This is a genomic window from Rhodococcus sp. OAS809, from assembly GCF_040546695.1.
GTDB classification, from domain to species: Bacteria; Actinomycetota; Actinomycetes; order Mycobacteriales; family Mycobacteriaceae; genus Rhodococcus_F; species Rhodococcus_F qingshengii.
On the sequence record NZ_JBEPOI010000002.1, the window covers coordinates 2925940 to 2983610 of the forward strand.

Consider the following 57671-nt stretch of genomic DNA (forward strand, 5'->3'; position numbering starts at 1 on the left):
GACGTCCGCGACGGATCGTTTTGCCGCTGCGGTTGCCGGCGGGCTGATCTGCGATTTCAACGCCATGGCCGGAGTCTGCGATTTCGGTCCGCACCTCGCGTCACTCGCCACCGGCACGACTGTTCCCGAGAACTCCGCGGGGCTCCTGGCAGCCTCACCGCTCGCCGCCGTGAAGAACGTGGTGACCCCGACGCTGATCCTTCACGGAAAGTCGGACGAGCGGTGCCCGCTGGGTCAAGCCGAGGCCTGGTTCGCCGCACTGCGCCAGCAGCACGTACCCACCCGTCTGGTGGCGTATCCCGGTGCAAGCCACGGGTTCCTCGTCAACGGCTCGATCTCGCACCGAATCGACTACAGCACGCGGCTCATCGAATGGGTCAAGCGATACACCTCCGCGAAGCTGCCCAAGACCGGCCTGGCCAACGCGTCTGCCGGAGCCGACGCGTGGAAGCGTTCGCTGGACGTACTGTGTGAGCGTTACGGCGTCACCGGTGCTCAATTCGGTATTCTCACACTCGATTCCAACGGCAAGGAAATCACCCGTACGACGGTGGCTTCCGGCGTGATCAATGCAGACACCGGGGTCGAGGTATCCACCGACTCCCTGTTCCAGATCGGATCCATCACCAAGGTATGGACCGCGATGCTGGTCATGCAGCTTGTCGACGAAGGCTTGCTCGACCTGGACGCGACCGTCCGGTCGATTCTGCCCGATTTCGCACTGCAGGACGAGGAAACAGCTGCCCGCATCACGGTTCGCGCACTTCTGAACCATCGCAACGGAATCGACGGTGACCTGTTCATCGACAAGGGTCGCGGCGACGACGTCGTCGAACGCTACGTCGAGGGCCTGCGTGACTTCCGTCAGGTTCATCCACTCGAGGACGGCTTCGCGTACTCGAACTCCGCGTACGTCCTTGCAGCTCGTATCGTCGAGGTTCTTCGCGGCGGCATCTGGGACGACATCCTCAAGGAGCGGATCATCGATCCGCTCGGCCTCGCGCACACACTCACGTTGACCGGAGATACACCGAGATACTCTGTGGCAGCGGGTCATACGGGGAACTCCGTCGTGATGCCCGTCTGGCCGATCACGCGCTCGATGGGGCCCGCGGGTTGCATCACTGCCAGCATCGGAGATCTACTCACGTTCGCGGAACTCGGTCTTCTCGAAGGACAGAGCGTCGACGGCGTACGGATCGTGTCGGAAAAGTCAGCCGCCGCGATGCGCACACCCGAAATCGACATCAGCGAACTGTTCCCGGACAAGTCGGGTTGGGGCTTGGGCTGGTTCCACGAAACCTGGTCGGGCGAAGAGATTTTCGGGCACGACGGCAGCACCATCGGCCAGCACGCGTATCTGCGCATCTTCCCCCGCCACAATGTCGCGATCGCACTGCTGACCAGCGGCGGCAAGGCCGACGGCCTCTACCGTGATCTCTTCACCGAAGCCGCGGCCGCGTTGGTCGGACTCGAACCTCCGCAAGCCCTCGCCCCGAACCCCGCGAGTGTGGAGTCGATTCCGGATTCGGTTCTGGGAAAGTACAGCTCGGGCGGAATAGCAATCGAGTTCCGTCGTGGAGAGTCCGCTGACGAGGCCGTGATCACCGTCATCGGCGACGTAATCCCGAATCCCGAGGAAGACGAGACAGCTCCGAAGAAGCCTGCAACGGTAGCCACTCTCGTACCGTCGCAGATCCCGGGGACCTGGACCACCCGTCAACCCGGGGCCGCGGGTTGGACGACGGTACGGCCGCACCGAGACGGAGTGTACGTCGGATTCCGCTTCCTACCACGGGTTAACGCGTGACGATGACCGATACACATACGATGACGGAAACACAGAACGCCGATACACAGAACGCCGAAACACAGAACGCCAGCGAACTCGAGGAATCAAAGATGCAAGAACAGCTTCAAGAACTCGTCGATCAGTGGAGGGTCGAGGCAAACATCCCCGGCGTCTCGGTCGGCATCGTTCACGGCGACAAGGACATCGTCGTCACCAGTGGCATCGAGAGCGTCGAAACCCAACTCCCGGTCACCGACAAGACGATGTTCATGATCGGCTCCACCACAAAGGTGTTCGCCGCAACAGCCGCGATGGCACTCGTCGAGGACGGCCTACTCGATCTCGACACCCCGTTGGTCGAGTACGTCCCCGAACTGACCTTCGCCGACGAAACAGCCACGCGCACAGTCACGATGCGTCACCTCCTCACCCACACCGGCGGATTCACCGGCGACGCGGGCCTCTCGGCAGGCTGGGGCGAAGACGCCCTGGGACGCTCGGTTTCACGGCTGAACGAACTGCGACAAGAATTTCCCGTCGGAGAAGTCTTCTCCTACAGCAACTCCGGATTCGTTCTCGCCGGACATGTCGTGGCCAAGATCAGCGGACTGACCTTCGAAGAGCTGGTCAAGCAGCGCGTGCTCGACCCCCTCGAAATGAAGAACTCGGCCTTCCTGCCCTGGGACGTGATGACCCACCGGTTCGCACTCGGTCACTACATCCGCGACGGTGTGCCGTTCGTGTCCAACGAAACCGGACTGGACCGCGGCATGATCCCTTGCGGCGGAATGTGGTCCTCGGTGCGAGACCAACTCGTCTGGGCACGTTACGCACTGTCGGGCGAACACCCCGGCGAAGGACAGCCACTCGACGAGTCCACCCGGTTGTTGATGCAGAAGCCGCAGCGTCCCGCCGCGATGATGTTCGAAGAAGTCGGCCTGGGATGGCTGTTGACTCGATACGGAACCACTCAGGTAGTGCGGCACGGCGGAAACGTGAGCAACCTCCAGGTCTCCGAGTTCATGACAGTGCCCGAGAAGAACTTCGCCGTCACCGTGCTGACCAACGCACTCGGCGGCGGAATCGGCAAGAAGATCGTCGACTGGTGCATGGCCAACCTCACTGAACTACCCACGCCGGCATCCCTGGACGTGGTCGAGCCCGAACCCGCTGCCGTCGACGCAGTCCTGGGCAAGTATCAGGCCGGCTCACTGACGATGACCGTCGCCCCCGGTGACGAGGGAATCGGCATCCGGATGGGCAGCGCGCAGGATCTCGGTGAATACGAGGACATCGTCTGGCCGCCGGCAATCCCGATCGCCTTCCTCAACGACCGTGACTTCGCTGCTCGCGCCGACACCACCCGGGCGTTGGGCCGCTTCGTCACCGACGACACCGGTCGCGCCGTGATGCTCGAATTCGGCGGCCGCACCGCCAAGCGAGTGGCCTGATCCTCTAGACGGGTGACGCGGTCCGATTACGGGACCGCGTCACCCGTCTTCGTAAATGCACAGCCGAGAAGGTACAGACTGGACGCCATGAACTTCATCGGCGAGTCGATTCTGCACCCCTCCCGGTGGAGCGTGCGTGCCCGTTCGACCGTGGCATCGACACTCGTGATCGCCTTCTGCCTGGTGATCGCCGGGCTTGCACTGGTTTTCGTGCTGGCAAACTCCCTGCATCTGTCCGCGCTGAACAGCTCCGACGCTCGCGCCACGCAATTGGTCCAGCAGCTCAACGGAAAAAACCCGGCCGATCTCGACCCTTCGCTTCTGTCCACAGACAGTCAGATCGGAATCGTGCAGATCGTCGACGCCGATCACCGAATAGTCGCCCAATCACCTGGAACCGACAGCGACCTCCTGTCCGAACGTTTTCTCGGCCCTGACGAGTCGGACGCTCTCGGAAGGGTCAAGAAGTCCGACGACGAGGACTACTGGCTGATCGGGCGAGGCGCTCAGACGGCGACCGGACCAGTCACCGTCTTCGTCGGCGCCGACCGCGAACCGGTTGAAACCGTGGTGACGACCGTTGCCGTTCTGCTGGCCATCGTCGGACCTCTGGTCCTGGGGCTGGCAGCGTTTGCCACCTACCGCCTCGTCGGTTCGGCCCTCGCTCCCGTCGAACGCATCCGCGCTCGGGTAGCATCGATTTCGAGTGGGCGTCAAGGTGAACGAGTGCCTGTCCCGTCAGGGAACGACGAGATAGCCCGACTGGCAACAACAATGAACGACATGCTGGCGCGCCTCGACGAAGGTGCGCTGGCCCAGCAACGATTTGTCAGCGATGCCTCACACGAGTTACGCAGTCCGCTGTCCACGATCACGACGGCCCTCGAACTGGCACACCGACGCCCGGATCTCCTCGACGACGCGCTGATCGAAGACGCACTACTTCCCGAGGCGCGCCGGATGCGGCAGTTGATCGAAGACCTGTTGATTCTCGCGCGCTCTGACGAAAGCGAACTCGAAAAGTTCGGCATCGTCGTCGACGTCGACCTCGATGACATCTTGTTCGCCGAGCAGAAAAGGATCGACGGTATCTCCGCAGTTACGGTCGCCGCTGCCGTGGCTCCGGTTCGGGTCTCCGGAGACCCGAGAGCATTGACGCGGATGGTGCGAAACCTCGTGGACAATGCAGTGCGGCATGCGGAGACCCTCGTGTATCTCGAGTGCTCCGAAGCCGGAAACGAAGCCCACATCGTGATCGAGGACGACGGGCCCGGAATCCCTGCAGCAGAACGCGAACGAATCTTCGGACGCTTCGTCCGCCTGGACCAGCCGCGGTCGAGGCAGGGAGGCGGGTCCGGACTTGGACTCGCCATCGCGTCGGAAATAGTTGCGGCGCACCACGGAACCATTTCCGTCAGCGAGAGGGCGGGCGGTGGAAGTCGATTCGAGGTGACGATTCCGGTACCGAACGACTGACGATCAGGCAGTGCCGACAAAGCGGTACCCGACGCCTCGGACCGTTTCGATGCTCTGAGTTCCGAACGGGAGGTCGAGCTTCTTACGAAGGTAACCGATATACACCTCGACGATGTTCTCGTCACCTTCGTAGTTGGTGTCCCAGACGGAGCGAACGATCTCGGTCTTCGTGACCACCACACCATTGTTGCGCATCAAGAATTCGAGAACGCTGTACTCCCTTGGCGTCAGGGTCAATTCGATTCCCGCTCTGCTCACCTGATGTTTGGCCGGGTCGAGGGACAGGTCTCCAACGGAGAGTATCGCCGGACGTTGTGGAGCGCCGCGACGCACCAGTGCGCGCAGCCGAGCGAGAAGCACGACAAACGAGAATGGCTTGACCAGGTAGTCGTCGGCGCCGAGATCGAATGCATCAGCCAGGTCGTATTCGCCGTCCTTTGCCGAGAGCATGAGGATCGGCGTCCAGATCTCCCGGGCGCGTAGATCCCGCACGATGTCGTACCCGTGTTTGCCCGGCAACATGATGTCGAGAACGATCACGTCGAATTCGTCACTGCACGCAGTCGCGAATCCGTCGTCACCGTTGAGTTCGACGGCGGTCACGAATCCCTCGGCCACCAATCCCCGCCGGATCGTCTCGGCCAGGCGCACTTCGTCTTCGACCACCAGTACTCGCACCACCGGCCCCGTTTCGTCGCCACGCAGTTGTTCGGATGCACCCAGTAGAGCAGACGGTAGACCCAGAGCCGAGTTCCGTTCAGCGTTTCTTCAGCTTCGGCTCGTCACACTGCATTCATGCCTGCAACTGTGTCGACCGTGCGAAACGTGGTCACCGAAGTCCTGACCGAGAGCACCACCGCAGAGATCGCGGTTGCCGCAATCGTGGTGGCCGCAGCTCTGTTCGCGTTCGGTTCGATCTACCGAGCTTCCGGCGTTCGGTCTACAGCCCTTCGCACGTGCGGACTCGTGCTTGCACTGGTGACGCTGTCGATCCAGGTGTATGGAAGCGGGTGGTTGACGAGCTTCGACGGGCCGGTGACCGACTGGATGGTCGATCATCGGAGCGGCGCCCTGAACCAGATCGCGGTCGCCGTCACAGATCTCGGTAGCCCGGTCGCCACCGCGCTACTCGGGATCACCTGCGGAGTGCTCATCTCATGGCGAGCGCGTTCGGTCGTTCCGGGCTTGATCGTGATCGGAACCGTTGGCGGGGCGGCGGTCGCCAGCACGGTAATCAAAGCGCTCGTCGGTCGCGAACGTCCGCCGACCAACATCCAGGTTCTTCTCGAGACCGGCCACTCGTTCCCCTCCGGTCACGTGACGGGCACAGCAGCGCTGTTCGGCATTGCCGTTCTCGTTGTGAGCGTCGACCGAACACCGGCCGTCAAACGCCTTCTGATGCTCCTCGCCGTGACGGTCACCGTCGTCGTCGCGCTGACTCGCCTCTACTTGGGTGCGCACTGGCTCACCGACGTCATCGCCGGAGCCATTCTCGCGACGCTTGCAGTCACGGTGGGTGGAGCCCTCTTCCGATTCGTCGGCACTCACAACCAAGCTGAATCGACTACTGCTGCAATGCGCTCTGCAGAACCTTCAGCACTTCACGAGCCGCAGTCGGCCCGGTATTGAGGTAAAAGACGTCATCGTCAACAGCGACGGCGTGGTTGGCGACCACACCACGTAACTGCGCCCACAACGGCGCGTTCGTCAATGTCGCCGGGTCCCCGCCCTGCACGCCGTAGAAGATCCAGTCGGCGTCCGCCACGTTCAACTCTTCTTCACTGATGTCTCGGGAAGTGTCGTCGAACTGCTGCGACTGCGGACGGGTCAAGCCGGCATCCTTCGCGATACTGCCGGTGAACGAAGGAATACCGAAGATGCGCAGACGATTTCCGTTCTGGCGCGTGAACGACACCGTCGGCGGCGACGAGAGGGAAGCACCGAGGGCCGCGGCATCGGTATTGAAGGTATCCAGCAGTGCCGCCGCCTGCTGCGTCTTACCTACCCCGTCGGCAACCAGCAGGAAGTCCTGCTTCCAGTAGACGCCGGTTCCCTGTGTTGCCACCGTGGGTGCGATGGCGGAAAGCTGGTCGTACAGCGAATCAGCGTCCTTTCCTGCAACATTCATCAAGATCAGGTCAGGATCGAGCGTGACGATCGCTTCGAAATTCGGTGTGAAGCGTCCACCTGCGTCAACGACATCACTTAGCTGAGTACGGAATTCGGGGTACGCAGACAACAAGTACGGAGGCACCAGGTCCGCACCGTCACCACGCGTCGAACCTGCGGGCACGACACCGAGCGACAGGAGTGCATCTGCTTGCCCGGTCGAGATGACGACAACCTTTTCGGGCTGCGATTCGATCGTGGTGTCCCCTTTGAAGTGTGAGACGGTACGAGGGAACTCGCCGTCCGACTTTCCGCTCCCCATTCCAACCGGGACTTCTCGCGGAGCGACAAACGCAGAGTCCGCCGGAGCTGACGCACTGATCTCGGCATCTGTGGGCGACGCGTCCTCGCTCGAGCAGCCACTGAGAGCTGCCACCAATGTCAGTGCGCCGATCAGCATTACACTGCGTGACTTCTTTCGAAAATTCATGATCGTGTCCCGTACGTCGTGAAGCATGACAGCTTCATCTTCCGTCATGGTTAGGTGACCCTACCCTTTGAAGAACTGTAAACTATATCTGTGTCAGATACAGTTCCAGGGCGTGGATCACACGGGGTCGATCGCTACTCTGATCACGTGCCCACCGCGGAAGAAGCATCGAGATCACTCATCGCTGCGGCGTTCGAATTGCGTCGAGCGCTGCGGGAATACATGGCTACGTCAGGCACCGACGCGACTTTGCCCGAGGCACAATCCGAAGTACTTCACGATGTCGCACAACACCCGGGCACTCGCATCGGGGCCGTGGCCGATCGTCTCTCCAGACGCCCGAACACCGTCAGCACGCTGGTGCGCACACTCTCCGACAAAGACCTGATCGAACGGCGACCCGATCCCACGGACGGCCGAGTGAGCACACTTTTCGTGAAGGACGAGCGAAGCGCGCGACGAGACCGTCGATCCGAACTACGCATCGGCGTTCTCGCCGAAGAATTGGCGTCCCTCGACGAGGGCGCCCTCGACACATTGACCACTGCCGTCGGTATCCTCGACCGAGTCAATCGATCATTGCGAGATCACGCGCCGCGATGACACTCCGGGACATACAGAAGCGGTGCGGTGCAGCACCTGCCGCACCGCACCGCACCTGCTGACGAGTTACCGCCCTAGTTCATGTCGTTCGCAATGATGTTCTCGATATTCCGTTCGGCCAGAGCGGTGATGGTGACGAACGGATTGACTCCCACATTGCCCGGTACGAGGGATCCGTCCATGACGTACAGACCCGGGTACTCCGGCAGACGACCGTAGCCGTCGGTCGCCTTGCCGAGCACACAACCGCCGAGGGGGTGGTACGTCAACTGATCGCCCCACGTCTGCGTCGGGCCGAAGAGGTCGGTCCGGTAGATCGTGCCTTCCTTCTTGTTGATCTTGTCGAAGAGCTTCTTCGCCATGTCGATCGACGGCTGGTTCTGCGAGCGCTGCCAGTTCAATCCGACCTTGCCTGTTGCCGAGTTGAATTGGAACTGAGCACGTTGCGGATTCTTGGCAATCGCCAAGTACAGGCTGACCCACAGTTCGGTACCGGCCGGGAAGGGTGCGATTTCCGCAAAGACGGGAGCGGATGTGTCGGCCCAGTTGTCGATACCCATCACGGGGATCGCCGACTGCTTCGCACCGGTGGCGTCCCACATGTGATTGGCGCGGCCCACCATCACGTTGCCGTTGTGACCCCATTCCTGTCCAACTGCACCCGGCAAATTCGCCAGCTGCCCTTGCGCTTTCATCGCGACCAGGAGCTTGCTGGTCCCGATACTGCCGGCCGCGAAGAAGACCTTGTCCGCCGTCACTGTCTTGGTGCCGACGGTATTGCCCTGCTCGTTGATCTGGTTCATCACCACTTGATAGCCACCGCCGGTCGCGGCCGGGGAAACCGAGGTCACGACGTGCAGAGCTGAAATGGTGAGCTTGCCGGTGGCGGATGCCGCAGCGAGGTACGTCTTGTCCAGAGATTTCTTTCCGGCATTGTTGCCGTAGATGACCTCACTGACCAGAGCGGACTTGGTGACCTGGCCGGCAGCTTCTTGCTTCATGTAGTTGAAGTCGTAGACATTCGGCACGAACGTTGTTGTGTAACCGGATCTCTCAGCGGTCTTTCGCCCCGTCCGCGCGAACTTGTAGTACTCGGTCGATTCGAACCAGGCCGGGTCGATGTTGTTGACTCCGAGCGCAGCGTTCGCGCGCGGGAAATACGTCGAGTACATCTCGTTGGAATCGACACCGGGCAGGATCTCTTCGAAATAGTTACGCTTGGGTGTGACGGCCATACCGCCGTTGACCAGCGACCCACCGCCGACCCCTCGGCCCTGGTAGACCTTGATCCCGCCGAAGTCCTCGGCGTCGAGAACACCGACGTAGCGGCTGATGTTCTTGTCCACCGAGCCGCCGGAGAAGTGTGAAACCGGTTGAACTGTACGGTCTCTGAGCCAGAAGGACCGACCGTCGGGCGAGAGCATCGGGCAGAAGATCTTGCCGTCGGACCCTGGTGTGGTCCACGACTTCCCCATCTCGACCATGTGCGTGTCGATACCGGCCTGTGTCAGGCGAAGTGCCGCAACGGCACCGCCGTATCCACTGCCGATCACGAGCGCGGGGACACGGTCTCCGTCGTTCAATGCTCGTCTGGGCGCAGCGGCCGCCGTGGTCCACGAGGACGAGAGTGCGGCGGCCCCCACAGCTAATCCTGTTGCTGCCAAGAAGTTTCTACGCGAGAGCGTGGAATTGGTACGTGCGTGCCGTTCGTTGGATCCAGCGCGAATGCTCAAGTGTGCCCTTCTCTTTCCGTGACCCCCGCGCTGAGATATACCGGGAGAAACCGAACGAGAAGTCCATACTCGTGGGTAACTTCAAGGAACCGTTGATTTTCCATGAAAAGGGCCGATGAACAGAAAGTTCACCGGCCCTCCGAAAGAACGAGTCAGGGAATTGAGATGCGACCTTCGACGGCGCCGAGCCCGATGTCCTTGCGGAAATGACCGCCGGGAAGCTTGACGTCGGCGATCTTTGCGTAGGCGTCGTCGCGAGCTTCGGTCAGATCCTTGCCCACTCCGACAACACTCAGCACACGCCCGCCGGCCGAGACGACGGCACCGTCTTCACGCTTCTTGGTACCGGCGTGCAGGACTCCGTCGGCGTCGGCTCCGGTGATCACGTCGCCGGTGCGTGGGGTTGACGGGTAGTTCTCCGCGGCAATCACGACCGTGACAGCGGAACCGTCGCGCCACTGCAACGGACCGACCGAATCGAGTGTTCCGGTCGAGGCCGCATTGAGTAGACCGCCCAGCGGCGTTTCGAGGAGAGCAAGCACGGCCTGAGTTTCGGGGTCACCGAACCGGCAGTTGAATTCGACGACGGCCGGGCCGTCGACACCGATCGCCAGACCGGCGTAGAGAAGGCCGGAGAAACTGCTACCGCGCGCGACCAACTCGGCAGCGACAGGCTTGACGACGTCGTCGACGATCTGCGTGACCATCTCGTCGGGCAGCCACGGCAATGGGGTGTACGCGCCCATGCCGCCGGTGTTGGGTCCGGAGTCTCCGTCGCCTACTCGCTTGTGGTCCTGAGCCGGGAGCAGCGGGATCACGGTTTCGCCGTCGACGAGGCAGAAGAGCGAAACTTCCGGACCGTCGAGGAAGGACTCGAGGAGAACCGGGTGTCCGGTCTCGAGCAGTTCTGCGGCATGATCGCGCGCGGCGAGACGATCCGTCGTGACGACTACGCCCTTACCCGCGGCCAGTCCGTCGTCCTTGACCACCCAGTTGGGACCGAAGCGGTCGAGTGCTTCGTCGAGCTTGGCCGGATTGTCGACGATCTCGCTGTGAGCGGTCTTGACGCCGGCGACAGCCATCACGTCCTTGGCGAAAGCCTTCGATCCCTCGATGCGGGCGGCGTCGGCCGAAGGCCCGAAGCAGGCGATACCTGCTGCGCGCACCGCGTCTGCGACACCGAGGACCAGCGGAACCTCGGGTCCGATGACGACGAGGTCGGCTTCGACCTTCTGGGCCAGCGCGGTAACCGCGTCACCCGAAGCGACGTCGATGGGGTGCTGCTCGGCGATTTTTGCGATCCCGGCATTGCCAGGCGCGCAGATCAGGGCCGTGACACCTGGATCGCGAGCAAGAGAGAGAAGGAGGGCATGTTCACGGGCTCCGGAGCCGATTACTAGTACGCGCACGGTGAACAGACTACGGCCTGCGATAACAGGGCTCTCGGAGTGCCACTGGCGGGGCCAAGGTCCCAGCGATCGGCCTTTGTGCGAAATATCCGTTTCGAGATGAGATCATATGAATACCTGAATAGGTGAACAGATGTTTTCGTACACCTGTCCACCAAGGAAAGGACACCCGTGAAACTCCACAAACCAGGCGTTCTGACGCTCACCGCAACCGCCGCAATCGGCGCACTTCTGATCACGTCGTGCAGTAGCCCGACTGGCACCGACTCCTCGGGCAACAACGACGGCCTGGTCTTGGCCGACGGCTACGAGCTGGGCGGCTACAACCCGGTCGCAGGCTTCGGCGCTGCCGGTGAGGCCAAGATGTACGACGGCCTCGTCCGGCTCACCGGAGGGACCGGCATGCCGGGATTCGAGCCGTCTCTGGCCGCGGAGATGCCCACTGCCAATGCCGACGCGACAGTCTGGACGGTCAAGCTACGTGACGGCGTCACCTTCTCCGACGGGTCGACCTTCGACGCCGACGACGTGGTTGCCACGTACAAGGCGATCCTCGATCCGGCTTCCGCCTCCGAAGCGCGTTCGTCGTACGACATGATCAGCGACGTCGTGGCCGTCGACGACAGCACAGTCGAGTTTCGTCTCGCCTACTCGTATGCGCCCCTGCTGACGAAGATGCTGATCGGCATGGTCCCGTCGGAATCCCTCGCGACACCCGGACTGGCCGCCGAATCGCCGTTGAACACCGCGCCTGTCGGTACGGGTCCGTACACACTCGTCGATCTCTCACCGGATCGAGCGGTCTTCGAGGCGAACGAGAACTACTGGGACGGTGCACCGGAGATCAAGAAGCTCACTCTCCTCTACGTTCCGGACGACAACACCCGCGCCCAACGTATGGTATCCGGCGAGATCGACGGAACCAATCTCCCTCCACTGCTTGCCAATACGTTCTCGGGCAAAGACAACATGTCGGTGACTGCCCATCAGTCAGCGGACTGGCGCGGTCTCTCACTTCCGACGAACAATCCCGTGGCAGGCGACAAAGCCGTACGGATGGCGCTCAACCTCGCCGCCGATCGCCAGTCGATGATCGACAACGTCCTGGGCGGACACGGCCGCGTCGCCGCCACCCCGATCCCCGAGGTCTACGGCGATTCGTACAACCCGAACGCAACCTTCGCCTACGACCCGGCCGAGGCCGAGCGAATTCTCACCGAAGCGGGCTGGATCGAAGGTGCCGACGGAATCCGTTCGAAAGACGGTCAGCGGGCGCAGTTCACGATCATGTACAACTCCGTCGACACCGTTCGACGTGATCTCGCTCAGGCATTTGCCTCCGATGCTCTCGCTGTCGGCATCGAGGTGGATCTCGAAGCGCTCTCCTGGGACCGCATAGACCCTCGAATCAACCAGGATTCGACGCTTCTCGGTGGTGGAGACGAACCTTTCGATCCAGACACGCAGGCGTACGACGCGCTGAACTCGAAGTACATAGCGCCCGGGGTCGGCAGCATCTACGACAACGCCAGCGACTACTCCAATCCAGCAGTCGACGCAGGCTTGGAAGTAGGACGCCGCAGCCTGGATCAGGCAACGCGTGACGCCGCGTATCGCGACGTGCAGCAGGCGTACGTCGAGGATCCCGGATTTGTCATCCTCGTATTCCTCGACCATACGTACGTTTCGAAGGATTCCGACTGGCAGATGTCCGGACCTGTACTCGAGCCACACTCACACGGTGTGACCTGGGGCCCGTGGTGGTCACTGCAGACGTGGGCCAGAGGGCAATGACAGCGGTCGACGTTCGGGTAGACGCGCGGCAATCGCTCGACCACCGTGGCAACTCCCGCCGAAAGGCCATCCTCACGATGGTCGGTCGGCGGGCGTTGTTCATCGTGCCGGTGATCGCCGTGGTGTCCGCGGGACTCTTTGCCGCCGCCGCGATCTCACCGTTCGATCCACTTGTCGGCTACCTGGGCACGCGATACATGACGACCAGCGACGCGGACAAAGCGTTGATCGCCGATCAGATGGGTTTCGACAACCCCTGGTACAGCACGTACTGGAATTGGCTCCAGGGCGTGTTCACCGGTGATCTCGGGATCTCCAGATCGTTCAATCAGCCTGTTTCCCAAGTTATCTTCGAGCGTCTGCCATGGACCCTGCTGCTGGTCGGTATCTCACTCCTCATCGCGATTCTCGCCTCGCTGACACTCGGTGTTCTCGCCGGAATCCGCAGTGGAGGATTCTTGGACAAGACCGTGTCCGGGCTGAGCGTCGTGGTCCAAGGACTTCCGCCGTTTGTCTTGTCGCTGGGTGCCATCGCGCTCTTCGCGTTGACTCTCGGCTGGCTCCCGGTCGCCGGGTTGACCGACGGGGGTGCCGATCCCACACCGGGACAGGTGATCCGGCACTTGGTCCTACCGGTGACGGTCCTCTCCATCTCGCAGATGCCGTGGCTCCTACTCGCGGTCCGAGAATCCGTCGTGGGTTCGAAAAGTGAGGGATTTGTCGCGGGCGCCGTAGCACGCGGAATCCCGACGCCGACCATCACGAAACGCCACATACTGCCGACCTCACTGGCGCCTTTCGTGAACATCGTCGGCGTGCGACTGCCCGAGCTGATAGTCGGGGCAGTGCTGGTGGAAGAGGTCTTCAGTTGGCCAGGGATCGCCGGCGCCATCGTCTCGTCAGCCCGTGACCTCGACATGGCACTGCTCGCGTTCCTCACCGTCGGTACGACATTGACGGTCATGCTCGGCTCACTGATTGCCGACGTCCTCGTTGCAGTACTCGACCCGAGAGTGAGTACCGATGGCTGAACGACGCTTCAAGATCGCCGTCGGCGTGCTGATCCTCGTGGCGCTGTACGCGGCGTTGGTCCCATGGTTGGCCGACGTCGACGACCGAGTCACAGACTTCTCGGCGGCTCGCCTGGCTCCGTCGTTCGATCACCCGTTCGGAACTGACTCGGCGGGCCGAGATCTATTCGTGCGCATAGCTGCAGGCATCAGAACCTCACTTCTGATCGCACTCGCCTGCGCGCTGCTCGCCACGGTGATCGGCGTCGCCGTTGGCACTACGGCCGGACTGGTCGGCGGCTGGGTGGACAGGTTCGTCATGCGCGGCACCGATGCCGTCAACGCACTCCCCCACCTGTTGCTCGGCATCGTCATCGTCGCGATGTTCCGTGGAAGCATTGCCGCCATCGTGCTTTCGATCGCACTGACCCACTGGACCCAAGTGGCCCGGATCATCCGCTCCGAGATCTTGAGTCTGCGCGACCGTCCCTACATCGACGCCGCCATTCTCGCGGGAGCCAGTCGACGTCACGTGATCATGCGCCACCTCGTGCCGGCGACGGCGCCACAGGCTTTGATCGCAGTCGTTCTCCTGCTGCCCCACGCCGTCTGGCACGAATCGACGTTGTCCTTCCTGGGATTCGGCCTTCCCCCGCACAAGCCCAGTCTCGGGACGCTTCTCGAAGAGGCACGCGGTTCTCTGCTCCTCGGCGGTTGGTGGACGCTGGTATTCCCCGCCGCAGTTCTCGTGATCGCCACCGTCGCAGTTGCCGTCGCCGGTTCGGCCCTGCGGTCGATGCTCACGCCCCCTCGACCTTCGGAGTTGCGACTGTGAACCACGGCCTGCGCATCGAATCTCTCACCGTCAGGATCCCTCTACTCGGAGGATCGGTAGTTCACGCTGCGAGCGACATCGACCTCGACGTTCAAGCTGGCACGGTGACCGCACTTGTCGGGGAATCGGGGTGTGGCAAGTCGATCATCGCCACCTCGGTCATGAACATGTTGCCGCCGAATGCTTCTCGAACCGGAACGGTCACCGTCGGAACACCGGACCTCGAGATCGACGTCTTCTCCGGCGCCGCGTTCCGTGGGCGGCACGTGGCTCTCGTTCCACAATCCGCCGCAACACATCTCACCCCCGTCCGCACTGCGCGATCGCAGCTACAGGAGACGATCGACGCACTCGGCAGCGATCACACTTGCGATGCCTTGGCACTTCGCGTCGGACTCGAACCGTCGGCCCTGGACTGCTACCCGCACGAACTGTCGGGCGGCATGGCGCAACGCGTGGCCATTGCCGGTGCGCTGGCCGGGAATCCGTCGGTGATCGTCGCAGACGAACCCACCGCCAACCTCGACCGCGAACTCACCGACCACGTCATGGGATTACTTCGAGAGTGCGCGGACGCCGGAGCGGCGGTCCTGCTCATCACCCATGACCTGGCATCCCTCACCCGCAGCGGTGTCGCTGATCGACTTGCCGTCATGTACGCATCACGCATCATGGAGACCGGTCCGGCCGCGCTGGTGTTCAAAGATCCGCTTCACGATTACACCCGAGACCTTCTCGGCGCCTTACCTTCCAGAGGTTTGACTCCCATGCCGGGATCGCCACCGCAACTCACCGATCTCCCCAAGGAGTGCGTCTATCACCTACGACGCCCGGAGTCGAAACAATCCGGTGGCCCGACCGAACTCGTCACATTGGGTGACCGCACGTACCGAACGCTGCGGAAGGTGGGCTGACATGAGTCTGCAAGCTCTGGGAATCACCAGAGGTTACCGTCGCAACCGGCCAGTTCTCGAGAACGTCTCGCTCGAGATTCCGTCGGGAAAGCTGATCGGCCTGACCGGGCCTTCGGGCACCGGAAAATCAACACTTGCAAGGATTCTCGCTTCGCTGGATGCACCGTGGTCAGGCGAAGTGCGGATCGACGGATCACCCGTTGTGGGTACCAAATTCTCGGTACCCGCGGCACTACGCGGCACGGTGTCCATGCTGTTTCAGTCACCTCGCGCATCGACCGACCCTCGGCAGACGCTCGCCTCGATCATCGGCCAACCCGGTGACATTGCCAGTAGGTCAATCGATGTGGCCGCGCTGGCAGCAGAAGTGGGCCTCACTCCCGATCTCTTGTCGCGCAGACCACACCAGGTGAGCGACGGCCAACTACAGCGCGCCTGCCTGGCGAGATCGCTGGCGCAACAACCGAAATACCTCATCTGTGACGAGGCGACGGCGATGCTCGACGCCGCCACGACGGCCGCGCTCATTCGGTTGATCGAGAGTCGCGCCGCCGAAACCGGCGTCGGTGTATTACTCATCAGCCATGATCGCGAATTACTCGGCGCCTGCTGCGACGTGGTCCACGACCTCGACAGTATCAGCGCTTAGCCCCTGCGAAATCGACCCTTGACCCGAACGTATGTTCGAGTATGATTTGGGCAGGGGATCGGGGGATTCAATGAGTGTCTTGTTGTCGGATGTGGTGTCTGGTTCTGCGGTGGGGTTGCGCGGACGGTTGTGGCGGTTGACTGCTGCCGAGTTGCGCGCTGCTGCTGTCGAGGCGAGTGCGGAGATTCTTCGTCTCGAAGCTGTGCGTGTTGCGGTGGTGGACGAACTGTCGTTGCGCCCGGATGATCAGGTGATTGCCAGTCGCGGAGTGGGTGCGTGGTTGGCGGCTAACACCATGCTGCAGGTTCGGGACGGGAAGAAGATCGCCGCGTTAGGTGCAGCTTTGCGGCCGTTTCCGGCGGTGGCGGCTCGGTTCGATGGCGGGGACTGCTCCTTCGAGCACGCCGTGTTGATCGTGGCGTTCTGCGAATCACCACCGAAAGGCATGCCAGACGCCGCGCTCCCTCGCTGTATCGACCTACTGCTTGCGGCTGCGTCGGGTGTGGAAGCGACGACCACGAAAGTGCGGAACGTGATCGCGACCTTGGAGCGGTTGTTCGAATCGGATGAGATTCCGCCCGCCGAGGATGTCGATCTCAATGAGTTGCGGATCGCCTCGACATTGAACGGTCGGGTGGTGGTGCGTGGGGATTTCGACGCTCTCACCGGTGAGATGTTGCTGTCGGCGTTGTCGAATCTGACGATGCCCACCCCGGCACCCGATGGAACCCCGGATGCTCGGTCGACGGCGAAGCGCACGGCGGACGGGTTCACCGAACTGATCCGCCGGTATCTGGACTGCGCGAAAACCGGTACCGATGGTGGCCAACGCCCGCACGTGAACGTGCACATCAACGCGCGTGATCTCGCTGAGCACCGTGACTGCGCCGCAACACCCTCCACTGCTGATGGTGAAGAGTCTCAGTCGGATCTCGATGTCGGGCACATGCCCTGGCTCGGACCACTGTCCGTGTCGCAGACCAGACTCCTCGGCTGTGATTGTTTCCTGTCCACAGTCCTGCTCGACAGTCACGGCGCGCCGTTGGATGCGCAACCAGGAAAACGATTGGTCACCGCCGAACAGCGAGTGGCGTTGATCGCCCGGGACAGAGGCTGCGCGTTCCCCGGCTGCACATGTGTACCGGCCTGGACTGATGCGCACCATATCCGGCACTGGGCGAACGGCGGCCCGACGGTGATGAACAACCTGGTCCTGCTGTGCCGTTCGCACCACCGGCTGATGCACCGCAAATCCGGGTTCGTCGGGAAATGGAAAATCCGCATCGGCGCCGACAACAAACCCTGGTTCATCCCACCACCCTCGATCGACCCCGGCCAGCAACCGCGGCCGGCGAACACCACCTTCAAAACCTGAGGACGAACCTCAGGCATACAACTTCACGCCAGGTCCGCATCGGAGGAAGCACCTCCGATGCGGACCTGGCGTGCGTTCATTATGGTCAGCCTGCAACCGTCAAGTCGTAGAGGGTTACTCCGTCCACCGTTGTGGCGGTGAAGTTTTCGGTCACCCACGTCGAGATAGCGGTAGCGGTGCCTTCGGCGTTCATACCGCCACCCATCCCACCGCCAGCGATGAAGAAGTGAATCTTGCCCTCTGCCACGTACTGCTGGAACTGCGCGAGCGTCGGCGACGGATCGCTCCCGTTGAACCCTCCGATAGCCATGACCGGTGACTGCGTCGCAAGCTGATAACCCGATGCGCTGTTGGACCCGATTGCCGCGGCTACCCACGTGAACTGGTCGGAGTTCTCTTCGAGAGTGGACACAACAGCGGCTCCCGGCGTGCTGCCCTGCAGTAGACCACCGGCACCGCCTCCCATTGCGCCTCGCGTCCCGTCGGTGGTCGGCGTGGTACCGCCCGGAACTGTTGCACCACCGGGCATCTGACCCATTCCTACAGGGGGCGTGCCCGGCATTCCGGTCCCAGCCCCGTCAGTCCGACGGTTACCGCCATCAGCCGTGCCACCGAATCCACCGAATCCACCGAAGCCTCCGCGGCCACCTCCGGGCCCGCCCATTCCACCTTCGACGCTCGGTCCGGCCGAAACTATGGAACCGGTATGCGGAGTGTTGATCGTGTCGATCGCGTATGCAGTCGGACCTGCCAGACCGGTGAAGATCGCTGCGAGAATCACTGCTACAGCCAATCGACCTCGCGTCACTGCCGGAATCAGCACTGCCAAGGCACTGACGATGCCGACCACCAGAATGGTCCAGCGAAGCCACGGTACGAACGAAGGCGAGCGTCCGAGCAGTACCCACGCCATCGCGACGGTTGCGGCCAAGGACACCGCCAGAATGATGCGAACCCAGAGGACGTCACGATGACGCCACGCCACTACCGATCCTGAACCGATCAGCGCGGCGATCGCCGGCGCCAGCGCAACGGTGTAGTAGGCGTGGAAGATTCCCGCCATGAAACTGAAGGTCAGTCCGGTCACCAACAGCCAGAGCCCCCAGACGATGAATGACGCACGCTGTGTGTCAGCGCGGGGTGCCTTGCCTCGCAGCACGATTCCAGCCACCAGAAGTATCAGTGCAGCAGGAATCAACCAGGCGATCTGTCCGCCCTGGGCCGATTCGAACAGTCGGGTAATGCCGGTACTCCCCCACATACCACCGCCGGCCCCACCACCTGGTGCCATACCTCCCCCGGCCATACCACCTGCGGCCTCGCCCATGCCGGGGAAACCGCCCGCAGCAGCGCCGGCCGCAGCATCACCAGCACCGCGCATTCCGCCGCCGCCGACGCTTCCGGTCTCGTTGCCGCTCAAGCGTCCGAGCCCGTTGTAGCCGAGCGTCAGTTCGAGAATCGAATTGTTCTGTGAACCACCGATCCACGGACGCGAGTCGGCCGGCCACAGTTCGACGATTGCCAACCACCCTCCGGCGGAGACGATCAGTCCGCCCAGTGCCGCGAACAGTTGGAGTACGCGCTTACCCAGTTTCGGCGGTCCGGCGATCAGATAGGTGAGCGCCAGCGGTGGAACCACCAACATGACCTGTAATTGCTTTGTCAGGAAACCGAATCCGCAGAAGATACCGACCAACACGAGCCAGCGGGTGCGGCCGTCCTGCACGGCGCGCATCATCGCCCACACTGCTGCGATCATCAGGAGCACCAGCAGAGCATCCGGGTTGTTGAACCGGAACATCAGCGCCGCTACGGGTGTGAGCGCAAGTACCAGGCCCGCGAGGAGGCCGGCGGCCGCACCGAAATACCGTCGAACCGTTCCCCACAACAGTGCAACCGATCCGACCCCGAGGAGTGCCTGCGGCACCAACATCGCCCAGGAATTGAGTCCGAAGATGCGAACCGACAGCGACATCAACCACAGGGACATGGGCGGCTTGTCGACGGTGATCGAGTTTGCAGCGTCCGAGGAGCCGAAGAAGAAAGCCTTCCACGACACCGAACCTGCCTGTACCGCAGCGGCATAGAACGAGTTGGCCCATCCGGACGCACCCAGGCCCCAGATGTAGGCGACTCCGGTGCCCACCAACAACACTCCCAGTGCCCACGGTTCCCAGCGCACCTGACGTTGCGGTTCCGGCGCTGGCAGCGGCGCGGCGAGTGTCTCTGCAGTGGCGGTCATCGATTGGCTCCTACGGATTGTGCGGTGCGAAACACCCAGCGCAGTGCGATGAATCGACTGACTGTGGCAACAAGATTGGCGATGACGAGTACGGCAAGCTCCACGTGCTTGGAAGCGTCGGGCGCCATGACGTCGAGCACGAACAACGATCCGCTGGTGAGCAGTAGACCGAACCCGAACACGAGCAGGCCCTGCATCTGGTGACGAGCGGATCCTTCCGACCCTCGGATCCCGAAGGTGAAGGCCCGGTTGGCGGCGGTGTTGAATACCGCGGTCACCAGCAATGCGACGGCGTTGGCCCACTGCGCACCCATGATCGAGTGCAGAGCGAGGTAGAGCAGCGCGTACGCGAGCGTCGAAATGACTCCCACCACGGCAAAGCGTGAGAGCTGCCCGACCATTCCTCGTGGAACTCCGGGAACCAACGGTTCACGTCCGAAACTTGCCCTGAGCTCGGCCAATGGAAGGGAACCAGTAGACAGTGCTCGCCCGACACGGACCACACCTTTGAGGTCGGCAACTGCCGTGGCAATGATGTCCACCCGACTGTCCGGGTCGTCCACCCAGTCGACAGGGACCTCGTGAATCCGCATGCCCGCTCGCTCGGCCAGCACCAGCAATTCGGTATCGAAGAACCACCCGGTGTCCTCCACCAGCGGAAGTAGTTGCCGTGCAACATCGACGCGCATGGCTTTGAATCCGCACTGGGCGTCGGAGAAGCGAGCATGCAGTGCGCTTCGGAGGATGAGGTTGTAGCTACGTGAGATGAACTCACGCTTGGGGCCGCGCACCACGCGGGACGATCGTGCCAGCCGGGAACCGATGGCAATGTCCGAGTGTCCGGAGAGCAACGGAGCAATCAACGGCATCAGGGCGTTGAGGTCGGTCGAGAGGTCGACGTCCATGTACGCGACCACGTCGGCATCGGAGTCGCTCCATACCTGCCGCAGTGCTCGACCACGACCCTTCGCATCCAGGTGGACGACCCGGACGTCGTCGAATTCTTCGGCGAGGGAACGTGCCAGTGCCAACGTGCCGTCGACACTGGCGTTGTCCGCGATGGTAATTCGTGCAGAGAATGGCACCTGCGTGCGTAAATGCCGGCGCAGGCGCCGCACGCACGTCTCGAGGCCTGCCTCTTCGTTGTATACCGGGACGACCACGTCCAGCACTACAGTCGTCGCGGAGACCTCCTCTGCGTCCGTGCTGCCCGCGGTCTGCATGGCTTCTGTCGTCATGCGTCCTAGATTTGTCGGGCCGGCTCCGACGAACCTGCGTCCAGCCTGGGAGTTTCCTGGCAACCGGACGCGGGCTAATCTCGGGGTATGCCTTCAGTCTTCAGTGCCATCATCAACGGGGATCTACCAGGACGTTTCGTGTGGGAGGACGAGGACGTCGTCGCGTTCTTGACCATCGCGCCGGTAACGCAGGGCCACGTGCTTGTGGTTCCGCGAGCCGAGGTCGATCAGTGGCAGGACGTGGATCCTGAACTCTTTGCCAAGGTCACCGATGTTGCCCGCAACCTCGGCCAAGCCGTGCGGAAGGCGTTCGACGCGCCTCGGTCGGGTCTCCTCATCGCAGGTCTGGAAGTTCCGCATCTTCACGTTCATGTTTTCCCCGCATACGACATGGGGAACTTCGACATCAGTGGCGCCGACACCTCGCCGACACCTGAATCTCTCGACGAGGCACAGACCAAACTCAAGTCGGCGCTACGCGACCTCGGCTTCGAGGCAACTGTCTCGACTCGTTGATCGCATACCTTCGACCGAATTTCGCTGGCCGATAACTGGACTCCCCGCCGCAGCCTCCAACGGAGGTTGCGGCGGTCGCATTTGTCGCTCCTACCGACCGTGACCTGCGATTGCACACCGAACAGTCCGTTTCGCGCTGTCGCGCGAGCACGAGATTCGCTGCTACCGTGGGTCGCTGGTCCGGGACCTAGGGCCCTAAAACTGGTTCACGTGTTAACAGTCGGAGGACAAGGGAGCAATGCAGGAACGTGCCAAGATCAGTCGCCGACAGATTCTTCAAGGTGCTGCTGATCGGTTCGAAGTCACGGGGTACGGCAGCACGAGCATGAATGACATCGTGTCCGCGGCGCAGATGACCAAGGGCGCGGTCTATTTTCACTTCTCGTCCAAAGACGAACTGGCTCAGGCGGTGATCGAAGAACAGCACCAGATCTCGATCAGTGCCTTCACCGCAGTTGCAGCCACAGGCGCACCGGCACTGGAACAGCTCGTCATGGTGTGCCACGAGATGGGCCGCCAACTCGTCGCAGAACCTATTGTTCGTGCGGGAATCCGACTTACCCTCGAGTTGGCCTCTGCCGACGGTTCGCAAGGCCCGTACGTCGTGTGGATCCGCGAGCTTCGAAAACTGGCCGAGGCCGCGAAGCTCGAAGGCGACATCCGCGACGATGTGGAGCCGGAATCGGTGGGTCGCGTGGTGATCTCGGCATTCACCGGCGTTCAACTGGTTTCGAACGTTCTCACCAGACGAAGCGATTTGAACGACCGTATCGACGAATTGTTCACCCTCCTGTTGGCAGGCGTGGTCTCCGACAAGCGACGCAGCGCCGTCGCCGAACTGGTCGGATGTCGCCTCGAAACTTATGCGTCCTGATCCGGAGAACACCCCGACGCCCGGATGATTCGGCGCAACAGCACCGAACCGTGCGCCAACCTTCGTCGATTCGTACAAGACCCCCCGTCGTCGACTCACTATCGTCAGATCCACGAATAACCCAGATACATGGATACCGACGAAAGGGCTTCTCGAATGACCGAAACCGCCACGTACGTTGAGAGCGCACAGCAGGAGATCGCTGCTGTACTCGCCGAAGCGAAGACCGATGCCTACGTCCACGCACGCGACATCGATTCCGGCGAAGAGTTCGGCTACGGCGCGGACGAAGGTGTCATCCTCGCCTCCGTTTTCAAGATTCCTGTTGTGCTTCAGTACGCCCGTGAAGTAGCGGCAGGCACCCTTGATCCGACCGAGCACGCCACGGTGACCGCCGAGTTCCGCTCCGGCGGCATCGGTATCGGCGGCTGCGCCGACGACGTGACTGCAAGCTGGCGAGACCTCGCTCTGCTCATGATGAGCTTCAGCGACAACGCCGCCACGGATTTCTTGTACGAGCGTCTCGGACTCGACAACATCGTCGCAACGCTGCGCGGGCTCGGTTTGGAGAAGACCAACTTGGTCCGTGACTGCCGAGGCCTCTTCAAGACGGTCTACGACGACCTCGGCGTCGACAAGGGCACCTTGCTGGAAATGCCCCCCATCGAAATTCTTCGGACAATTTCCGTCATGGATCCCGCCCGCTCCAATTCCAGTACTCCTCGTGAGATCACAATGTTGCTGGCTGCAATCTGGAGGGATGAAGCCGGCCCCGCATCGGCTTGTGAAGAGGTCCGAACCATCATGAGCAAGCAGGTCTGGCCGCACCGCCTTTCGTCCGGTTTCCCCGACGAGGTCACTGTCGCCGCCAAGACCGGAACGCTGGGACTGGTACGAAACGAAGCCGGCGTCGTGGCGTACCCGGACGGCAAGCGTTACGCCGTCGGTGTCTTCACCAAGTCCCACGAGCTCACCCACCGCGCCCCGAAGATCGACGCCTCCATCGGAACCGTCGGCCGCATCGCTGTCGAAGCACTTCGCAACAACAGCTGATCCGAACCCACTGACAAAGAATGCGGGTCGCGCTGAGAAATCAGTGCGACCCGCATTTTTCGGCTTTCGAGCTAGCGTGGACCGCGCAGACGAAGATGCACCATCAACCGGAAGCGGACGTTGGGGTCGTCGAGATCCAACGCGGCCATACCCTTCAACTTGCTGAGGCGATACCGAAAGGTGTTGGGGTGCACGTGCAATGACGCCGCGGCGTCACCGACATCACCGAACGCGTTGAGCCACGCATCGAGAGTGTCCACGAACGAGGTCGCATGAGCGGCGTCGTGGCTGGCGATCGCCTCGATCGGTCCGAGGTCCGAGAACCCTTCGGCTGCAGCTTCCGACGCGATCTCCAACAGGATGGCATCGACGTGGACGCTACTGAAGGTGGCGACGCTGCCCGACGCTCGTCCCGCCAACAACACTTCGAGGGCATGTTCGGCGTCGCGCTTCGATCGGCTCAGCTGCGCCGGTCTGGTCACGACCCGGCCGATCCCGATGATCGTGTCGCCGGACGCTCCGGTGCGGTCCAGGAAGTCCGAGGCCACACGGAACGCCTGCAACTCGGCTTCGGCCGGGGAATGCCCTCGCACAGACAGCACCGCATAGCCGGTTCCGTTGACCAAGGCTGCCGCCGACTGCGAGTGGACGGCGCCGAGGTGCATGGCCAGAGCGTCGGTCAGTCGCACCACGTGGGCGGCATCGTCCGGCTTCGACGATCCTTCGAAAGACCTACGACCCAAAGCCATCACGAGTGCGGGGCCGGTCCCGAGGCCGAGGCGATTCATCGCGTCGACCGCACCTGACCCACCGTCGAGAAGGGTTGCGATCAGGTCTGCGCGCAGTCGGCGCTCGGCGTCGGCGCCGCCGCGCAACCGCAACATCTGCAGCGCGATCAACCCAGCTGAATCGCGCAGAGCACGCATCCGGTCGTCGGACATCGGCTCACCGGTTGCCACCCACATGGAGCCGAGGAACTCGTCGCCGGCTCTGATGGACACGGCGATACGACCCATTTTGGTACCGAGGGTCTCGGCCGAGACCCACACCGGATCGTCGCTGCGATAGAGCCGGTCGAAGACCCCGGCCTCTTCGAGCACTCGAATGTACTGGTCAGGAACTTGCCGCTCCAGAACGGTCGCGATACGTGGACCGTCTCCTTCTTCCTGGCGGCCGGAGAAGGCGATGACCCGTGAGCTGCGGTCCTCGATCGTGATCGGCGCATCGAGAAGTGCGCTGACAGCGTTGGCGAAGGCGAACAGATCGCCGGCCGGGCCGCCTCCGCGTGAGTGGATGTGCCCGACTTCGTTTCGGGCCGAGAGCACCGAATGAAGCAGGCTTGTCAGCTGAACCCACGAGACTCCTCGCGCCAAGGCCAACAGCACGACGCCCGAGGCGATGACGGATTCGCGGTCCGCATCGCTGACCTCGGCGGTCACTCGCGCGACCACCACGCGTACTCCGCGCTCGGCCAGGCCGGCCACGGACTCCGCGATACGTTCGCCTCCGGTGACGCCGACGAGCAGCACCATGGAGTCCGGTGTCGAGGGTGAGTCGTCGTCGGGGTCGTGAATGACCACCGAGGCGATCTCCTGGACCGCCTCCGGGTCGCCGACAACCGGATTCAGCACCGTAGTTCCCACGTCTTCGAGAAGCCGCACCAAACTGATGCGAGGTCGTACGGTGCCCACGTCTATCACTCCTTCGTCCGGTGAACGAAGTGTGTCATAGTGATTCGTCAAAGCCGATCCATGCCGATCCATTCGACCGACGTGGTAATTGCTTCGAGCAGGTCGGGGATCGGTTCGACGCCGATGCCCGGTCCTTCCGGAACCTTCACGTAACCGTTGTCGAGTACGAACGGCTCGGTGATGTCTTCGGCGAAGTACCGGTCGGAAGCCGATGTATCGCCTGGTAGGGCAAATCCGGGGAGCGCGGCAAGCGCGACGTTGGCGGCCCTGCCGATTCCGGTCTCGAGCATTCCGCCGCACCACACGGCAATTCCGTTGGCCTTGCAGACGTCGTGGATACGACGCGATTCCAGATAACCGCCCACACGTCCCGGTTTGATGTTCACCACGCTGCACGCACCGATTGCCAGCGCGTCGGCGGTGACCTTCGCGGAGGTGATCGACTCGTCGAGGCAGACCGGCGTCCGCATCATCTCGGCCAGCCTGGCGTGGCCGCGCAGTTCCTCTTCGGGAAGCGGCTGCTCGATCAGCAGGAGGTCGAAGTCGTCGAGCCGCTGGAGATGGCGGGCGTCAGCCAGGGTGTACGCGGTGTTCGCGTCGACCTGGAGGAGTACGTCGTCGCCGAACCTCTCGCGGACTGCGCGAACCGGCTCGATGTCCCAGCCCGGTTCGATCTTCAGTTTGATGCGCAGGTATCCGGCATCGAGGAACCCGCCTGCCTCTTCGAGCAGTTCGTCGATCGAATTCTTGATACCCACCGAGACACCCGCGGGTACGCGATCGACCACCGCGCCCAGGTACGAAGACATGCTCGTCCCGGCAGCCCGTAACTCGGCGTCGAGAAATGCGGTTTCCAGTGCCGCTTTGGCCATGGGGTGCCCGGCGAACTGTTCCATCGTCGCGCTCAGTGCGTGCACGTCGGGATCGGTGAGTTGACCCAGAGACGGAATCAGGAACTTACGAAGGACTTCGGCGGCGCCGTCCGTGTATTCGGAGCAGTAGCGAGGCTCGGACATCGCCACGCACTCGCCCCAGCCCTCCGACTCCGAGGTGACTACCTTGACGAACAACACGTCCTTGGTGGTCTCGGTGCCGAACGAGGTACGGAACGGCGCTTTCAACGGCATTGCCGCCCGGCGTAATTCAACTCCGTCGATCTTCACGATGTAACCTCCGCTGTTGTCCTGCCTGCCTGTGTTCCCGGCGCACGGTCCAGCACGTACTTTCCGGTTCTGGTAACTGCGAGAACCACTCCGTTCTCGGCGAGCACACCACCGAGAGTCTCGCGGACTGCCAGGCGCCAGTCGTTCGCCGCCGCCGGGTCCGACTTACGCAGTGTGTACACGTCATTCGGTGTAGCCACCGTGACGAATCGATTCTTGGTCGACTTCAACACGGGCAGGCCGGCTTCGGAGACGGACAGCAGTTCGCTCGCCCCCAAGGACTCGGGAGTCGGGACTTCTCCCGAACCGGCGACGACGTCGGCAACCTTGCTACTACCGATTTCCCAGTCGATCAGCAATCGGTCGCTGTCTGCGCCGCCGTTGAGACTGTCGTTCATCGGCGCGTAGAAACGCGGCAGATACTGGATCGGGAACGCACCGAGTTTCGAGACGTTGAAGTAGGCATTGCGCGCGACGAGCGGGTCGAAAGTCCACCGCACGTGGAGAATTCCCCGTTCCAGTGCCCACGCTCGCTGGAACAGTTTCAACGCGAGGCCGATGTGCCCGTTCTGCACGTTCGGGAGGATCCCCGTGATGTGCGAATGCAACGAACGGTGTTGCGGTTCCTCGAAGAATGCAACCGAGCCGCCGATCAAATCTCCGCCACGAAACGCGCCGGCGACGTAGTTACCGGAGTGTGCGAGCGCTTTCATCATGTCCCGATGGACGGGAGGGTTACCGCTCTCCGGCTGCCATACCTTCTCGAACAGACCGAATACCTGTTCCAACTCGGCATGCCCGGTGACGGTTTCGATAGTCACACATGCAAGCAGGGCGGCCTGCTCGGCCTGGCTGATTGCTTGCCGCATCCGTGAAGGCGATACACCTCCGAATGGTTGAACGGTCTTGCGTTGGACATTGTTCGGCGACGTCATAGTCACAGTCCTCCCTCCAGGATTCGAGTCACCAGACCGGCCAACAAGGTGGCGCGCGGGATCATCTGATCTATCTCTACGTGTTCTGTCGCTGCGTGGGCGCCACCGCCGACGGCACCGAGGCCGTCCAACGTGGGAGTTCCTACTGCGGCAGTGAAATTTCCGTCCGATGCACCGCCGACGGCGCAGTCGCGCAGCATCCCCAAGCCGCTCTCACTGCTGACCTGGTGAGCGAGAAAGTACAGCTTCTCCGAAGACACTGATTCCAGTGGTCCACGGTTGGGGCCTCCGGACACCGAAATTCGACTTTCGGCCAGCGCGGGTGTCAGTGCACGGATCGAACGGTCGATGCGTTCCTGTTCCGTCGCCGACCACATGCGAACGTCACACCACAGTTGCGCTTGCGCTGCAACAGTATTGGTGGTCGTGCCGCCACTGATCACGGACGGAACCACCGACGTTCCCGCCGCCGGGTCCGCGAGCTCCACCACGGCCTGAATCTGATGTGCGAGCTCCACTACAGCGTTCACACCTCGTTCCGGTTCCAGTCCGGCGTGTGCAGCGCGTCCCTCGATGTCGACGCAGTACAGCGACATACCCTTGCGCGCGGTCTTCACTGCGCCGTCGGCTGCGGCTTCGAGGACCAGCACCGCGTCGACCTGACGTGCTTGCTCCTCGATCAGTGCGCGCGAGGTCGGGGAGCCGATTTCCTCGTCGGAATTGAGGAGCACGACCACCCCGTCGAGCGACGGAAGCGATGCGAGCGCGTGGAAGAGCTGGACGATGCCGGCCTTCATGTCGAAGACTCCGGGTCCGGTGGCGATGTTGTCGGTGACAGACCAGGGCAACTCTGCGAGCGTTCCGAGCGGCCAGACGGTGTCGAAATGGCCCAGGAGCATCACCTTCGGCTCCGCGCCGAACGACCAACGCAAGTGCTGGCGCCCGTCGATGCGGATACGTTCGGGGGTGCTTCCGAGGTGGCGTTCGCCGATTTCGGCCACCACGTCCGCACATGCATCGACTGCGCCGAGATCGGAACTGGGCGACTCGGCGGTTACCAACGCCGCCAGGTCTGCCACCATTGATTTCTTGTCCACTCCGACGCTCTCCTGTCACCGACTTGCAACTTCGCAGTCAAGCTTGGCCGAAGCGACCCTGTCGGATCTTGTCCAAGACTCCTGTCCTTCGGGCTCGGATTCGTCGTGCGTCACGAACAGCTGGGTGTGACAAGCAACTGTGTGTCATCAAGCAGGTGTGTCAGGTACCGATCTCTGTTCGGGCGGCAAACAGCTCAGGGAAGAAGCTCAACTCCAGCGCACGTTGCAGGAACCCGGCACCACCACTCGAACCGCCGGTCCCCTTCTTCATGCCGATCACCCGCAGCACCGTCCGAAGGTGCCGGAACCGCCACAGTTGAAAGCTCTCCTCGAGGTCGACCAACTCCTCGAACGCCTCGTACGCCGTCCAGTGCTGTTCGACGTTCTCGTAGATTGCTTTGACCAGCGGAATCAGTTCGTCGTTTCGCACGTAGGGCGCGCTGACGTCTCGTTCGAGAGCCGACGCCGGAACGTCGTACCCCTGCCTGGACAGGTACCGCCAGAACTCGTCGTACAGTGTCGGCTCCCCGAGCAGGGTCTCCAACAATCGATGGGCGGACGGATCCGATTCGAACACCTTCAGCATGCCCGCGTTCTTGTTTCCGAGCACGAATTCCACGGCGCGGTACTGGTACGACTGGAACCCCGACGAGTTGCCGAGAACGCCCCTGAACTCCGCATACTCCGCCGGCGTCAGTGTCGCCAACACCGACCACTGCTCGGTCAAGGTGGCCTGAATATGTTTGACACGTGCGATCCGCTTGAACGCAACCCGAATATCGTCGGCAGCGATCGCTGCTCTGGCCGCCCGAATCTCGTGGAGAAACAGTTTGAGCCACAACTCGCTGGTCTGGTGCTGAATGATGAACAAGAGTTCGTCGTGGTGTTCCGGCTCGCTCACCGGGTGCTGCGAATCCAGGAGGGTGTCGAGTCCGAGGTAGGCCCCGTAACTCATCTTCCCGGAAAAATCGGTGACGACGTCGTCTTCGATCTTTCGTGTGCCGTCCGTTGCCGACATCTTCGGTCTCCTTGTCAGAATTTCGCCGGGGTCTGCGGAACGATCATGGCCACCAATGCGGCAGCGCTCGTCGCTCCGACCAGGACTCCGAATGCAGCCATGTACGAGAACTGGTCCACCATCCATCCCATCACGAGCGGGGTGATGAAACCGGCGAACTGACCACAACCGTTGATCAAACCCATTCCGGAACCGAGGAATTCGGCCGGAAGTGCCCGCAACGGCATCGCGAAGATCGACATCGAACACAGACCGCTGATGCCTAGAGCCAACGTCTCGTAGAACGTGAACATCGCGACGGTGTCAGCGGTGGTCATCAGGAACAAAAGGACTGCCGACGTGGCCATACACGGAACCAGAAGGATCCTGGCCCGGTCGTGGAAGTACTTGTCCACCAACCGCCCGCCCACAATCGTGGCCAGCGCCGTGACGATGAAGGGAATTGCGGCAAAGATTCCCGTGTCGATCAGCGAGAGTCCCTTGTCGTTGAGCAGATAACTCGGCACCCAGGTCATCAGCCCGTACGCGGACATGTTGGCCAGGCAGAACAGAATCGCGAACTTCCACACCGACGCGGACTTGAACACGGCGGCGCGAGAGTGCTCGCTCGCCAGAGGTTGCAAGGCTGCCTCGGGATCTTCCGAAATTTCCGTGTCCAACGGTGCGGGCAGCACCAACCACACCACCGTGCCGATCACTGCGCCGACGATCGCCACCAGCCAGAACGCGTCACGCCACCCCACGGCCATGAGGACCGGCGCGATGATCAGCGGTGCGATGCCGGGGCCGAGGTTGTTGGCGCCGAGCATGAAACCCATCGCGGTCGCTCTGGTTTTCGGACGCGTCCGCTCAGCCAAAGCCTTGAACGACGCCGCTGGAAAGAGCCCCTGGCTGATGCCGAACATCGCACGCATGACCATCAGCGAGACGAGACCCCACGCGAACCCTGTCAACGCTGTGAACACCGACCACAGGATCAAAGCAACGATCAACAGTGGCCTGGGTCCGAAGCGGTCGGCCAACATTCCGCCGGGGACCTGCCCGAGCATGTAGAAGATCGCGAATACCGAGACCACGCCACCCAACTGCGTACTGCTGAGCGAGAATTCGTCGCCGATCATCGGAAGCGCAAGCCCGATCATGACGCGATCCACCATGTCGATCAACCAGATGGTACTGAGCAGCCCCACCGTAACGGTGGTCGTGTGACGAATCGACTTGTTGTCCATCATTTTTCGAACCGAACCGTCGCTCGCCCGCGACGGTGCTTCCACTGTGACGCGTTCCGCCTTCATCAAGCCTCCCGAATTGTCTTGTGCCGCATGGACTGGAACATTGAAAAGACTGATGAAGTGTGACAGCGAACACGTCTACCGCATTGGTCCGTTTCACCAATAGCCGAAGCAATGTTTGGTCGGTCGGAACATGTTCTGCCCCAAGAGATGACAAATGCCGCCGGCGCACACGGCGTCGGCGGCATTTCGCGATGGAGTCGCTACTTCATCACGTGCGATTGGCGACTGCCACGATCGTCGAGACGCCTGCGGCTGCAAGCCGGGCATTGACAGTGATCAGACCGAGAATGTCGTCGACGCTGCCGAGTGTGTGCGAAATCGTACGATCCGAAATCCGTCGCGAGCCGGGAACAGCCTCGGCGAGTTCAGCTCCCGTGGTGGTGGGGTGAACGATCTCGAGGGTCCATTCGTCACGCAGCTCGACCGGCTTCAGTGTGTCGGCCTTACGCACTGCGCGCTCGGCTCCTGCTCGGATCTGCTCGCACGCCAGCGACGGCGGCAGCGAATTGGTTGCCGACCATCCATGTGCCTTCTTGACCTCGACGGTCTCGGTTGTCGGCGAGGCCGCGTCGACCAAGCCGCAGATGATGTCGTCACCCGTCACCAGGCCGACGGGAACGCCCTGGGTGGCAGCGTAGAGGGTGTTGACGTCGGTCTCCGAGACGGACTTGCCGTCGAGGCGGACGTCGGCGAACAAGCTCGAGAACGTGTGCGCCAGGACGCCGGGCCCACCGGCTGGTGCGTGATAGCCGACAAACAGAGCGACGTCGTGATCGGACGTCAGTCCCTCCGCCATGCACTGCATCTTCGGTGTTCCGAAGATCAGACGCGCCCGTGGATCCAGGTCGGCGTGAAGCAGATTGTCCATCGTTCCGTGGCTGTCGTTGACCAGGACGCTCGTCGCACCGGCGTCGAACGCACCGGCGATCGCGGCATTGGTCTCGGCGGTCATGAGCATCTGCGCACGGTGGTAGCCGCCACCGCCGCGGATCGTCTGATCGAGCGTCGCGATACCCGCGATACCCTCCATGTCCACCGAAATATAGACGTGCATTCCTGTCCTCCATCGATCTCAATCGGCTGAATTGATAACTTCGCTTTCACCTTCACACTCGAGCGCATCCGTTTCTTGTCCGCTCGAACGGTGAGTCGGCCTCCATTTGGGACGTTCACACCAGAATCCGATACCCGAGCCGTGAAACCATCGGGACATTCGCCGGGCCAGGCGGTTCGACCAACGACAGGAGTGCAGCGCTGATGCAGGTCCACGACATCGTGTTCACCGGCGGCCGTGTCGTCGATCCCGCATCGGGGACCGACGAGGTTCGGGGCATCGCGATCACCGACGGCAAGGTCTCGGCGTGGGGTCGCGACGCGATCGAAGCCCGGCAGACGATCGACGTGACCGGTCAGGTCATCTGCCCCGGATTCATCGACCTGCACAGCCACGGACAGGAAATCGCCGAGCAGCGACTTCAGGCATTGGACGGAGTCACGACGGCCCTCGAACTGGAAGCCGGCATCATTCCTGTTGCAAAGGCATATGCCCGGGCCGGCGCCGAGGGCCGCCCGATCAACTACGGCTACGCGACGTCGTGGGCGCACGCCCGAATGATCGAACTCTCAGGGGCCGATCCCGACGGCGACATCAGAACGCTCCTGCACCATCTCGGTTCCCCGAGCTGGCAGGGCGAGCCCACCGCCTCCCAGCGCGCCCACATTCTCGAACTCCTCGAAAACGATCTGGCCGCAGGCGCTCTCGGCATCGGCGTGGTGGTCGGGTACGCGCCGAAATCCGATCCGGTGGAGTACCTACAGGTGGCGGATCTCGCGGCCCGAGCCAGCGTTCCCACCTATACCCATGCGCGCCCTCTCATCTCGGCCGATCCGTCGAGCCCGGTGGATGGTGCCGTCGAAATCGCCCGTGCAGCAGCCGAAACCGGCGCACACATGCACTACTGCCACGTCAACAGCACCTCGGGAATGCACGTCGACCACGCGCTGTCGGTGGTGGCGCAGGTTCAGGCAGCCGGATCGCGCGTCACGACGGAGGCGTATCCGTACGGTTCCGGGTCGACGGCCGTCGGAGCTGCGTTTCTCGATCCCGACAAGCTGCACCTGATGAATCTGACACCACGGTCGCTGACATTCGTACCCACCGGTGAACGTATCGCGGACCGCAAGCAGCTGGAACATCTTCGGGCCACCGACCCCGGTGGGTTGGTGCTGGTGGAGTTCCTCGACGAGAACGACACCGTGCAGCGCGAATTCCTCGAACGGGCGATGACTTTCGATCGCGCCGCCATCGCGAGCGACGCGATGCCACTGACCTGGCCCGGCCGTTCGCCTGCCGACTCATTGCAGTGGCCACTGCCGAAGAAGGCACTCGGCCACCCCCGCGGCGCCGGCACCTACGCACGTGCGATTCGTACGCTGTACCGCGAGCGTCGGCTGCTGTCGCTGTCGGAGATCATCGCGCGCTGCTCGTTGATCCCTGCGCAGATTCTGGAGGAGTCGGTTCCCTCGATGGCGACGAAAGGCCGGATCAGCCCCGGTAGCGACGCGGACATCCTCGTTTTCGACCCCGAGCGAATCACCGACAACGCCACGTACATCGACGGCACCCGCCCCTCCACCGGTATCAGCCGCGTGCTGGTCGGCGGAGTACCCGTCGTCGAAGACGGTGTCGTGGTCCAGGACGCGTTGCCTGGTCGCCCGGTACGCCGCTCGTAGCCGGATCTCATTCTGACCTGCATAGTTCTGACAGAAAGTCACCACACATGAACACATCGTCTGCAATCAACGGCACAATCGATGCCATGACGGATTTCGCGAACCCCCCGATCGGTTGGCAGCACAAGGCCTTCGGCACCGACCTCGAAGGTCGCGACGGTTCCGACCTCGAGCCGCTGGGGATCTCGGCACTCGACGGCAACCTCCTGCTACCCGTGATGACACTCAACCGTGCAGCGATCGCGCACAATGTCGACCTCATGGCGCAGTTCTGCTCCGACCACGATGTGGATCTGGCGCCTCACGCGAAGACCACGATGAGCCCCGAACTGGTTCGACGGCAACTCGACGCCGGGGCTTGGGCGATGACAGCCGCAACCGTTGCGCAGGCACGCATTCTGCGTGAGTTCGGTGTGGACACCATCATCATCGCCAGCCAGGTTCTCGATCCCGCCGGTATTCGGTGGATCTGCGACGCCCAGGCCACCGTCCCCGATTTCTTCGTCACCACCCTCGTGGACTCGGTCGAGAGCGTCCGCCTGATGGAACAGTTGATCGCGAAAGTCTCACCGGCCAGCCGTATCCGGGTTCTCGTCGAACTCGGCTACGACAGCGGACGCGCGGGCGCTCGCACTGTCGAGCAAGCACTCGACGTCGCACGCGCAGCATCGCAGGCACCTTCGTTGATACTCACCGGAGTCGAGGGGTTCGAGGGCATGATGCCCGGAGCCTCGGTAGCAGCCCGCCGTATCTCCGTCGATTCGTATCTCAAATCCGCGCGGGTTTTCACGGAAATCTGTGTGGCCGAGAACCTGTTCGAGAACAACTCCGCGAAGGCTCCCCAGCCACTGGTCACTTTCGGCGGCAGTGCGTTTCACGATCTCGTTGTGCGCGAACTGGCCGGACGGTGGGCACTCGACAACGGTGTACGCATCGTGCTGCGCAGCGGTTGCTATATCACCCATGATCACGGTCTCTATGCCGAAACTTCGCCGTGGGCTGACGGTCCGCGAACTCTGCAGGGAGCCGCAGAGGTCTGGGGCGTAGTGCTCTCCATACCTGAACCCGGACGGGTGATCCTGGGCTTCGGCCGCCGCGATGTCGGTTCCGACGCAGGCTTTCCCATAGTCCTGTGGCGCCGACGCGACGGATCCAACCGATCAGCGCGAGAGCTGACGATCACCGCACTCAACGACCAGCACGCGTACGTCGACGTTCCGGCTGACTTCGACGTGAAGGTCGGCGATCTGCTCGGTTGCGGAATCTCGCATCCCTGCACAACATTCGACAAGTGGTCACTGATTCCCGAGGTCGATTCGGATTACCGCGTCGTCGGTACGGTGCACACCTACTTCTGAGGGGACCGGTTGCGGTAATCCGGCGTCAGTCGTCCTTCGGGTCACGCGGCAATTCGACGCGGAACGTCGTCCCCTGCCCGAGGGAGGTCTCGACGCTGACGGTTCCGTCGTGCGCTGCAACCAACGCCGAAACGATGGACAGGCCGAGACCGGCGCCCCCGGTCTCACGGGTGCGAGAGGTGTCGGCGCGGTAGAAACGCTCGAAGATCCGCGCGGCATCCTCGTCACTCAAACCCTGACCGGTATCCGAAACCTCGACCACCGCGGAGTTCTCGGTCGTACCGACACGAACGGTGACCTGCGCATCCGGCGGAGTGTGTTTGATCGCGTTGCCCACCAGATTGGCAACTACCTGACGCAGTCTGGCCTCGTCACCATGCACTTCGGGCAGGCCTGGGCCGCCGGTCATCTGAAGTTCGACAGTTCGATCCGGTGCGATCGCTCGTGCCGCCTGTACCGAATCCGCCGCAACTGCAAGCAGATCCACAGGCTTGTTCTCGAGTGGACGCTGTTCGTCGAGTCTTGCCAGCATGAGCAGATCTTCGACCAGAAGTCCCATCCTCGACGCCTCGCCCTCGATCCGGTTCATCAGCGTTTCCGTATCAGTCATGGCGCCTTGGCGATACAACTCGGCGAACCCACGAATAGTCGTCAAGGGTGTGCGCAACTCGTGGCTCGCGTCGCCGACAAACCTACGCATCTTCTCCTCGGAACGCCGGGCCGATTCCTCCGAAGCCTCGGTCGCGGCAAATGCGTGTTGAATCTGCGCGAGCATTCCGTTGAGCGCCACGGACAGTCGACCGACCTCGGTGCGGTCATCGCGCTCCGGAACACGTCGATGAAGGTCGCCGGCGGCAATGGCAGCGGCAGTCTCCTCCACCTCGACAAGCGGACGGAGGCTCCGACGAACCACGAAATACGCTGCGCCGCCGAGGATCAGCAGGACAACCAGGCCGATGCCGAGTTGCAGGCCGACCAAGTCGTCGACGGTCTGCTCGTTATCCGTCAGTCGCACACCGATAGTCGTGGTCGTGCCGTCGCGGACCGTCGTGAGAACCCGCCAGTTCACGTCCGAACCGTCGCTCGATCCGACGGTGATCGGGCCGTTGGTGGAATCTTTCGACAGGTCGGGTTCGGTCGTCGTCGACTTGTCGTTCAGGATGATCACCCGTCCGTCCGGGGTCACGGTCCGAACGAAGAAGGGGCTGGGTGGGCGGGTGCCCGGGCCGACATCACTGGGCGGCTGCAGGTCTCTGCTGTGCGGCTTTGCCCAACCGTCGACCGCTTCGTACAGCGTTTTGTCGGTTCGCTGGGTCAGTGAGTTCTCGAGAGCAGAAGTGACCGCTACACCCGACGCCAACAGACCCAGCGCGGCCAACACCAGCAAGGCCGCAACCAGGGTGAAGCGCAGCGGCAGTGAATGGAGACGGAAACGACCCCGCTTCGGAAGCTGATCGTTTTCCGCGGCGGCGATCATTGCCGCGGTTCACGCATCACGTAGCCGACCCCACGCAATGTGTGAATCAGCGGTGTCTCCCCCGTGTCCACCTTGCGCCGCAGGTAGGAAACGTAGGACTCGACAACTCCGACCTCCCCACCGAAGTCGTAATTCCAGACGTGGTCGAGAATCCGCGGTTTGCTGAGAACCGTCCCGGCGTTGACCATGAAGTATCGGAGCAGTGTGAACTCGGTGGGCGAGAGTGCAACCAACTCGCCCTTCTTCCAGACCTCGCGGGTGTCGTCGTCGAGTTCGATGTCGGCGAACTTCACCCGCGGCGACTGCTCCGGCGCGACACCGCGACCGGCGCGGCGCAGGATGACCCGCAACCGCGTCACGACTTCTTCGAGGCTGAACGGCTTGGTCACGTAGTCGTCCGCGCCGAGGGTCAGGCCGCTGATCTTGTCGTCGAGCGAATCCTTCGCCGTCAGAAACAGGACGGGCGCGTCCACACCGTCGGCGCGCAGGCGTCGAAGCAGACCGAAGCCGTCCATCCCGGGCATCATGACGTCGAGAACGATCGCGTCGGGACGGAATGTCCGTGCGACGTCCAGGCCTTGGGCGCCGCTCGAAGCAGTTGCCACCTCGAAACCCTGGAATCGGAGGCTCACGGAGAGCAACTCCACGATGGTGGGTTCGTCGTCGACAACGAGGATGCGGGCTTCGGGGGTCTTGTCGGTCACGAGAACCATCTTCTCCCCTGCCACTGGATTCCCGCTGTATGTTCCCTGGGAGCTTCCTGTGAACGGCCGGGTGCAGGTGAAAAGCTGACAGCAGGATCCCGGCAAGGATCCAGGCTTCGATCGGCTGGCAAGGCACACGTGACATCAGCGGATTCAGCTACTTCAACGCACTGTCGATGGAGACTGCATTCGCGGACGCTGCGGTGTGGGTCGCCGACGCAGTTCAGACAAATTTGGCCGGCTACGACTTCGTTCAGTGGCCGAGTCGAGGACGCCATCTGCTGGTTCCTCGACTTCGAGACAGGGAACCGGTGTGGATGGATCCGCACGGCGATGTGACGATAAGTCGTATCGGCGAGTTGTGCAAGAATTCGACGAATTATGCTGCAACGTAGCCCAGTTCAAATCGCTCAGCTCTACGGTCCTGTGGCGTCCGCGCTGGTCGGCGGTGTGGTGGCCGCGTACGCAGTGGCCGAGTCCCGAGTTGACGACTTCTCCTTCTCCGACGCCGGCGTTATCTCGGTGGTGATCACGCCGCAGTGGGCGGGAGCAACTGCCGCGGTGGTTGCGGCCGTCGGCGTAGCGCTACTGCATCGCTGGGGACGTGGCGGTCTCGCGAGTGCCTTCGCTGTAGTCGGCGCCCTCGCCATCGCGCTACCTGCATTCGTCCCCGCCTCCGCCCAGATTTCGGTGACTCTGAACGCAATCGGAGCAGGCGCTTTCCTCGCGGCAGCGGCATTTCCGACGAAGGGTCACCGCGGAGCACAAACCGCTCTCGGACTCGGCGTAACCACGACGACCCTGTACTTCGGCGCAGCGGACTTATGGCGCGATCGCGTCCCCAGGTGGTCGCTCACACTTCCGGGCGATTCCTACCCCGTGCCGTCCACGGTTCCCGTCTGGATTCTGCTCGCCGCAACTCTTCTCGTGGGTGGAGTCGCCGCACTCGCACGACCGAATCAGGAGCCGGGCGACATCGACGCACGCCTGGTGAAGCTGGGAGTTGTTCTGCCCCTGGTATTCACGGCTCTCTATGTGTGGTTGGGCTCGACGACATCACCTGGGTCATGGGTGATCGCGGTGGTATTGGCGGTTGCCGTTACCGTCGCACTGGCTTGGCGGTTGCCGCCACACGACGGTCGTTTCGTACTCGTCGGACTGGCAGTCAGCGCGGTTTCGGTCAGCTCGATTTCCTTTCCATCCGACTGGACCTGGGCGATGCCCGCGGGAGCTGCTGCCCTGGCGTTGGGCGTCGTCGTCGGCTGGAGAAGACCGATGCCGCAACTCGGGCTGGGACTCCTTGCCGTGACTGCACTCTCGGGATTGCTGGATGCCGCCCCGACCACGGTTGCCTACGTCCTCATCCTCCCGCTTGCGCTGGGACTGGCCGTCACGTCATGCATGCCTGTTGCCGTCGGAGCAGTCTCGAGCGGGGCGATGCTGCCCGTCGCTTTTACGTTGTTCTCGGTTTCACCGACCTTCTTGGACCCGGGCTCGCGGGAATTCGGGTGGTCTACCGGTCCGCTCGTCGAACACGGACCGGCCGCCGTGAACACGCCGATTCCTCTGGCTGTTCTCGCTGCGACGGCGACGATCGTGGTGGCCGTGACGAGCATCCATCTGAAGCGGGTTCGACCGGCGGTGGTGACCTAAATCGCCAGTTGATCGGGTCGGAACGCAGAATTCTGTTGCTATGGTTGGGTGGTCAACGACGACATCCGGACGAGCGCACCGTACCCGGCCAGCGAAAAGACGGTGCCTTGGGAGTTGTTCACCATGGCATGGATCGTGCTCGTCATTTCCGGACTTTTCGAAGCTGTCTGGGCTACCGCCCTCGGTAAGTCCGACGGATTCAGCAAGATGTCGCCTACCATCGTCTTCGTCCTCGGCCTGATCGTCAGTATGGCCGGCCTCGCGTATGCAATGCGTACCCTTCCCATCGGGACTTCCTACGCGATCTGGGTCGGCATCGGCGCCGCCCTGACTGTGGGATATGCGATGATCACCGGCGCGGAGTCCACGTCGATCGTCAAGATACTGCTGATCCTGGGCATCGTCGGCTGTGTCGTCGGTCTGAAGGTCCTTCACTGACCGGCGATCCTGGTGAGTGTTTGTGTGTTACCGGTTACAGTTAACGCATGAAACTGCTGGAGATGCTCACGCTTCCCCTACGCGCGGGCATTGCAGCCGCAGAGATCAGTTTGGGAATCGCCGAGCTGACGGTCACGACAGTTCGTATCGCCGTCGGTAATACCGGCGCGGTGACGGCGGGTGCTGCCGGCTTGGCAAGCCCCCGCGGACCCATGCAGATGATCCAGCAGTTGTCATCACTCACCGCTGACGATCGGCCCATCGGGCAGGCCTTGGCCCCCGGTGGGCCACTCGATCGACTTCTCTCTCCCGGCGGTCCGGTCGACAAACTGACTGCACCCGACGGCACTCTCGAACGACTGCTCGCTCCCGGCGGACCACTCGAAAGACTTCTTGCCCCCGGCGGACCGCTGGATAGGGTGCTCGCCGAGAACGGCGCATTGGAACGCTTGCTCGCGCCGGACGGTCTCCTCGACCGAATGATGGCGGAGGACGGTCCGCTGGAACGCCTGACAGCGCAAGACGGTGCCGTCGAACGCCTGACTGCCAAGGACGGTGTCATCGATCGCGCACTGGCCGAGAACGGCATCCTCGAAACACTCCTGGCAGAGAACGGCGCCTTCGAACGGCTCATCGCCGAAGGCGGCCCGCTTGACCAGATCGTTGCACTGTCCGACACCTTGACTTCCCTCGCCCCCAACCTCGAGCGGATGAGCGCGAGCATCGAGGTCCTTCAGGAAACCGTCGGAATCCTCAGCGCTGCAGTCGGTCCACTCGGAGAACTTGCCGGCAAACTTCCCAATCGGTGGCTCAAGAGCAAGAGCGACCGCCCAGGGCCTGACCTTCCGATCGAATCGGCATAACAAACGGTTACTCCCCGATTACGCGGTCAGTTGTTGATCACGATGTTGAGGTTGATGATGATTCCGCCGAAAGTCAGGATCGTGTTGGCCAAGCCAACGGTCATTCCACTGTTCAGAGCCGCGATCAGTCCGTTCATCGTCGTATCCCCTTCACTGTCTACGGGTTACGCGTACAAGATTGTGCGCTGGCGCTGACAATAGGCCAAGTTCGTGACCTGCGCGCCATTGCGGAGAAAACTTGTACCCCGGTCGCAGTTTCCACGTTAACTGTTGCAGGACAACATAATTCCAAGATCGGCGCACTACCCGCTAACGGCCGAATCAAACATCACGATTGGGCATACGCAGTCCACTTCACATAACCGTCCGCCCCATCAGACACTTGTCCACCGAAACAGAGTGCACAACAGTTAGTCCGGTGCAACAATGAGACGAATCGGACATGCCTGCGACGTGATGGGGAAGGGTGGTTGAGACAATGACGGCGCCGCGCATCGCCAGAGGACACCGCGGCCCTACCGGGGGCCGAAATTCCGCGTCGCAGGACAGCCTGGACGCCGCCTCGGACGCCCTGCAATCGCTGTACGCGCACCTCGATCCACATGCCCAGGCCGAGCAATTTCTCGAACAAGTCTGCAGGCATGCCGTCGATCTCATCGCCGACGCCGACATGGCCGGAATTACCATCGGCGGTTCGGACACGACATTCCGAACCGTCGCCGCCACCCACCAACTTGTTCGCACCGTCGACTCGATCCAATTCCGACTGGACTACGGACCGAGTGTGACGTCGTCACGCACGGGAACCGTTGTCCGCGCACATGCCAGCGAAGCCCACAGCCGGTGGCCTCAATTCGCAAGCGCGGCAAAGGCAGTCGGCGCTGTCAGCTTCTTGTCCATGCCACTGCCTGGCCGGGAACGCCCGCTCGGAACCCTCAATCTCTACAGCCACGACCTCCGAGGTTTCACCGGCGCCGACGTGGCATTGCTCCAACTGTTCGCCGTGACCTCGGCCTACGCGCTGCACAGCTCGCAGCGCCTCGACATCGCCAGAAAGCACGCAATGGACCTCGAGCGAGCACTCGAATCGCGAGGCGTCATCGAACAGGCCAAGGGCATCATCATGGGCACCCACCACGTCGACGCCGACCGAGCCTTCCGCATTCTCATCCAGGACTCGCAGCGCAGCAACGTCAAACTGCGAGTGATCGCCCAGCAGTACATCGACGGCGCGATCGACCCGCGCCAGGCTACGAACAAGCCCGAGACCAACTGAACCGGGCGCCTATCGGCACCTCAGCAAATACAGAGGCACCCACCACGTTGATGAGTGCCTCCTCTTTCGGAGCCTCCTGTCGGGATTGAACCGACGACCTTTCGCTTACAAGGCGAGTGCTCTACCACTGAGCTAAGGAGGCGAAGACCGACGCGTTGCCGCGACTGACTTTGCGGAGCCATCATATCCAAGCCGTCGCGGTGGCCGCGCGCGGGTCACGTTAGATAGCGTGGGCCCCATGCGCAACTCCCACTCCGCCCCCTGATGGCGAAATTCACCGAAGTACTCACACGCCTGACGGGAAACCGGCAAGCCACCGTCGACACGGTCACGTCGGCTCCCGCACCGCTTCAACCGATCGACCTGACAGACGACGCCGTCGTCGCAGAGGTCCTGGACCTCGCGGTTCGGGTGGGCGAAGTCCTCCTCGCATCCGGAACCGCGGCCATGGACACCGCTGAGCAGGTGCAGTTCATCGCCGCCACGTACGGCCTTGCCCAGTGTGACGTCGACGTCACTTACAACTCGATTGTGCTCTCTGCCTATCGCGGCCCGACGCGACCGCCGGCGAGCACGATGCGCATCGTCCACTACCGCTCGATGGACTTCACGCGGCTGGCGGCCGTCGACCGTCTGACACGTCGTATCCGCCGTGAGGCGATCACACCGGACCAAGCGCACGACGCGCTCACAGCCATCACGACGGCGCCGCACCCGTACAACCGATGGACCGCGACCATGGCCTGGGCTGCGATGGCGGCCTTCGGTCTCCGTCCTGCTCGGCGGCGGGTTCCTCGTTGCCACAGTCGCGTTTCTGACGACGATGGTCATCGATCGAGTCAACCGCGTACTGAACCGGTTCGGCCTGCCGTTCTTCTTCCAGCAGGTTGTCGGTGGTCTCATCGCGGCTGCGCCCGCCGCCACGCTCTATACATTTCAGGACCAGCTGGGGATCAGTATCCGGCCGTCGTTGGTCATCGCGGCCGGAGTGGTCGTTCTGCTGTCCGGGCTGTCGTTGGTGGGCTCGGTCCAGGACGCGATCATGGGTGCACCCATTACAGCTGTCGCGCGATTCTTCGAAGTGGTGATGATGACGGGCGGCATCATCGCGGGCGTCGCAATCTCGTTGCGAATGACCGGGATGTTGGGTTCGACGCTTCCACCGATCAATGTGGAAGTCTCCACCATCACGCAGTTGCCGATCCTCATGCTCTCCGGTGCGTGTGCGTCGGTGTTCTACGCGCTCGCCTGCTACGCCGAGAGGCGTGCACTCACCGCGGCGTTCCTGGGCGGTGCGGCAGGCAGTGGTGTGTCGATCTTCGTGCAGACACTCGACGTCGGTCCCGTGATCGCCGCCGCAATCGCCGCAACCGTGGTCGGTCTTGCCGGTGGTCTGATGGCTCGCCGCGCACTGACGCCTCCGCTGGTTGTCGCGGTCGCAGGCATCACTCCGCTGCTCCCCGGTCTGTCGCTGTACCGAGGCCTGTACGCGCTGCTCAACGACCAGGTACTGATCGGATTGACTGCCTTGCTGTCGGCCTTCGGCATCGGCTGCGCCCTGGCCGCGGGCGTCACGCTCGGCGAATGGGGAGCGCGCACGCTGCGTCGTCCACGGATTCTGATGCGCGTGGACTCGCTACGTCGCCCGATGGTCCGCAAGCGCAGGCGTCGAGTTCCCGTCACCGAGAAGTAGGCGTCGTTCAAGCAGAAAGAGCTGGGCACCTGACGGTGCCCAGCTCTTTTCTGTTCACTCGGGGGTTCCGAGCGGTGAGAGAATCAGCTCTCGACTGCGTGCTTTCCACCGGCAGCCTGATCGGCTTCCATGGCCTCACGCAGGCTCTTCGGACGCATGTCGGTCCAGTTGGCCTCGACGTATTCGAGGCACGCCTTGCGGCTGTCTTCACCGAACACCACTCGCCAGCCGGCGGGGACCTCGGAAAACGTGGGCCACAGCGAGTGCTGGTCCTCGTCGTTCACCAGCACGTAGAAGCGGCCGTCTTCGTCATCGAAAGGGTTAGTGCTCATCTCGCCTCACTCGTTACGTACGTGTCTTGTGCGCCCAGACTAGCAAGCGCACCAGTTCGGTTCTGGTGGCTCAGCACCGACGCCAGAATCTCCCCCGCCCGCACTGCCACGTTCGACAGCAGCGACGACGTCAATCCGTGAGTCTGTTCTGTCCCACCCTGCAGATAGATACCGCCTGTCACGTCCTCCGTTACAGCCAGTCGATAATCCCGACTGACGTTACGCGGAACGGACGAATCCGGCACGAGTTCACCCAACAAATCGTCCAGAGGTGCCGGGGTGAAACCCGTGGCCAGAATGAGTGCGTCGCACGCCAGCGTGTCGGTCAAGCCGTCGAGATTGCTACGGACAGCCAGTTCGATGCCGGATTCGGTCTCCACGGCACTCGTGATCTCCGAGGCCCGACGCATGAACAGTCGCCGCGGCCCACGAACCATTTCCTGATACTCGGTGGCATACAGCTTGTTGATCAGTTCGATGTCGACGACCGAGTAATTGGTACTGCGGTGCAAATCGAGAAGTCGGCGTCGTTCCGCGGCGTCTGCACCGTGCAGCTGATCGACGGCTTCGGGATCGAAGATGCGGTTCGCGTACGGGCTGTCGTCTGCCGGGCTGTAGCCGTAGCGGGCAAAAACACTGTGAACTTCGGCGTTCGGGTAGTTCGCGTGCAGGTAGTCCACGATCTCCGCGGCACTCTGGCCGGCGCCGAGAACGACGAACCGGTTGTGTACGGGCTCCGGCATTGCTTCGAGATGGAAGAGGAACTGGTGATTGTGGAAGCACCGCGACGAAGGCGTCGCCCACTCCGGGATCCGCTCTTTCAGTCCGGCTCCGACAACGATGTTGCGCGCGATCACCGTTTCACCGTCGGCGGTGCGAACCGCAAAGCGATCGACAACGCCGTCGGAGTTCTTGATGCCCTCGACCCCGTCGACGGTTGTACCGAACTGCACGTCCGCGTCGACTCGTCGAGCTGCCCAGCACAGGTAGTCGTTGAATTCGTGGCGCGTGGGGAAGAAGGTCTGGTGGTTGACGAAGTCGACCAGTCGACCCTGCTCGAACAGATACGAGAAGAAGCTGTATCCGCTCTGTGGATTCCGGAACGTCACCAGGTCCTTCGGAAACGCGATCTGCATGGTGGCACCGTCGAGCAGCATCCCGGGATGCCACGCGAACTGAGACTGCTTTTCGAAGAACCGCGCGTTCACCCGATCAACGGCCGCACAATTTGCATTGTGTTCTTCGACAGCAATGGCCAACGCGAGGTTGGCCGGACCGAACCCGACGCCGACGATGTCGACAATGGCAGGTTCGGCGCTGGAGTCTCTTGGTGATTCACTCATTACAGGTAGTCCATCCCCGACGGAACGACCTGGTACGGCCGCCAATCGATGTCCCGAAGTAAGTAGCAAAGGCTACCCTTAATGAGGTGAGGGTATCAACACTGTGAGCCCCCGTATAGCGGTCGACCCCACGGAGCGATGCGACGTATGTCATAGTTTCGCCCCCTCGCTCGCGTCATCCCCTTCGGCGGCGACTGCAGCCTCGATCACGTCGACCAACTGACCTGCCCATACGCGGACTGCACCCGCATCGACGCGGTCGGCACGGAACCCGAGAGTTGCAAAGACAGGCCCATCGCCCACCGGCTCGTAAAAACTCAACGTCACATCCGCATGGGGCACTCCCACCGGAATCGGTACGAGAGAACCGAAGTCGCCGAGCCCGTCCAAATCCGCCTGTTGATGATGGATCACCATCACCTGAGGTCTCATGGACGCCGGATTACCCAGCGCCTGCTCGACATACACATATGAGACGTCCTGATTGCTCAGCGCTTCCAGATTGTTTTCCCGGATGCGAGCCAGCAATTCTGCAAACGTCGGACTACCGGACGTATCCGTGCGCAGGAGAACAACATTGAAGAACGATCCGATCATCGGTTCGAGACGGGGATCCGACCTGCCCGCAACCAATGAACCGATGGGAAGATCAGTACCCGCGCCGGCCTTCGTGAGAACGCTGGCCAGTGCGGCCTGCAGGACCATGAACATACTCGTGCCGGTGCGCGCAGCCAGGGCGTCGATTCCGGCGTGCAGACCCGCGTCGATGTCGACGGCGATCACGTCACCTCGAGGCTCCGAGTCACCTTCCGGCAACGGAAGATTCACACTGGTCGGTATTCCGTCGAGCGCATCCCGCCAATATGCAAGTTGCTTCGACGCACGGCTGTCGACGTCTCGGGGGTCTCCCAACAGCTCGTCCGACCACACGGTGTAATCGGCGTACGTCAATGCAAGCTCGTCCCAAACCGGTTGATCTCCCTGCGACCGGGCTGCATAAGCAGAGACCAGATCTCCCAACAGCGGCACTACTGACCACTCGTCGACGGCGATGTAGTGCATGACGAGAAGCAGTGTCCTAGAGCCGTCTTCACCAAGCACCAGATGAACCCGCAACGGTGATTGCTCACGCAGATCCATCGGAAGTTGAGCCAGTTCGAACACCACTCGACCCACATCGCCGGCGCCGACATCGACCACATCGACAGTCGGACGCACCGATTCTCTTGCCACGACGATGCCGTCGACCTCGACGAAGGTGGTCCGCAGGGGTTCGTGCCGCGAAGTCACATCGTCCAAGGCGTGCCCGAGAATCTCCGGATCGATCTTCGATTTCAGGGTCAGCGCCAGAGCGTGGCTTGCTTGCGGTTGCGCGCCGGACGCGCGGAACAACTCCCACTGACGACGTTGCGGCGCAGACAGACCCATCGTCTCGGGACGTTTCACCGCCGGCGCCAGGATCGGACGCCTACCTTCCGAACGCGCGACGACGGCCGCCAACTCCGCAACACTCGGCGCGTCGAATACGTCTCGAATACTGACGTCCACGCCGAACGCTTCCCGAATGCGACCGACCAGTTTCATCGAAGCCATCGAATGGCCGCCGAGTTCGAAGAAACTGTCGTGGACTCCGACGCTCGGTAGCTGCAGGATTTCCGCGAACGCAGCCGCAACCGTGGACTCCACTGCCGTGCGAGGAGCAACATCACCCGCCAGCTCCGACCAGTCCGGAGTGGGCAACGACTTGCGGTCGAGCTTTCCGTTGGGCGTCAACGGCAGCGGACCGTCAAGGGCGACAACCATGGTCGGAACCATGTAGTCGGGCAACGACAGTGCCGCGAGGTTCCGCACTGCCGTCGTGTCGACGACGACACCGGGTTCCGGTGACACGTAGCCGACCAGGCGCGTGATTTCGCCCTGCCGATCCGCGACGACCGTTGCCTGCTTCACCGAAGGATGGGCACTGAGAGCTCCGATGATTTCGCCCAACTCGATTCGGAAACCGCGGATCTTGACCTGATCGTCGACGCGGCCGAGGAAGTCGATGTTCCCGTCAGTGCGCCACCGCGCGCGGTCCCCGGTGCGATACATGCGATCGCCCGCGGTGAAGGGATCGGCGATGAATCTCTGCGCCGTCAGATCGAATCGGCCCAGATAGCCTCTCGCCAGGCCGCGTCCCGCGATGTACAGCTCGCCGGATACTCCCGGCGGAACCGGACGGAGTTGATCGTCGAGCACGTACGCCTGTTCGTTGGGGTCAGGGATTCCGATGGGCACGGGACCGTTCCAACCGGGTTCCGCCTGCCACAGTGTGTTGTTCACCGTGGCTTCGGTGAGTCCGTACGCGGCAAGCAAATTCAGCCGCTCCGCCCATCGCCCGATCAGCTCCGGTGGCACCGTCTCGGTTCCGACCAACACGGTGCAGCCCTGCGGCACTTCACATCCTGCCGGCAGAGCGGCCAGCAACGAGGGAGGGATGATCGCGTGGGTGACACGATTGCTCGTCATGAAATCGGTCAGCGCCGGACCGGCAACTCGTGCATTCTGCGGCACGATCACCAGGGTGCTGCTCGTGCACAGTGCCATCGCCAGCTCGAATACCGCGACGTCGAAGCCGACCGAAGCGAACTGCATCACCACCGAACCCGATACCAGTCGCATCCGAACCTCGGCTGTGGCAACAAGACTCGGAATACCGTCATGGGAGAGGACGGCTCCCTTCGGCTTGCCGGTCGATCCCGAGGTGTAGATGACATAGGCAGCGTGGCTGACGCCAACTGGTGGCCGGGGAGTTTCGACGATCACTGCCTCGTCCAGTTCCGCACGGATCAGCGGATCGTCCAGGAGGATTCGCTCGACGCCGACCACATCCTCGATCCGCGAGCTTTCCTCCGCAGTGGACAGAAGTACCGAGGCGCGGGAATCGGTGAGCATGTATGTGATGCGCTCGCTCGGGTGACTCAAATCCAGGGGTAGATACGCGGCCCCCAGCTTGAGCACGGCGAGGACCGACGCGACCATTTCCACCGAGCGCGGGACGGCAAGCCCCACCACGTCTTCGACCGACACTCCGCGGCGATACAGCACGCCGGCGATCCGATCACACTGCTCGGAGAGTTCGCGGTACGTGGCCTGCCCCGCCTCGTCGCGCACCGCAATCGCCTCGGGCGTAGCAACGACTCCACGCGCGAAAGCGTCGTAGAACGTCTCTTCCGGCACGTCGACGGCGGTGTCGTTGAACGAGGTGACAACCTGTTCGAGTTCGCCTGGCAAGAAGATGTCGATATCACCGATCTCGATGTCGGCCGATTCCACGACGGCCGCGATCACCGATTCCAATCGGTTCGAAATTCGCTGTGCCGTTTCGCGATCGAAGAGGTCGCTGCCGTACTCGAGCCGGACGTCGATGCAGCCTTCGTCGCCGAGGTACTCGGTGAAGTTGAACACCAGATCGAACTTGGCTGTGTACTCCTCGAGTTCGAACGAATCGCCGCCCGTCTCCTCCCGGCTGTGATAGCCGACCATGACCTGGAACAGCGGATTACGTGCCAAAGTACGCGACGGATTGAGGCGCTCCACCACCGTTTCGAAGGGAACGTCAGCGTTGGCGAAGGCCTCGAGATCTCCCTCGCGAACGCGATCCACCAACTCCCGGAACGTCGGGTTACGCGACGTATCCGTGCGCAGCACAATCGTATTGACGAAGAAGCCGACCAGTTCGTCGAGTCCCTGCTCACTACGTCCGGCGACGGGAGCGCCGAGGGGAAGGTCCTCACCCGCTCCGAGCGCAGTCAGCAACGCCGCCGACGCCGCGTGCAGAACCATGAACATCGAACTCTGGCTCTCGCGCGCCAGATCTCGCAGTGCAGCAGTTGTCTCCACGCCCAACCGTGTCACCACTGCACCACCGGAGAAACTCGGTCTGGCCGGTCGACTCCGGTCGGCGGGAAGCAGCAGTTCTTCGGGGGCTCCGTCCAAACTCTTCGCCCAGAAGTCCAACTGCGTGCTCAGGATGCTCGACGGATCGTCGGGGCTGCCCAACAATTCCCGTTGCCACAGAGTGTAATCCGCGTACTGAACCGGAAGCGGTTCGAAAATTGGATCTTCGCCCTGGATCCGAGAGGAGTATGCAGACATCAGATCGCGCAGGAATGGCCGATCGGACCATTCGTCCGTCGTGATGTGATGCAGGACGATCACGACCACTACGGCACCGTCCACCTCGGCACCGTCCACCCGGATCAGACGTGCGCGGATCGGAATCTCGTCAGACAGGTCGAACGGACGACCCACTGCCACGGCAATTTCACCGGCGACACCGGATTCGTCTCGATGAACTGTCTCGACCGGAATCGTCGCCGATTCGAGAATTATCTGCTCCGGCGATCCGTCCACCAACCGGAACACCGTACGCAGGGATTCGTGTCGTTCCACGACGTCGCCGAGCGCCGCGGCGAAGACGTCCGCGTCCAGTGCGCCGTCCAAACGGAGCACGATCGGGAAATTGTAGGCCGCGGAGTTCTCCTCCATCTGTCCGATCAGCCACAATCGCTGTTGAGCGGCAGAAAGAGGAAGGTGGTCCGGCCGCGGCTTCGCTACCAGTACCGGTCGCGTCGATCCCTGCTCGGCCGCAATACGTTCCGCGAGTTCCGCCACCGTCGGCGCTTCGAAGAGATCACGCATGGTCAGACTGTTCGGAATGGCGATCCGAGCTCGACTGATCAGCTTGGTGGCCAGAAGCGAGTGCCCACCGAGGTCGAAGAAGTTGTCGTCGACCCCGATATCGTCCACATCGAGTACGTCGGAGAAGAGGTCGCAGAGGACCTCTTCCGTGTGGTTACGCGGTGCGATCGACTCCCCACTCCGCTCCCCCAGCACCGAATCAGCGGTGGGCAGTGCCTTGACGTCGAGCTTGCCGTTGACGGTCATCGGTAGTGTCTCCACCTCGATCACCACGGCCGGAACCATGTAGTCGGGTAGGAGAACTCGCGCCTGCGCGCGGTAGTCGTGCCCGGCGCCGAGTCGCACGGGTGTCACGTAGCCGACGAGCCTCTTGACTCCACCTGCCCCGACGTCGACCACCACTGCCGCTTGCCGCACATGTTCGTCGGATTCGAGAACGGAGACGATTTCGCTCGGCTCGATGCGGTGACCTCTGATCTTCACCTGATCGTCGGTGCGGCCGAGGAAGTCCAGGTTGCCGTCACCGCGTCGCCGCACGAGATCCCCGGTGCGGTACATACGTCCTCCGGTCCCAGCCGGATCTGCGACGAAGCGCTCGGACGTGAGCGCGAAGCGTCCGAGGTAGCCGCGAGCCAAACCGGCTCCGGCAATGTACAGTTCGCCGGCAACTCCATCGGGGACCGGGCGCAGCCAGCCGTCGAGAATATGCGCGGTCGTGTTCCAGATCGGTTTGCCGACGGTCGGGGTGTCACTGTCGAACGTTCCGCCACCGAGCGTGTTTATCGTGTATTCCGTCGGACCGTACAGGTTGTACCCCACGGTTCCCTCGGTGTCGCGCAGCCTGTTCCACACCGAATCCGGAACGGCTTCACCGCCGAGCAGGACCAACGGCGGGCGGTGGTGTCCCACACCGTCGTCGAGAAGCCCGCTGTCGATCAGGTGCGTCGCGTAGGTCGGTGTCACGTTGACGACGTCGATGTCCAGTGCGTCGCAGTATGCAACGAGTGCCTCGGCATCACGACGCAGATCCTCGTCGCAAATGTGCACCTCGTGGCCTTCCACGAGCCACAGAAGTTCCTCCCACGACATGTCGAAGGCGAAGGACACGGTGTGCGCGATCCGCAGGCGCCGGCCCGCCGCGGCGACCACGGGTTCGAAAATCGCCTCGCGGTGGTTGAACTGCATGTTCGTCAAGCCGCGGTAACCGGTGATCACGCCCTTGGGCTTGCCGGTCGAACCGGAGGTGTAGATGACGTACGCGGGGTGGTCGAGTCGATGCGGTGCCCCCGGGGCGAATGCTCCGAGTTCCGACGCGGAGAGTGCCCGCGCCGAGATCGTCAGTCTCCTTGCTGCTGTATCGGGTTCGTCGATCACGATAGTGCGGACGTCCGCACCTTCGAACCTCGGTGAGGCCGAAACGGTTGTCAGCAACACGACAGGATCCGCGTCGTCGATCATCACGGCCAACCGTTCGGCCGGATGGTCGAGTTCGAGGGGTAGGTAGGCAGCACCCGTGCGCAATACCGCGAAGAGCGCGACGACCATGTCCACCGAACGTGGTAGGCCAAGAGCGACAATCTTTTCCGGGCCGGCGCCGCAATTGATCAGCAACCGCGCCATCCGGTTGATCTCGCCGTCGAGATCGGCGTAGGTCATCCGGCGCTTCCCGAACACGAGTGCCGTGTCGTTCGGTTGCGCCGACGCGACTTCTTCGAACAGGTCGGCAATGGTGCGCTCCGGCAACTCCCGGATCTGCGTCTGCTGCGCTACTGCGGGAACCGGAGACGCAACAACCGATCCCGTCATGTCCTGCGACCAACTCTGCAGCAGGTCGACGAAGTGACCCAGTAGGTCCTCGGCCCGGCGCGCGGTCACCAGATTCGGATGGAACTCGAACTTGACGTTGACGGTGGCACCCGGTGTGACCACGACGGTCAGCGGATAGTGCGTGTGATCGATACTGTCGCTTCCACTCACGTCGTGAGCGGCGTTGAGCGCGTGGACTTGCTTCTCGTCCACGAAGTTCTGCAGGACCATCAGCACGTCGAAGAGTTGACGATGCTCGGAAACACGCTGGATCGATGCCAAACCGAGGTAGTCGAACGGCATCAGCGAAAGTCGATCCGCCTGTGTCCGACGAAGAAGTTCCTCGACGCTCTCGTTCGGATCCAGTTGCAGCCGAACGGGAACGGTGTTGAGGAACATGCCCACCACGGTGTCGATTCCCGGTACCTCCGGCGGCCTTCCGGCAACCGTGGAGCCGAAGACGACGTCCTGTCGACCGGTGGCCGACGCCAGCACGAGGGCCAGCGCTGCATTCAGTACCGTGTTGAACGTGACGCCGGACGCGGCAGCGCGCTCACGCAACGCACGCGAAAGCGTTTCCGACAGAACCGCATCGCGGCGATCCGGAAGCTGAACTTCGACGCCGGGCGCAGGCTCGGCAACAAGCGTCGGCTCCTCGAGTCCTGCGAGCGCTCCGCGCCACCCCTCGTCGGCGGCTGCACCGTCGCGATCGGCCAACCAGGCGAGGTATGTCTCGAACGACCCCTCGGGTTCGCCGAATGCGCTGTCGTCGCCGCCGGTATCGTAAAGCGCCAGAAGCTGACTGACGACAAGGCCGTTGGACCAGCCGTCCCACAGCAGGAACTGCCTGTTGATCACCAGACGATCCTGGCCGCCGGGCAGATGCAGCACACTCATACGCCACAGCGGCGGCGCGGTCAGGTCGAATGGCGTCACTCGGTCTTGGGCAGCGACGGCCTCGGCACGCTCACGAGCAACCGAGTCGTCGAGTTCACGGAGATCGTGGACGACGACCGGAACATCGAGTCCAGCGCTGAAGAACTGCACCGGCTCGTTCAGCCCTTCGCTCACGAAACCCGCTCGCAACGTGGGATTTCGTCGTTGAAGTGTCCGGGCGGCCGCAGCCAACCTGTCGACATCGAGGGTGTGCCCGAAGTCCATCGAGAACTGTGCCGTGTAGATGTCCCCACCACTGCTGCTGTCGCTGCTGCCCGCGTAGCCGGCTTGGAAGTACAGGCCTTCCTGCAACGGTGAGAGTGGGAGGATGCTGCTGACACCTGCCGGACTCGCATCGGCTATCGCGTCGATCTCGGTCTGACTCAGGTCGAGCAACGTCACATCGGACGGGGTCAGAATGGGAGGCCCGGCGTGACGCGCGGCCGCAGCCGCCAGATCGCCGAGGGCCGAAACCCAGCCGTCGGAGAGTGACTGCGCGTCCTCCTCGGACAAATCTTCACTTGCCCAGGCAAACTCGGCGCGGAGCCCCGAATCCACGCTGACGACATTCACGATCAGTCGGTACGGGCCTCCCATGTCTGCGTCGGGATCGGTGGACAAGGCTTCGGATTCCGCTGCCAAGGACCATGCTGTCGATCCAGCTGTCGTCGTACGTCCGAGATAGTTGAACAGGATCTGAGATTCGGAGCGCCCCGCCAATGTCGATGCCGTGCGGGCATTCACGTATCGCAGCATCCCGTAGCCGATACCGCCGTCCGGAGCCGCCCGCAGGCTCTCCTTCACCTCGCGTAGCGTGTCCACCGGGTCGATTCCGCCGTGCAGTCGCATCGGGGCAATCGTGGTGAACCAGCCGACTGTTCGCGACAGATCGATGCCCGCCACCAACTCCTCCCGGCCGTGCCTTTCCAGATCGACCAGCAATTCGTGCTCACTGCGGCCGGTGGAGCGGCGCCAGCGATCGACGGACATCGTCAGCGCTGCCAACAGAACATCCGTTCCCTCGGCACCCACCATTGCCGCAACCGATCCAAGTGCTGCCTCGGAGATTGCTCCGTCCACCGTGACCGTGCGCCTCGAGCCTCCGGATACGACGGCATCGCCCGCGGCGTCGGGGATCAACTGCGCGCCCGGAGCGGTCACGGTCAGCCAGTGATCGAGTTCGGCGAATCGATGAGCACTGTATGCGTGTTCGGCCACCGTACGGGAGAAGGTACGGAGCGAAGTTCCGACGGCATCCAGTGCGGCGGGCTCTCCGGCTTCGACTGCCACCCAGGCCATCGCGAGATCCTCGAGCACGGTTCCCCAGGAAACCCCGTCCACGACCAGGTGGTGCGCGACTATCGCGAGTCTGCCCAGACTCTTAGCGCCGCAATCGAACCAGACCACCGAGACCATCCGCCCTGCAGACGGATCCAATCGACTGGTCGCAGTTTCAGAGTGCTCAGTGACGAGTCTTCGCAACTCGGAGTCATCCAGTCCCCGAGCATCAACGCGTTCGACCAGGTTCGCTGCCCGGACACTACCGGGTTCCTCGATCCGCGCCGACCACATCCCGCGGTCATGTCGGATCAAGGTTTGGCGAAGTCCGTCGTGGTGATCGAGCACGGCCTGCAATGCGCAGGTGATCGAACCGAGAGATGTTGCCGGAGAGTGGATCAGAACTGCCTGGTTGAAGCGGTCGGTACCACCCGTCCATTCGGACAAGCGGTGAACCACCGGCAGCGGAACCAGCTCACCCACGCCGATGTCGGCCGTGACGGTGGCATCCGAGGTGGCGACATCACCCACCGCTGCAGCGATCGCAGCGGGAGTGCGCAATTCGAAGATCTGACGCGGGGTCAGCACTACCGAATCACGACGAGCCAGGTTGACCAGTCGGATCGCCAGGATACTGTCGCCGCCGAGAGTGAAGAAATCGTCGCGCACCCCGACACGGGGCAGTCCGAGAACCGTCGCGAAATGCCCGGCGAGGAGGTCTGCAACGCCCGAGGAAACCACTCCCGTCAAGTCGCCCACCTGTGCCGCAAAATCCGGTGCAGGTAGTGCTTTTCGGTCGAGCTTGCCACTCGGGCTCAGCGGCAGCGACTCGAGCCGCACGAAGGCACTTGGCACCATGAACTCCGGTAGCACTGACAACAACTGAGCTCGAACCGCAACATCATCAGCATCTCCGACCAGGTAGGCGACCACCTGTGCGCGGTTGCTCGGACCGTCGGTTCGGACGATCACGACACTTGCCGTGACTCCGGGACACAGCGCCAATTGCGCTTCGATTTCGCCGAGTTCGATTCGGAATCCACGAACCTTCACCTGCTCGTCGGCACGGCCGAGGTACTCGAGAACGCCGTCGGCATTCCACCGCACGATGTCACCGGTCCGGTACATCCGCGAGCCGCCGTCGCTGTACGGATTCGCCACGAATCGTTCGGAGGTCAATCCCCCACGTCCGTGGTAACCACGCGCCAGTTGTGGCCCTGCCAGATAGAGCTCACCGGTGGCACCGGCCGGGACGTTCTGCAGGTAGGGATCGAGAACCAACAGGCCGGTGTTGGCGGCAGGTGCGCCGATCGGGACGCTGACGGCGTCTGCCGGAGTTTCCTGCACCGACGGCTGCCAACTGACGTCGACGGCGGCCTCGGTGGGGCCGTAGAGGTTGTCCACCAGAGTATTCGGCAGGATCTCGGAGACCTTGCGTGCAACGTGAACGGGCAGTGCCTCACCGCTGCAGTTGACGATCTCGAGCGAAGAGCACAGTGCTGCTTTCGGCTCCGCGAGAAACACGTCGAGCATCGACGGAACAAAATGCACTCGGGTCACGGAATGTTCGACGATGACGTCGGCCAGATAGCCAGGGTCCTTGTGCCCGTCCGGCTCGGCCATCACGAGAGTTGCCCCCACCAGGAACGGCCAGAAGAATTCGGGAACGGAGACGTCGAAGCTCGACGGGGTCTTCTGCAGCATCCGGTCGGAGACGTCCATCGGACGTATCTGCTGTGCCCAGAGCAATCGGTTGACCACACCCTCGTGGTTGACCACAACGCCTTTGGGGCGACCGGTCGAACCCGAAGTGTAGATCATGTACGCGGCATCCGCGGGCGATCCTGGCACACTCAGCGGATCGGCGGGGAACTGCGCCGACTCCGATACCGTCACCCGCGGAACCGAACCCGAATCGAGTGAAGAGTCTTCCGACACCACGACGCACACAGGATCGGCGTCACCCAGCATGTACGTCAGCCGCTCCGCCGGGTAGCCGGTGTCGAGGGGAACGTATGCTCCCCCGGCCTTTCCGATGCCGAGTATCGCGACCATCAGATCAAGAGAGCGAGGCAAGGCAACCGCTACCAACGATTCGCGTCCGACGCCACGTTCGCGCAGCAGATGCGCAAAACGATCAGCACGAGAGTGAAGTTCGGCGTAGGTCAACGACTCTTCACGGAAGATCACTGCGGTGGCTTCGGGCGTACGCCCGGCTTGATCCTTCAGCAGCTCGGTCAGCGTTGCGCGCGGCCGATCCAAGGCCGTGCCGACGCTCCCCGGCTGTGCGGGTGCCAGCGCGATCCGGCCGATGACCTGATCGAGATCGCGCGAGAGCTCGGTGAGTACGACTGCGAGAGTTTCGGCCAGCGACGCAGCGGCATCGCCGTCCACCTGAGCAGCGTCGTACTTGAGCTCCAACGCCAATCGATCGCCGGGGACGACGATCAGGGTCAGCGGGTAGGCCGGTCGCTCGTCGAATCGAATTCCCGTCAGTCGCACCGAGTTCGTCCGATCAGCGATTGCCGTGTCACCGAGTGGATAGTTCTCGAACACGACGAGTGATTCGAAGTCCTGCTCCAGTCCGCCGGTCCGTCGCAGTTCGGGTAACCCCAGGTACTGATGGTCGAGTAGTTTCGATTGTTCCCTCTGCCAACGGGAAAGCGCTTGCGCGGCTGTCTCTGCCGGATCGAACCGCAACCGAGCCGGCACGGTGTTGATGAACAAGCCCACCATGGACTCGATGCCGGGCAGGTCTCCACCGCGTCCCGATACGGTCGATCCGAACAGCACGTCTGTTCGGCCGGTCATTCGGCCGAGCACCAGCCCCCAGGCGCCGTGCACGAGCGTACTCAGCGTCAGGCCATGGGAGCGTCCGTTGATCGCCAGTGCGCGAGTATTACTGTCGGACAGCTCGACTCGGGTGGCACAGACGCCGCTGCTGCCCGCGCTCGGCGCGGGAAGTTCGACCGCGGGCCCGGGAGAGTTCAGCGCTTCTCTCCACACCGCTGCCGAGGCCTCGTGATCGTGGCGGGCCAACCATTCGAGATAGCTGCGGTACGGCGCCGGAGTCGGGAGCACCACGCCGGAGTCGCCAACGCTGTACGACGCCATCAGCTCCCGCAGCATCACCGGAACCGACCATCCGTCTGCGACCGCATGGTGAATCGACTGCAGCAGAAGGTACTTCTCCGAAGAGGCACGGACAAGCGTGTAACGGACGAGCGGCGGTTGCGCCAGGTCGAACCCGCGCGCGCGGTCGGCGGAAAGCAGTTCATCGACATCGGCGCCGGCCACCTCGACTACCGCCATCTCCACGACAGCGCTCGGGTGCACCACCTGCACGACCCGGCCGTCACCCAGGACCGAGAATCCGGTGCGCAGCGCCTCATGCCGATCGACGACGGATTGCAGCGCGCGGCGCAACGCCGCACTGTCCACGGCTCCGGTCAGTTCCACAACCTGTTGCACGACATACTGATCCGCCCCCGGATCTGCAAACGCCGAATGGAAGTAGATCCCTTCCTGCAGCGGAGTGAGTGGGAGAATCTCTTCAGCCTTCGGCAACCCGTCCACATCTGCCTGAGCGAGCGCCACCAGAGGGTAGTCCGAGGGTGTGGCTCCGCCGAAGGCTGCGAGCCCGGACACGGCCTCGAGCGAGTCCAACCACAGCCGCGCAAACCTGTCGATGTCGCTACGCAGGAAGATGTTCGACGCCCAGGTCAGGGTGGCTCGCAGTCGTGGTCCACCGGCGGCGTCCTCGGCTACGACGTCGACAGACAACGCGTGTCCCAGCGGCATGGACGGATCGGCAGCACCGTCCATCGACACCGGGAACCAGTCCCCCTCCGCTGCGGCAGTACGTCCCAGGTAGTTGAGCACCACCTCAGGCGCTGCGAAACTACGCAACTGATCCGAGCTGCCCAGGTATCGCAATGCTCCGTACCCGAAGCCGGCGTTGGGGACGCGTCGAAGTTGCTCCTTGACGCTCTTGAGAACCCCCGCCAACTCGCCGCTCGCTTCGAGATCCGGAGCGGCTGTACCGATCTCGAGCGCCACCGGGAACACTGTGGTGAACCATCCGACGGTTCGTGTCAGGTCGACGTGCGCAGCGCCGTCACTGCGAACGATGTCTTCGTCGCGTCCGTGCCCCTCCAGGTCGATCGTCACCGATCCGGCACCGCTCCAACGGGTCAGCGCCACGGCAAGTGCGGTGACCAGCACTTCGCTCACATCGGCTCCGAACGCCCGTGGGACACTGCCCAACAGCTGATCTGCAAGTTCTGGAGGTAGGGTGATCGACCGCGCCGCAGCGGTGCGCGCGAGGTCAACTGCC

At 62.6% G+C, this 57671-nt stretch carries 38 protein-coding genes, 1 tRNA gene, 1 pseudogene and 1 riboswitch (2 of these 41 only partly in view); of the genes and pseudogenes, 21 read left to right on the forward strand and 19 right to left on the reverse strand.

The features are described from left to right. From ABIE52_RS16715 to ABIE52_RS16725, 3 genes are all read left to right on the forward strand, one after another. On the forward strand, positions 1–1810 hold the 3' portion of the coding sequence (locus tag ABIE52_RS16715; RefSeq protein WP_075832278.1) for a serine hydrolase. It extends 1559 nt beyond the left edge of the window; 1810 of the gene's 3369 nt are visible here — the last part of the coding sequence; the start codon falls outside the window, past its left edge; its stop codon occupies positions 1808–1810. 20 nt (positions 1811–1830) lie between these two features. Then, the gene (locus ABIE52_RS16720; protein ID WP_192712141.1) at positions 1831–3243 is read left to right on the forward strand and encodes a serine hydrolase domain-containing protein; all 1413 of its coding nucleotides are present in this window, start codon (positions 1831–1833) and stop codon (positions 3241–3243) included. 87 nt (positions 3244–3330) lie between these two features. Then, positions 3331–4719, forward strand: coding sequence for a sensor histidine kinase (locus ABIE52_RS16725; RefSeq protein ID WP_054188020.1), 1389 nt, complete (start codon positions 3331–3333; stop codon positions 4717–4719). A gap of 3 nt (positions 4720–4722) precedes the next feature. Here ABIE52_RS16725 and ABIE52_RS16730 read toward each other — a convergent pair whose 3' ends face one another. Next, positions 4723–5397, reverse strand: coding sequence for a response regulator transcription factor (locus tag ABIE52_RS16730; RefSeq protein WP_037132434.1), 675 nt, complete (start codon positions 5395–5397; stop codon positions 4723–4725). Positions 5398–5514: 117 nt separating this feature from the next. Between ABIE52_RS16730 and ABIE52_RS16735 the strand changes: the two genes are divergently transcribed. Then, positions 5515–6348 (forward strand): phosphatase PAP2 family protein, encoded by an 834-nt coding sequence (locus ABIE52_RS16735; protein WP_207624134.1) that lies wholly within the window; start codon positions 5515–5517, stop codon positions 6346–6348. On the opposite strand, the gene ABIE52_RS16740 is transcribed toward ABIE52_RS16735, so the two are convergent. Further along, positions 6284–7366, reverse strand: a complete 1083-nt coding sequence (locus ABIE52_RS16740) for an ABC transporter substrate-binding protein (protein WP_354541503.1) — start codon at positions 7364–7366, stop codon at positions 6284–6286. The genes ABIE52_RS16735 and ABIE52_RS16740 overlap by 65 nt on opposite strands. A gap of 99 nt (positions 7367–7465) precedes the next feature. Between ABIE52_RS16740 and ABIE52_RS16745 the strand changes: the two genes are divergently transcribed. After that, complete coding sequence (locus tag ABIE52_RS16745; RefSeq protein WP_192711971.1) at positions 7466–7921, forward strand: MarR family winged helix-turn-helix transcriptional regulator; 456 nt, start codon at positions 7466–7468, stop codon at positions 7919–7921. A gap of 74 nt (positions 7922–7995) precedes the next feature. Here the strand turns inward: ABIE52_RS16745 and ABIE52_RS16750 are convergent, their stop codons facing one another. Beyond that, complete coding sequence (locus ABIE52_RS16750; RefSeq protein ID WP_054188022.1) at positions 7996–9654, reverse strand: GMC oxidoreductase; 1659 nt, start codon at positions 9652–9654, stop codon at positions 7996–7998. A gap of 152 nt (positions 9655–9806) precedes the next feature. Next, positions 9807–11063 (reverse strand): phosphoribosylamine--glycine ligase, encoded by a 1257-nt coding sequence (purD, locus tag ABIE52_RS16755; protein ID WP_007734401.1) that lies wholly within the window; start codon positions 11061–11063, stop codon positions 9807–9809. A 171-nt stretch (positions 11064–11234) separates the two neighbouring features. Between purD and ABIE52_RS16760 the strand changes: the two genes are divergently transcribed. The 6 genes from ABIE52_RS16760 to ABIE52_RS16785 all read left to right on the forward strand — a co-directional run bounded on the left by ABIE52_RS16760 (position 11235) and on the right by ABIE52_RS16785 (position 17640). Next, entirely contained in the window at positions 11235–12857 is a 1623-nt protein-coding gene (locus ABIE52_RS16760; RefSeq protein ID WP_065456111.1) for an ABC transporter substrate-binding protein, read from the forward strand. Beyond that, positions 12854–13888, forward strand: a complete 1035-nt coding sequence (locus ABIE52_RS16765) for an ABC transporter permease (protein WP_192711970.1) — start codon at positions 12854–12856, stop codon at positions 13886–13888. The genes ABIE52_RS16760 and ABIE52_RS16765 overlap by 4 nt, the downstream gene beginning before the upstream one ends. Then, the gene (locus ABIE52_RS16770) at positions 13881–14702 is read left to right on the forward strand and encodes an ABC transporter permease (protein WP_058039176.1); all 822 of its coding nucleotides are present in this window, start codon (positions 13881–13883) and stop codon (positions 14700–14702) included. Before ABIE52_RS16765 ends, ABIE52_RS16770 begins: the two co-directional genes overlap by 8 nt. Then, positions 14699–15616 carry an oligopeptide/dipeptide ABC transporter ATP-binding protein gene (locus ABIE52_RS16775; protein WP_058039177.1) on the forward strand — a complete coding sequence of 306 codons (918 nt, stop codon included), beginning with the start codon at positions 14699–14701 and terminating at the stop codon, positions 15614–15616. Before ABIE52_RS16770 ends, ABIE52_RS16775 begins: the two co-directional genes overlap by 4 nt. Position 15617: 1 nt before the next feature. Next, on the forward strand, positions 15618–16265 hold the full coding sequence (locus ABIE52_RS16780; protein ID WP_192711969.1) for an ABC transporter ATP-binding protein: 648 nt from the start codon (positions 15618–15620) through the stop codon (positions 16263–16265). A 70-nt stretch (positions 16266–16335) separates the two neighbouring features. Beyond that, positions 16336–17640 carry an HNH endonuclease signature motif containing protein gene (locus ABIE52_RS16785; RefSeq protein ID WP_192711968.1) on the forward strand — a complete coding sequence of 435 codons (1305 nt, stop codon included), beginning with the start codon at positions 16336–16338 and terminating at the stop codon, positions 17638–17640. An 85-nt stretch (positions 17641–17725) separates the two neighbouring features. On the opposite strand, the gene ABIE52_RS16790 is transcribed toward ABIE52_RS16785, so the two are convergent. Further along, complete coding sequence (locus ABIE52_RS16790) at positions 17726–19882, reverse strand: glycosyltransferase family 39 protein (RefSeq protein ID WP_192711967.1); 2157 nt, start codon at positions 19880–19882, stop codon at positions 17726–17728. Continuing rightward, the gene (locus ABIE52_RS16795) at positions 19879–21120 is read right to left on the reverse strand and encodes a bifunctional glycosyltransferase family 2/GtrA family protein (protein WP_007734387.1); all 1242 of its coding nucleotides are present in this window, start codon (positions 21118–21120) and stop codon (positions 19879–19881) included. Before ABIE52_RS16795 ends, ABIE52_RS16790 begins: the two co-directional genes overlap by 4 nt. 87 nt (positions 21121–21207) lie before the next feature. Here ABIE52_RS16795 and ABIE52_RS16800 point away from each other — a divergent pair, with 87 nt between their 5' ends. From ABIE52_RS16800 to ABIE52_RS16810, 3 genes are all read left to right on the forward strand, one after another. Next, positions 21208–21636 (forward strand): HIT family protein, encoded by a 429-nt coding sequence (locus tag ABIE52_RS16800; RefSeq protein WP_192711966.1) that lies wholly within the window; start codon positions 21208–21210, stop codon positions 21634–21636. 238 nt (positions 21637–21874) lie between these two features. Then, the gene (locus ABIE52_RS16805; RefSeq protein ID WP_070161497.1) at positions 21875–22510 is read left to right on the forward strand and encodes a ScbR family autoregulator-binding transcription factor; all 636 of its coding nucleotides are present in this window, start codon (positions 21875–21877) and stop codon (positions 22508–22510) included. A 156-nt stretch (positions 22511–22666) separates the two neighbouring features. Next, positions 22667–23563, forward strand: a complete 897-nt coding sequence (locus tag ABIE52_RS16810) for a serine hydrolase (protein WP_007734380.1) — start codon at positions 22667–22669, stop codon at positions 23561–23563. Positions 23564–23634: 71 nt separating this feature from the next. Here ABIE52_RS16810 and ABIE52_RS16815 read toward each other — a convergent pair whose 3' ends face one another. From ABIE52_RS16815 to ABIE52_RS16845, 7 genes are all read right to left on the reverse strand, one after another. Further along, on the reverse strand, positions 23635–25254 hold the full coding sequence (locus ABIE52_RS16815) for a PucR family transcriptional regulator (protein ID WP_058039306.1): 1620 nt from the start codon (positions 25252–25254) through the stop codon (positions 23635–23637). A gap of 47 nt (positions 25255–25301) precedes the next feature. After that, positions 25302–26417, reverse strand: coding sequence for an o-succinylbenzoate synthase (menC, locus tag ABIE52_RS16820; RefSeq protein ID WP_192711965.1), 1116 nt, complete (start codon positions 26415–26417; stop codon positions 25302–25304). Continuing rightward, positions 26414–27286: a GNAT family N-acetyltransferase gene (locus ABIE52_RS16825; RefSeq protein WP_042449804.1), complete on the reverse strand. Its 873-nt coding sequence runs from the start codon at positions 27284–27286 to the stop codon at positions 26414–26416. Before ABIE52_RS16825 ends, menC begins: the two co-directional genes overlap by 4 nt. 68 nt (positions 27287–27354) lie before the next feature. Next, a complete protein-coding gene (locus ABIE52_RS16830) occupies positions 27355–28449 on the reverse strand; it encodes a M20 family metallopeptidase (RefSeq protein WP_054188093.1) in 1095 nt (364 codons plus the stop codon). Positions 28450–28609: 160 nt separating this feature from the next. Continuing rightward, the gene (locus ABIE52_RS16835; RefSeq protein ID WP_003945883.1) at positions 28610–29467 is read right to left on the reverse strand and encodes a tryptophan 2,3-dioxygenase; all 858 of its coding nucleotides are present in this window, start codon (positions 29465–29467) and stop codon (positions 28610–28612) included. Between the two features lie 14 nt (positions 29468–29481). Next, positions 29482–30762, reverse strand: a complete 1281-nt coding sequence (locus ABIE52_RS16840; RefSeq protein ID WP_192711964.1) for an MFS transporter — start codon at positions 30760–30762, stop codon at positions 29482–29484. Between the two features lie 208 nt (positions 30763–30970). After that, entirely contained in the window at positions 30971–31816 is an 846-nt protein-coding gene (locus ABIE52_RS16845; protein WP_007734371.1) for a M55 family metallopeptidase, read from the reverse strand. Positions 31817–32019: 203 nt separating this feature from the next. Between ABIE52_RS16845 and ABIE52_RS16850 the strand changes: the two genes are divergently transcribed. Together ABIE52_RS16850 and ABIE52_RS16855 are read left to right on the forward strand one after the other, a co-directional pair. Next, positions 32020–33495 carry an amidohydrolase family protein gene (locus tag ABIE52_RS16850; protein ID WP_192711963.1) on the forward strand — a complete coding sequence of 492 codons (1476 nt, stop codon included), beginning with the start codon at positions 32020–32022 and terminating at the stop codon, positions 33493–33495. A gap of 47 nt (positions 33496–33542) precedes the next feature. Next, positions 33543–34853, forward strand: a complete 1311-nt coding sequence (locus ABIE52_RS16855) for an alanine racemase (protein WP_192711962.1) — start codon at positions 33543–33545, stop codon at positions 34851–34853. A 25-nt stretch (positions 34854–34878) separates the two neighbouring features. Here ABIE52_RS16855 and ABIE52_RS16860 read toward each other — a convergent pair whose 3' ends face one another. Both ABIE52_RS16860 and ABIE52_RS16865 read right to left on the reverse strand, forming a co-directional pair. Then, positions 34879–36330 (reverse strand): sensor histidine kinase, encoded by a 1452-nt coding sequence (locus tag ABIE52_RS16860; RefSeq protein ID WP_003945873.1) that lies wholly within the window; start codon positions 36328–36330, stop codon positions 34879–34881. After that, the gene (locus ABIE52_RS16865) at positions 36327–37043 is read right to left on the reverse strand and encodes a response regulator transcription factor (RefSeq protein WP_007734368.1); all 717 of its coding nucleotides are present in this window, start codon (positions 37041–37043) and stop codon (positions 36327–36329) included. Before ABIE52_RS16865 ends, ABIE52_RS16860 begins: the two co-directional genes overlap by 4 nt. A 372-nt stretch (positions 37044–37415) precedes the next feature. Between ABIE52_RS16865 and ABIE52_RS16870 the strand changes: the two genes are divergently transcribed. The 4 genes from ABIE52_RS16870 to ABIE52_RS16885 all read left to right on the forward strand — a co-directional run bounded on the left by ABIE52_RS16870 (position 37416) and on the right by ABIE52_RS16885 (position 41264). Continuing rightward, positions 37416–38687 carry a hypothetical protein gene (locus ABIE52_RS16870; RefSeq protein ID WP_192711961.1) on the forward strand — a complete coding sequence of 424 codons (1272 nt, stop codon included), beginning with the start codon at positions 37416–37418 and terminating at the stop codon, positions 38685–38687. Positions 38688–38730: 43 nt separating this feature from the next. Further along, a riboswitch (guanidine-III (ykkC-III) riboswitch) is annotated at positions 38731–38796 on the forward strand. Between the two features lie 14 nt (positions 38797–38810). After that, positions 38811–39125 carry a DMT family transporter gene (locus ABIE52_RS16875; RefSeq protein ID WP_007734365.1) on the forward strand — a complete coding sequence of 105 codons (315 nt, stop codon included), beginning with the start codon at positions 38811–38813 and terminating at the stop codon, positions 39123–39125. Positions 39126–39172: 47 nt separating this feature from the next. Further along, the gene (locus tag ABIE52_RS16880; RefSeq protein WP_003945831.1) at positions 39173–39988 is read left to right on the forward strand and encodes a hypothetical protein; all 816 of its coding nucleotides are present in this window, start codon (positions 39173–39175) and stop codon (positions 39986–39988) included. Positions 39989–40466: 478 nt separating this feature from the next. Next, the gene (locus ABIE52_RS16885) at positions 40467–41264 is read left to right on the forward strand and encodes a GAF and ANTAR domain-containing protein (protein ID WP_003945473.1); all 798 of its coding nucleotides are present in this window, start codon (positions 40467–40469) and stop codon (positions 41262–41264) included. A 70-nt stretch (positions 41265–41334) separates the two neighbouring features. Here ABIE52_RS16885 and ABIE52_RS16890 read toward each other — a convergent pair. Beyond that, positions 41335–41406: transfer RNA gene (locus ABIE52_RS16890), tRNA-Thr, on the reverse strand. 122 nt (positions 41407–41528) lie between these two features. Between ABIE52_RS16890 and ABIE52_RS16895 the strand changes: the two are divergent. Beyond that, positions 41529–42957, forward strand: a pseudogene (locus ABIE52_RS16895) (threonine/serine exporter family protein). Positions 42958–43040: 83 nt separating this feature from the next. Here ABIE52_RS16895 and ABIE52_RS16900 read toward each other — a convergent pair. From ABIE52_RS16900 to ABIE52_RS16910, 3 genes are all read right to left on the reverse strand, one after another. Beyond that, positions 43041–43289: an MbtH family protein gene (locus tag ABIE52_RS16900; protein WP_003945538.1), complete on the reverse strand. Its 249-nt coding sequence runs from the start codon at positions 43287–43289 to the stop codon at positions 43041–43043. Beyond that, complete coding sequence (locus ABIE52_RS16905) at positions 43286–44632, reverse strand: lysine N(6)-hydroxylase/L-ornithine N(5)-oxygenase family protein (RefSeq protein WP_007734359.1); 1347 nt, start codon at positions 44630–44632, stop codon at positions 43286–43288. The genes ABIE52_RS16900 and ABIE52_RS16905 overlap by 4 nt, the downstream gene beginning before the upstream one ends. 150 nt (positions 44633–44782) lie before the next feature. Further along, a protein-coding gene (locus ABIE52_RS16910; protein ID WP_192711960.1) for a non-ribosomal peptide synthetase crosses the window boundary here: on the reverse strand, positions 44783–57671 show its 3' portion. Its footprint extends 3821 nt past the window's final position; 12889 of the gene's 16710 nt are visible here — the last part of the coding sequence; the start codon falls outside the window, past its right edge; its stop codon occupies positions 44783–44785.

Coding starts and splice junctions, on each gene's coding strand:
- ABIE52_RS16860 (WP_003945873.1), bottom strand. CDS start 36,330: ATGATCGCCGCCGCGGAAAACGATCAGCTTCCGAAGCGGGGTCGTTTC.
- ABIE52_RS16720 (WP_192712141.1), top strand. CDS start 1,831: ATGACGGAAACACAGAACGCCGATACACAGAACGCCGAAACACAGAAC.
- ABIE52_RS16850 (WP_192711963.1), top strand. CDS start 32,020: ATGCAGGTCCACGACATCGTGTTCACCGGCGGCCGTGTCGTCGATCCC.
- ABIE52_RS16875 (WP_007734365.1), top strand. CDS start 38,811: ATGGCATGGATCGTGCTCGTCATTTCCGGACTTTTCGAAGCTGTCTGG.
- ABIE52_RS16735 (WP_207624134.1), top strand. CDS start 5,515: ATGCCTGCAACTGTGTCGACCGTGCGAAACGTGGTCACCGAAGTCCTG.
- ABIE52_RS16885 (WP_003945473.1), top strand. CDS start 40,467: ATGACGGCGCCGCGCATCGCCAGAGGACACCGCGGCCCTACCGGGGGC.
- ABIE52_RS16880 (WP_003945831.1), top strand. CDS start 39,173: ATGAAACTGCTGGAGATGCTCACGCTTCCCCTACGCGCGGGCATTGCA.
- ABIE52_RS16870 (WP_192711961.1), top strand. CDS start 37,416: ATGCTGCAACGTAGCCCAGTTCAAATCGCTCAGCTCTACGGTCCTGTG.
- ABIE52_RS16825 (WP_042449804.1), bottom strand. CDS start 27,286: ATGCGGCAAGCAATCAGCCAGGCCGAGCAGGCCGCCCTGCTTGCATGT.
- ABIE52_RS16840 (WP_192711964.1), bottom strand. CDS start 30,762: ATGAAGGCGGAACGCGTCACAGTGGAAGCACCGTCGCGGGCGAGCGAC.
- ABIE52_RS16900 (WP_003945538.1), bottom strand. CDS start 43,289: ATGAGCACTAACCCTTTCGATGACGAAGACGGCCGCTTCTACGTGCTG.
- ABIE52_RS16795 (WP_007734387.1), bottom strand. CDS start 21,120: ATGACGACAGAAGCCATGCAGACCGCGGGCAGCACGGACGCAGAGGAG.
- ABIE52_RS16835 (WP_003945883.1), bottom strand. CDS start 29,467: ATGTCGGCAACGGACGGCACACGAAAGATCGAAGACGACGTCGTCACC.
- ABIE52_RS16805 (WP_070161497.1), top strand. CDS start 21,875: ATGCAGGAACGTGCCAAGATCAGTCGCCGACAGATTCTTCAAGGTGCT.
- ABIE52_RS16780 (WP_192711969.1), top strand. CDS start 15,618: ATGAGTCTGCAAGCTCTGGGAATCACCAGAGGTTACCGTCGCAACCGG.
- ABIE52_RS16785 (WP_192711968.1), top strand. CDS start 16,336: ATGAGTGTCTTGTTGTCGGATGTGGTGTCTGGTTCTGCGGTGGGGTTG.
- ABIE52_RS16855 (WP_192711962.1), top strand. CDS start 33,543: ATGAACACATCGTCTGCAATCAACGGCACAATCGATGCCATGACGGAT.
- ABIE52_RS16800 (WP_192711966.1), top strand. CDS start 21,208: ATGCCTTCAGTCTTCAGTGCCATCATCAACGGGGATCTACCAGGACGT.
- ABIE52_RS16790 (WP_192711967.1), bottom strand. CDS start 19,882: ATGACCGCCACTGCAGAGACACTCGCCGCGCCGCTGCCAGCGCCGGAA.
- ABIE52_RS16725 (WP_054188020.1), top strand. CDS start 3,331: ATGAACTTCATCGGCGAGTCGATTCTGCACCCCTCCCGGTGGAGCGTG.
- ABIE52_RS16740 (WP_354541503.1), bottom strand. CDS start 7,366: ATGACGGAAGATGAAGCTGTCATGCTTCACGACGTACGGGACACGATC.
- ABIE52_RS16810 (WP_007734380.1), top strand. CDS start 22,667: ATGACCGAAACCGCCACGTACGTTGAGAGCGCACAGCAGGAGATCGCT.
- ABIE52_RS16905 (WP_007734359.1), bottom strand. CDS start 44,632: ATGAGTGAATCACCAAGAGACTCCAGCGCCGAACCTGCCATTGTCGAC.
- ABIE52_RS16845 (WP_007734371.1), bottom strand. CDS start 31,816: ATGCACGTCTATATTTCGGTGGACATGGAGGGTATCGCGGGTATCGCG.
- ABIE52_RS16865 (WP_007734368.1), bottom strand. CDS start 37,043: ATGGTTCTCGTGACCGACAAGACCCCCGAAGCCCGCATCCTCGTTGTC.
- ABIE52_RS16770 (WP_058039176.1), top strand. CDS start 13,881: ATGGCTGAACGACGCTTCAAGATCGCCGTCGGCGTGCTGATCCTCGTG.
- ABIE52_RS16765 (WP_192711970.1), top strand. CDS start 12,854: ATGACAGCGGTCGACGTTCGGGTAGACGCGCGGCAATCGCTCGACCAC.